At 36.9% G+C, this 57,671-nt stretch carries 40 protein-coding genes and 3 tRNA genes (1 of these 43 running past the window's edge); 17 read left to right on the forward strand and 26 right to left on the reverse strand.

The features are described from left to right. The 6 genes from BM383_RS05245 to BM383_RS05270 all read left to right on the forward strand — a co-directional run. Window positions 1-870, forward strand: the final stretch of a protein-coding gene (locus BM383_RS05245; RefSeq protein WP_093023739.1) for a bifunctional aconitate hydratase 2/2-methylisocitrate dehydratase. Its footprint begins 1,908 nt before the window's first position; 870 of the gene's 2,778 nt are visible here — the last part of the coding sequence; the start codon falls outside the window, past its left edge; it ends in the stop codon at window positions 868-870. A 210-nt stretch (window positions 871-1,080) separates the two neighbouring features. After that, window positions 1,081-3,342 (forward strand): aconitate hydratase, encoded by a 2,262-nt coding sequence (locus BM383_RS05250; RefSeq protein ID WP_093023741.1) that lies wholly within the window; start codon window positions 1,081-1,083, stop codon window positions 3,340-3,342. Between the two features lie 90 nt (window positions 3,343-3,432). Continuing rightward, a complete protein-coding gene (locus tag BM383_RS05255; protein WP_093023743.1) occupies window positions 3,433-4,104 on the forward strand; it encodes a peptidoglycan DD-metalloendopeptidase family protein in 672 nt (223 codons plus the stop codon). A 106-nt stretch (window positions 4,105-4,210) separates the two neighbouring features. Further along, on the forward strand, window positions 4,211-4,759 hold the full coding sequence (locus BM383_RS05260) for a TlpA family protein disulfide reductase (RefSeq protein ID WP_093023745.1): 549 nt from the start codon (window positions 4,211-4,213) through the stop codon (window positions 4,757-4,759). Between the two features lie 101 nt (window positions 4,760-4,860). Beyond that, a complete protein-coding gene (locus BM383_RS05265) occupies window positions 4,861-5,331 on the forward strand; it encodes a TlpA family protein disulfide reductase (RefSeq protein WP_245766529.1) in 471 nt (156 codons plus the stop codon). Between the two features lie 98 nt (window positions 5,332-5,429). Then, window positions 5,430-8,000, forward strand: a complete 2,571-nt coding sequence (locus BM383_RS05270) for a carbohydrate binding domain-containing protein (RefSeq protein ID WP_093023749.1) — start codon at window positions 5,430-5,432, stop codon at window positions 7,998-8,000. On the opposite strand, the gene BM383_RS05275 is transcribed toward BM383_RS05270, so the two are convergent. The 8 genes from BM383_RS05275 to BM383_RS05310 form a co-directional block, all read right to left on the reverse strand. Continuing rightward, window positions 7,997-8,872 carry an alpha/beta hydrolase gene (locus tag BM383_RS05275; RefSeq protein ID WP_093023751.1) on the reverse strand — a complete coding sequence of 292 codons (876 nt, stop codon included), beginning with the start codon at window positions 8,870-8,872 and terminating at the stop codon, window positions 7,997-7,999. The two genes, BM383_RS05270 and BM383_RS05275, sit on opposite strands and share 4 nt — an antisense overlap. Before the next feature lie 80 nt (window positions 8,873-8,952). Next, the gene (locus tag BM383_RS05280; protein ID WP_093023753.1) at window positions 8,953-9,417 is read right to left on the reverse strand and encodes a sterol desaturase family protein; all 465 of its coding nucleotides are present in this window, start codon (window positions 9,415-9,417) and stop codon (window positions 8,953-8,955) included. Window positions 9,418-9,427: 10 nt separating this feature from the next. Beyond that, complete coding sequence (locus tag BM383_RS05285; RefSeq protein ID WP_093023755.1) at window positions 9,428-10,267, reverse strand: phytoene/squalene synthase family protein; 840 nt, start codon at window positions 10,265-10,267, stop codon at window positions 9,428-9,430. Between the two features lie 2 nt (window positions 10,268-10,269). After that, a complete protein-coding gene (locus tag BM383_RS05290) occupies window positions 10,270-11,736 on the reverse strand; it encodes a phytoene desaturase family protein (protein ID WP_093023757.1) in 1,467 nt (488 codons plus the stop codon). 53 nt (window positions 11,737-11,789) lie between these two features. After that, on the reverse strand, window positions 11,790-12,689 hold the full coding sequence (locus tag BM383_RS05295) for a MerR family transcriptional regulator (protein ID WP_093023759.1): 900 nt from the start codon (window positions 12,687-12,689) through the stop codon (window positions 11,790-11,792). 122 nt (window positions 12,690-12,811) lie between these two features. Beyond that, a tRNA-Leu gene (locus BM383_RS05300) sits at window positions 12,812-12,895 on the reverse strand. Window positions 12,896-12,942: 47 nt separating this feature from the next. Then, window positions 12,943-13,015: transfer RNA gene (locus BM383_RS05305), tRNA-Lys, on the reverse strand. Window positions 13,016-13,065: 50 nt separating this feature from the next. Further along, window positions 13,066-13,138: transfer RNA gene (locus BM383_RS05310), tRNA-Lys, on the reverse strand. A gap of 127 nt (window positions 13,139-13,265) precedes the next feature. Here BM383_RS05310 and BM383_RS05315 point away from each other — a divergent pair. Continuing rightward, on the forward strand, window positions 13,266-13,775 hold the full coding sequence (locus BM383_RS05315; protein ID WP_317040060.1) for a shikimate kinase: 510 nt from the start codon (window positions 13,266-13,268) through the stop codon (window positions 13,773-13,775). On the opposite strand, the gene BM383_RS05320 is transcribed toward BM383_RS05315, so the two are convergent. The 3 genes from BM383_RS05320 to BM383_RS05330 form a co-directional block, all read right to left on the reverse strand. Further along, window positions 13,767-14,264 (reverse strand): phosphoribosyltransferase family protein, encoded by a 498-nt coding sequence (locus BM383_RS05320; protein ID WP_093023763.1) that lies wholly within the window; start codon window positions 14,262-14,264, stop codon window positions 13,767-13,769. The two genes, BM383_RS05315 and BM383_RS05320, sit on opposite strands and share 9 nt — an antisense overlap. A 68-nt stretch (window positions 14,265-14,332) precedes the next feature. Next, window positions 14,333-14,911: a methyltransferase domain-containing protein gene (locus BM383_RS05325; protein ID WP_093023765.1), complete on the reverse strand. Its 579-nt coding sequence runs from the start codon at window positions 14,909-14,911 to the stop codon at window positions 14,333-14,335. After that, window positions 14,904-15,293, reverse strand: coding sequence for an RNA-binding S4 domain-containing protein (locus BM383_RS05330; RefSeq protein WP_093023767.1), 390 nt, complete (start codon window positions 15,291-15,293; stop codon window positions 14,904-14,906). Before BM383_RS05330 ends, BM383_RS05325 begins: the two co-directional genes overlap by 8 nt. A gap of 147 nt (window positions 15,294-15,440) precedes the next feature. Between BM383_RS05330 and BM383_RS05335 the strand changes: the two genes are divergently transcribed. Further along, window positions 15,441-16,376: an FKBP-type peptidyl-prolyl cis-trans isomerase gene (locus BM383_RS05335; protein WP_093023769.1), complete on the forward strand. Its 936-nt coding sequence runs from the start codon at window positions 15,441-15,443 to the stop codon at window positions 16,374-16,376. 48 nt (window positions 16,377-16,424) lie between these two features. Here BM383_RS05335 and BM383_RS05340 read toward each other — a convergent pair whose 3' ends face one another. Then, window positions 16,425-17,693, reverse strand: a complete 1,269-nt coding sequence (locus BM383_RS05340; RefSeq protein WP_093023771.1) for an NAD(P)/FAD-dependent oxidoreductase — start codon at window positions 17,691-17,693, stop codon at window positions 16,425-16,427. A 78-nt stretch (window positions 17,694-17,771) separates the two neighbouring features. Beyond that, window positions 17,772-19,898 carry a DNA helicase RecQ gene (gene recQ / locus BM383_RS05345; protein ID WP_093023773.1) on the reverse strand — a complete coding sequence of 709 codons (2,127 nt, stop codon included), beginning with the start codon at window positions 19,896-19,898 and terminating at the stop codon, window positions 17,772-17,774. Window positions 19,899-19,984: 86 nt separating this feature from the next. On the opposite strand from recQ, the gene BM383_RS05350 reads away from it, so the two are divergent. The 9 genes from BM383_RS05350 (at window position 19,985) to uxuA (ending at window position 31,304) form a co-directional block, all read left to right on the forward strand. Next, complete coding sequence (locus tag BM383_RS05350) at window positions 19,985-20,410, forward strand: PaaI family thioesterase (protein ID WP_093023775.1); 426 nt, start codon at window positions 19,985-19,987, stop codon at window positions 20,408-20,410. Beyond that, a complete protein-coding gene (locus BM383_RS05355; protein ID WP_093023777.1) occupies window positions 20,410-21,534 on the forward strand; it encodes a chorismate-binding protein in 1,125 nt (374 codons plus the stop codon). The genes BM383_RS05350 and BM383_RS05355 overlap by 1 nt, the downstream gene beginning before the upstream one ends. Window positions 21,535-21,655: 121 nt before the next feature. Further along, entirely contained in the window at window positions 21,656-22,996 is a 1,341-nt protein-coding gene (locus tag BM383_RS05360; protein WP_093023779.1) for a TolC family protein, read from the forward strand. Between the two features lie 7 nt (window positions 22,997-23,003). After that, a complete protein-coding gene (locus BM383_RS05365; protein WP_093023781.1) occupies window positions 23,004-24,227 on the forward strand; it encodes an efflux RND transporter periplasmic adaptor subunit in 1,224 nt (407 codons plus the stop codon). A 6-nt stretch (window positions 24,228-24,233) separates the two neighbouring features. After that, window positions 24,234-24,974: an ABC transporter ATP-binding protein gene (locus BM383_RS05370; RefSeq protein ID WP_093023783.1), complete on the forward strand. Its 741-nt coding sequence runs from the start codon at window positions 24,234-24,236 to the stop codon at window positions 24,972-24,974. 1 nt (window position 24,975) lies between these two features. Next, window positions 24,976-26,196, forward strand: coding sequence for an ABC transporter permease (locus tag BM383_RS05375; protein ID WP_093023785.1), 1,221 nt, complete (start codon window positions 24,976-24,978; stop codon window positions 26,194-26,196). Between the two features lie 301 nt (window positions 26,197-26,497). After that, a complete protein-coding gene (locus tag BM383_RS05380; RefSeq protein WP_245766530.1) occupies window positions 26,498-27,232 on the forward strand; it encodes a sensor histidine kinase in 735 nt (244 codons plus the stop codon). Window positions 27,233-27,284: 52 nt separating this feature from the next. Then, window positions 27,285-30,098 (forward strand): glycosyl hydrolase 115 family protein, encoded by a 2,814-nt coding sequence (locus tag BM383_RS05385; protein WP_093023789.1) that lies wholly within the window; start codon window positions 27,285-27,287, stop codon window positions 30,096-30,098. A 9-nt stretch (window positions 30,099-30,107) separates the two neighbouring features. Next, window positions 30,108-31,304, forward strand: coding sequence for a mannonate dehydratase (uxuA, locus tag BM383_RS05390; protein ID WP_093023791.1), 1,197 nt, complete (start codon window positions 30,108-30,110; stop codon window positions 31,302-31,304). On the opposite strand, the gene BM383_RS05395 is transcribed toward uxuA, so the two are convergent. The 13 genes from BM383_RS05395 to BM383_RS05455 form a co-directional block, all read right to left on the reverse strand. Next, on the reverse strand, window positions 31,301-33,076 hold the full coding sequence (locus tag BM383_RS05395) for a rhamnogalacturonan lyase (RefSeq protein WP_245766531.1): 1,776 nt from the start codon (window positions 33,074-33,076) through the stop codon (window positions 31,301-31,303). The two genes, uxuA and BM383_RS05395, sit on opposite strands and share 4 nt — an antisense overlap. Window positions 33,077-33,157: 81 nt before the next feature. Further along, window positions 33,158-36,124: a DUF4982 domain-containing protein gene (locus BM383_RS05400; RefSeq protein ID WP_093023795.1), complete on the reverse strand. Its 2,967-nt coding sequence runs from the start codon at window positions 36,122-36,124 to the stop codon at window positions 33,158-33,160. Window positions 36,125-36,128: 4 nt separating this feature from the next. After that, window positions 36,129-37,646: a rhamnogalacturonan acetylesterase gene (locus BM383_RS05405; RefSeq protein ID WP_093023797.1), complete on the reverse strand. Its 1,518-nt coding sequence runs from the start codon at window positions 37,644-37,646 to the stop codon at window positions 36,129-36,131. 279 nt (window positions 37,647-37,925) lie between these two features. Then, window positions 37,926-40,781 (reverse strand): glycoside hydrolase family 2 TIM barrel-domain containing protein, encoded by a 2,856-nt coding sequence (locus tag BM383_RS05410; protein ID WP_093023799.1) that lies wholly within the window; start codon window positions 40,779-40,781, stop codon window positions 37,926-37,928. Window positions 40,782-40,784: 3 nt separating this feature from the next. Further along, window positions 40,785-42,062, reverse strand: coding sequence for a rhamnogalacturonan acetylesterase (locus BM383_RS05415; RefSeq protein ID WP_093024066.1), 1,278 nt, complete (start codon window positions 42,060-42,062; stop codon window positions 40,785-40,787). A gap of 79 nt (window positions 42,063-42,141) precedes the next feature. Further along, window positions 42,142-42,456, reverse strand: a complete 315-nt coding sequence (gene rhaM / locus BM383_RS05420; RefSeq protein ID WP_093023801.1) for an L-rhamnose mutarotase — start codon at window positions 42,454-42,456, stop codon at window positions 42,142-42,144. A gap of 1 nt (window position 42,457) precedes the next feature. Continuing rightward, window positions 42,458-43,462 carry a family 43 glycosylhydrolase gene (locus BM383_RS05425; protein ID WP_245766532.1) on the reverse strand — a complete coding sequence of 335 codons (1,005 nt, stop codon included), beginning with the start codon at window positions 43,460-43,462 and terminating at the stop codon, window positions 42,458-42,460. Between the two features lie 4 nt (window positions 43,463-43,466). Then, entirely contained in the window at window positions 43,467-44,837 is a 1,371-nt protein-coding gene (locus BM383_RS05430; RefSeq protein ID WP_093023806.1) for a sulfatase-like hydrolase/transferase, read from the reverse strand. Between the two features lie 99 nt (window positions 44,838-44,936). After that, the gene (locus tag BM383_RS05435; protein ID WP_093023808.1) at window positions 44,937-46,814 is read right to left on the reverse strand and encodes a RagB/SusD family nutrient uptake outer membrane protein; all 1,878 of its coding nucleotides are present in this window, start codon (window positions 46,812-46,814) and stop codon (window positions 44,937-44,939) included. A 25-nt stretch (window positions 46,815-46,839) separates the two neighbouring features. Further along, the gene (locus tag BM383_RS05440) at window positions 46,840-50,022 is read right to left on the reverse strand and encodes a SusC/RagA family TonB-linked outer membrane protein (protein ID WP_093023810.1); all 3,183 of its coding nucleotides are present in this window, start codon (window positions 50,020-50,022) and stop codon (window positions 46,840-46,842) included. 346 nt (window positions 50,023-50,368) lie between these two features. Then, window positions 50,369-52,489 carry a hypothetical protein gene (locus tag BM383_RS05445; RefSeq protein WP_093023812.1) on the reverse strand — a complete coding sequence of 707 codons (2,121 nt, stop codon included), beginning with the start codon at window positions 52,487-52,489 and terminating at the stop codon, window positions 50,369-50,371. A 1-nt stretch (window position 52,490) separates the two neighbouring features. Beyond that, window positions 52,491-56,105, reverse strand: coding sequence for a DUF4450 domain-containing protein (locus BM383_RS05450; protein WP_245766533.1), 3,615 nt, complete (start codon window positions 56,103-56,105; stop codon window positions 52,491-52,493). A 121-nt stretch (window positions 56,106-56,226) separates the two neighbouring features. Next, window positions 56,227-57,657, reverse strand: a complete 1,431-nt coding sequence (locus BM383_RS05455) for a purine-cytosine permease family protein (RefSeq protein WP_093024068.1) — start codon at window positions 57,655-57,657, stop codon at window positions 56,227-56,229. Window positions 57,658-57,671: the final 14 nt, after the last annotated feature.

Here is a 57,671-nt window from a genome sequence, read left to right on the forward strand (position 1 = left end):
GCATCTATCTGTATTTCAGAAGATGAAACCTTAATAGAGTCTTTAGAAATTGCTCGTGACCGTATCCAAATCATGATTGAAAAAGGTATGGATAACGAAGGTAAAATGCTTCAAGGTTTAGTAGATAAAGCAAACAATAGAATTCAAGAATTAAAAACCGGAATCAAATCAGCATTAAAACCAGATGCAAATGCTAAGTATTATGCTGAAGTGGTTATCGATTTAGATGAAATCGCAGAACCAATGATTGCCGATCCAGATGTAAATAACGAAGATCCTTCAAGACGTTACACACACGATACTATCCGTCCGTTATCATACTATGGCGGAACCAAGCAAGTTGATTTAGGTTTCGTAGGGTCTTGTATGGTGCATAAAGGCGATATGAAAATATTGGCTCAAATGCTTAAAAACATAGAAGCACAACAAGGTAAAGTAGAGTTTAAAGCTCCGCTAGTTGTCGCTCCTCCAACATATAATATCGTAGACGAATTAAAAGCTGAAGGTGATTGGGAAGTACTTCAAAAATACTCTGGTTTTGAGTTTGATGACAACGCACCAAAAGGTTTAGCACGTACCAAGTACGAAAACATGTTATACCTAGAGCGTCCAGGTTGTAACCTTTGTATGGGTAACCAAGAAAAGGCAGAACCAGGAGATACCGTTATGGCAACATCTACACGTTTATTCCAAGGGCGTGTGGTAAAAGATGCTGGTGAGAAAAAAGGAGAGTCTTTACTATCTTCTACACCAGTTGTAGTATTGTCTACAATTTTAGGTAGAACACCAACAATGGAAGAGTACGAAGCTGCTGTAGACGGCATTGTATTAACCAAGTTTAAACCATCGCAAAAACAATTAGTACTATAAGTATAGTACAGTTTTACAGATACCATTTAAAGCCTGAATTTTAGAATTCAGGCTTTTTTATTAACCTTTTCTTAGCAGTGTACTTGCTTATTTTTCACTAAATTAAACTCAATCTAAATTAAACAATACCTATAGGTATTTAGCGGTATGTCTCGCTAATTTTTAATAATTTAGAGGGTCAAATAATTAAAATAAAAAAAGAAAAAGAATATGGCATTTGATATTGAAATGATCAAAGAAACCTACTCACGTATGAAAGACCGCGTAGATGCGGCCAAAGAAGTAGTAGGTAGACCTTTAACACACTCAGAAAAAATATTATATAACCATCTTTGGGATGGTAAAGCAACAGAATCGTATGTAAGAGGAAAATCGTATGTAGATTTTGCTCCAGACCGTATTGCATGTCAAGATGCAACAGCACAAATGGCATTGCTACAGTTTATGCAAGCTGGTAAAGACAAAGTAGCTGTACCTACAACTGTACACTGCGACCACTTAATACAAGCAAAAATAGGGGCAGATAAAGATTTGCAAAATGCAATCAATCAAAGTTCAGAAGTATTTAACTTTTTAGAGTCTGTTTCTAACAAATACGGTATTGGTTTTTGGAAACCAGGAGCAGGTATTATTCACCAAGTAGTTTTAGAAAATTATGCATTCCCAGGTGGGATGATGATTGGTACAGATTCACACACTGTAAACGCAGGTGGTTTAGGTATGGTAGCTATTGGTGTTGGTGGTGCAGACGCTGTAGATGTTATGGCAGGTATGGCTTGGGAGCTTAAATTTCCTAAATTAATTGGGGTTAAGTTAACGGGTAAATTATCTGGATGGACAGCCCCTAAAGACGTTATTCTTAAGGTAGCTGATATTCTTACCGTAAAAGGTGGTACAGGTGCTATTGTAGAATATTTTGGCGAAGGTGCTACCTCTATGTCTTGTACAGGTAAAGGTACTATTTGTAATATGGGTGCAGAAATTGGAGCTACAACGTCTACATTTGGTTACGATGAGTCTATGGAACGTTATTTACGTGCTACAGATAGAGATGATGTTGCAGATGAAGCTAACAAGTATAAAGACTACTTAACGGCAGACCCAGAAGTGTATGCCAATCCTGAAAAATATTTTGACGAACTAATAGAAATCAATCTTGACGAATTACTACCTCATTTAAACGGACCATTTACTCCAGATTTAGGTACTCCTGTTGGAGAAATGACTAAAAAAGCTACCGAAAACGGTTGGCCATTAGACGTAGAATGGGGGTTAATTGGTTCTTGTACCAACTCTTCTTACGAAGATTTATCTAGAGCAGCTTCTGTTGCAAAACAAGCGGTAGATAAAGGTTTGGTTACAAAAGCTGAATTTGGTATCAATCCAGGGTCTGAGCAAGTACGTTTTACTGCTGAAAGGGATGGACTATTACAAATTTTTGAAGATCTAGATGCTAGAATCTTTACCAACGCTTGTGGGCCATGTATTGGTCAGTGGGATCGTAAAGGTGCCGATGAGAAAAAGAAAAACACCATTGTACACTCTTTCAACAGAAACTTTGCAAAACGTGCCGATGGTAACCCAAATACACACGCGTTTGTAGGTTCGCCAGAATTAGTTGCTGCAATTGCAATTTCTGGTAGATTAGATTTTAACCCATTAACAGATACCATTAAAAATAAAAACGGAGAAGAAGTTAAATTAGACGAGCCTACAGGTTTCGAGCTTCCTCCAAAAGGTTTTGATGTAGAAGATCCAGGGTACCAAGCTCCTATGGTAGATGGTTCGGGTGTAGAGGTTGTTGTAAAAGACGATTCAAATCGTCTTCAACTGTTAACACCATTTAAGCCATTAGGCGATAAAATTGAAGGTGCTAAGTTGTTAATCAAAGCTTTTGGTAAATGTACCACAGACCATATTTCTATGGCTGGGCCTTGGTTACGTTTCCGTGGTCACTTAGATAACATTTCAGACAACTGTTTAATTGGTGCTGTAAACGCATTCAATAAAGAAACGAATAAAGTGAAAAGTCAGTTAACTGGTGAGTATGGTCCTGTACCAGCTACGCAAAGAGCATATAAAGCAGAAGGAATTAAAACAGTAGTTGTGGGAGACCATAACTATGGTGAAGGTTCTTCTCGTGAGCACGCTGCAATGGAGCCTCGTCACTTAGGCGTTGCAGCTGTTATTGTAAAATCTTTTGCACGTATACACGAAACAAACCTTAAAAAACAAGGTATGTTAGGATTAACGTTTGCAAACGAAGCAGATTACGATCTTATTCAAGAAGATGATACATTCAACTTCTTAGATCTTGATAAATTTGCTCCGGATACTCCGTTAACTATTGAAGTTGTTCATGCTGATGGATCTAAAGATGAAATCAAAGTGAATCATACTTATAATGAAAATCAAATTAAATGGTATAAAGCAGGTTCTGCATTAAACTTAATTGCTGCAGAAAACGCTTAATCATTTGGCAAGAATATATTTTTAAAACTCCGGAATATCTCCGGAGTTTTTTATTGCTTCATTTGTACTGAAAACAAGTCAACCGTATACATGAATACTTTTTTGAATTCCATAAGTAAAGAACCTTTGTGTGTAGTAGATGATCAAATTCCCCTATCTGCATATACGGCTATTCAAATCAATTCTTCTAATAAGGATTTAGAGCAGTTTGATATAGCGAATTCAAAAGATTGGGAAAAATATATAGATCAATTTCTGAAAGATCATAATTGTCAGGTGGCTTTTGGTGGCTACTTAGAAGAGCGTGATATTTATGATCGAAGTTCTTATTTTAAGAATACCGAAGAAAAAAGAAACACGCATTTAGGTATCGATTTATGGTGCAATGCTGGTACTGCTGTCTTGTCTGTGTTAGATGGTGAAATACACAGTTTCCAAAACAATAAGAATTTTGGCGATTATGGCCCTACAATCATCATAAAGCATACCATTCAAAATTATGTTTTTTATAGCCTTTACGGGCATCTTTCAGAAGAAAGCTTAGTGAGCCTAAACGTTGGAGATACAGTGAAACAAGGCGAAAAAATTGCACAATTAGGTAAAAGTTTAGTTAATGGTGATTACGCACCACATTTGCATTTCCAGATCATAATAGATATGCAAGACAAAGAAGGGGATTATCCTGGAGTTTGTTCTAGAGAAACGCTTGAGTTTTATAAAGAAAACTGTCCAGATCCTAATGTACTACTGAAACTATACTGATTTTAATCTATCTAAATAATTACAGGGTAACCTTCATTAATAAGTTTTTTATCGGTTTACCTGAAAAATATTAGTAGATTTGTTTAGTTAATTTTTTTAACAAATCATGAAGAAAAAGACATTTCTGAATCTCTTATTGATTCTTTTTGTATTATCATTTTTTGTAACTCCATTAGGTAGGGAGTCAAAAATTTTACTGATTCGAGCATTTGCAAAATCTCCTGATATTCAGCCGAATTCTACAGAAAAAGTAGATTTTGATTGGAAGTTGAAGGAGAAGGATAACACGCAATACAATTTTGAAAAATCTAAAGGAAATGTTGTTTTTGTAAACTTTTGGGCTACTTGGCGTTTAACAAGTATTGCTGAGTTGAAAAATACAGAAGCGTTGTATGATGATTACAAAGACAAAGTCGATTTCTATATTATTACAAACGAGCTACCACAACCTGTAGATTCTTTAAAACAAGCGCGCAATTATCATTTTCAGGAAAGTTATTTGATCATGAACGAGAAAATGCCTTTTGATGCAGAAGTGGTACCTTCTGGTTACATCATCGATAAAAAAGGAAATGTTGTTGCAAAGTCTGAAGGAACTACCAATTGGAATACAGAGGAAGTTAGGAATTTATTGGACAAACTTATTGCTGAATAGTTTTGAAAAAGCTTACAAAATCACAAAGAAATAATCTTATCTACCTAGTCATTTTTCTATTGATTTTCTTCACTCCGTTAGGAAAACAGGTAAAGATTTTTGTGAATAGATTGCTAGCTTTTAGTCCTTCCATAGAAAATGTTGAAGACCGAAAAACATTGTCAAAGTTCGATTATGATTTCCGTTTACAAACCTTAAATGGAGAACAGGTAAAATTCAATAATTTTAAAGGAAATGTTGTCATTGTAAATTTTTGGGCAACTTGGTGTCCGCCTTGCATTGCAGAAATGCCGAGCCTTCAAAATTTATATAATGATTACGGAGATAAAGTTGCCTTTCTTTTTATCTCAAATGAAGAAAGTAGTGTGATAGCGTCATTTCTTCAAAAACATGAATATGATCTTCCGGTGTATCAAAATCTACAAAAAGTTCCTTCTAAATTAGGACATTCTTCCATTCCAACTACTTATTTGATTGATAAAAATGGAAGCATTGTAATCAATAAAACCGGTGCAGCAGATTGGAATTCTGGTAAAACCCGATCGCTTCTTGATGAGCTTATTGCTGAATAATACTACGCTTTAGCTTTCCCCTTGTTCTATTCAGCTAAAATACTTGTTGTTTTTAATTGTTATCATGAAATTTCTGTTGCTAACCAAAAGACCAAGCCATGAAATTTCTACAACTAATCACTTTCTTTCTGATATGTTTTGCGTCAAAAACTTATGCTGAAGAGAATCCTGTAGTTTATAGTAAATTCAATTACTATACTTCCGAAGAAAATGCGATAATAATTCTTGAATCCAAAGATGAATCTCATAAATCTGTACAAGTGTTGTATAATGACCAAGTGCTTGCTACAACTACTTTTCAGCAATTAAAAACTAAATTAATTGTTCCAATTTCAAATTATTCTGAAGGAAATTATACGTTTCAGGTTCGGGTCCAGGATGCAGAAAATAAGCAATTATATGCTAAAGAAATAATCATCAAAAAGTTGAAGCCTCATTTTAATGAGGTGAAAATAGATCAGGAATTTAATAGTTTGATAGTGGATAAAGCCCCGTTTTTCCCATTCGGATTTTACTGCGGAACTGTTGGCGATCTTCCGGAACGAGAAGTTGTAAACGGAATGAATATGATTGGTCCGTATCAAGGTAATTTGCCGGACACTTTTGAAGAACGTAAAGCATACATGGATCGTTGTGCTGAATTAGGTGTTAAAGTGCAATATGGTGTAAACTCTTTGGTGAGTTTTGGTCATAATGGCGATAAAGGTTTAGATAAAACAGAAGAAGAAAAATTGGCAATTTTAAAGCAAGAAGTGTTGGCTTTTAAAGATCATCCTGCATTGCTTTCTTGGTATTTGAATGATGAACCTGCTGGGCAAGGACGACCAGTTGAAGATTTAGAAAAGGCTAAAAAACTTATCGAAAGTTTGGATCCGTATCATCCTGTTTCGGTTGTTTTTATGATGCCAGATAAGGCTCATAATTATAGTAATGCTTTTGATATCGCAATGACAGATCCATATCCAATTCCCAGATCGGTAACGGAAGTGGAACGATATGTATCTCAATTAAAACAAAGTCTAAATCATGAAAAATCTATTTGGATGGTTCCGCAAGCTTTTGGCGGTTCTGAAATGTGGCCAAGAGAATCCACTCCAAAAGAAATTCGGGTTATGACGTATTTGGGTATTTTGAATGGAGCGCGTGGTATTCAATATTTTATTCATACGGGAGATAATTTAAATCCGCAATCCGTGAGCATGTGGAATGAATGCAGAAATATGGCGGTGGAAACGCAGCAATTAGCTCCATTTCTACTAATGAATGAAAAAGAAGAGCAATTGGACTTACAAAATTCAGCTTTAAAAGCTACCAAATACACCTATCATGATAAAGAAGTAATTATGGTTGTAAATACCGAAAACGAACTAACGAAGGTTAAATTTCAGTTTGATGAAGAGATAAAACGTGTAAGTCTGTGGTTTGAGAATAGAAATCTAAAAATCACTGATAATGTTGTTAGCGATTTTATAGACGCCATGGATACACGCGTGTATTTGCTTGAAAAGAATTTTCAAAATGAAAATGAAAACAACTTAGTATACAATTCAAGTTTTGAGAAGCTATCAACTCCGGGATTATCAGACGGTCATAATTTGGGGTATACTGAGAATGATTATGCAGATAAAGGAGCTACAGTTTTTACAGATTTTGTACATGCAAAAACAGGTTTGGCTAGTTTAAGAATTACTACTCCAATCAATAATGGTGGTAAACGAGTAAACTTTTTGCCTTTGGTAACCGAAAAAGGTAGCACTTATGAAATGGCAATTTGGGCGAAAGCAAAATCAAAAGATGAAATGCCATCAATCAGTTTAAATTTTAAAGGAAAGGACTTAGAACATCAGTTTCAATTAACTGAAGACTGGAAACGTTACAGTTTTTTGTTTACTGCGGAAGAAGCTAGTACAAATACTATAATTCAACTGGATTTGTTAAATGCAGGAACAGCATGGTTTGATGATGTTAGTTTAACAGCGGAGCCTTCAGTAAATTATACAATTTCAGAAAATGGAATTGCTACAGTTTCTATGAAAACCAATCTTGAAAACAGCAATTTGAAATATCGCTTATTGCCATCAAAAAAATATAAGAATTATAAAAAAACTATTGAAATTGATCAGCCAACAGAAGTGGAAGCTAGTTTATGGCAACACAAGAAACTGATTGCTGTGAGCAAAACGTTTATACCCATAAATAAAGCTCTGTATAAATCAGTATCGTTTTTGGATGAACCCAATGAATCTTATCCGGCAAAAGGAGGTAGTAGTGTTACAGATGGTTTGTTAAGCAGTACATCTTTTAAAGATGAAAACTGGCTAGGCTTTTTGCAAGATGATGTGTCTTTTGTGATCGATTTGGAGAAGGAAACTGATTTGTCAGAACTTACGCTTAATGCACTATGCGATCCTAACAGTGGAATCTTTCTACCAAAGGAATTGATTGTTTCCGTTTCCGAAGATGGAAAAAGGTATAAAGAATTGGCTAAAAAAACAGTGAATCAAAAGTCTGTGCGTGGTGAACCGTACACAGTTCCTTTAAACATAAACTTGAATACAAAATCACGTTACATTAAAATTACAGTGAAGACTTTTGGAGCTATTCCTGAAGGTTATTTATTTGTGGGAACTAATTCTTGGTTTTTCTTTGATGAAGTTCTATTAAATTAATTCTGATCAAAATTTTTAGTGATGAAAATCAAAGCAGGAATCAAGCCTGTACGCCAATAATCCCAAGTGTGTCCACCATTTCTTACGCGATATTCATGAGGGATTTTTAAATCTCTTAATACAATGTGGAGTGTAGAATTTCCTTTGTAAAGATGATCATCATCACCACAATCAATATACATGGCTACATCATCTTTTTCGCTTTCAGAAAGTTGTTTAGCCAAATAAATTGGGCTGTTATGATTATGAAAATCACTTATGCGTTCATCTTTTGGAAGTTTACCGTATGCAGTTTCATAACGAACCGCAAATTCTTTATCAGAAAGCTCAATCATTTCCTCATCAGTTCTAACAGCCGGACTCAATGCGCTTGCTGCAATAAAGAGTTCAGGATGATGAAAACGGTACACCAACGTTCCGTAACCGCCCATAGAAAGGCCGGCAATTCCTCGGTTTTGCTTTTCTTTCTTAACGTGATATTTATTTTCTACAAAAGGCATAAATTCATCAAAGAAAAAATTTTCATACTCATAAGTTCCTTTAATGTTGTTGATGTAATAGGTAGCTTCGCCATCTGGCAAAAAGAAAATTGTTTTTGGAATAATACTATCAGCAATCGCTTGATCTACTTGTGCTTGCATGTCGCCGCCTTCTAACCACTGATTTTCATCACCACCTAGTCCATGAAGCAAATAGATGACAGGATAATCTGTATCATCCTCGTTGTAACCTTCTGGCAGATAAACATTAAAAACTTTGGTTTTACCCAGTGTTTTACTAGAAATGGAATCTTTAAATAGCGTTCCTTGGGCAAATGATAATTGAGCTAAAAACAAAAAAGCTCCTAGAAATATGGTTTTGAAAAATTGCATTGTAGTTGATTCTTTCAGTAAAGATACAATTTTCAAGATAGGTTTATCTTAATTTATTTTGATGAGATTTTGAACTGAAATTACTTTCGTTTCAATTCATTTCTGTAATATTTAAAAGGAACTATTAGCATTCCAAAGCATTCCCCATCTTCTTTTCCTATATGTTTATGATGCATTTTGTGAGCTCTTCTTATAGCTCGTGCATACCAATTATTAGCGTTTCTAAACATTTTAAAACGTTGATGAATAAAGATGTCGTGAACAGAGAAATAAGCAGCACCATAGGCCATAATTCCAAATCCTATTGGGTAACCAAACCAAAAAGAAGTATTCACAGCTGCAGAAAGAAAACTCATGCTAATAACTGCATAAATAATGAAGAAAGCATCGTTTCTCTCAAACCATGAATCATGATCTTTTAGGTGATGATCTTTGTGAAGAACCCAAAGAAATCCGTGCATAACGTATTTATGAGTAAACCATGCCATAAATTCCATGAAAACGAAGGTGCAAAGAAAAACGATAATAAAATTTAGAACAGTCATAGCGAATATTTTATAGTAAATTGAGTCTATAATTTACGTAACATCTGGCAAGAACGCCAAATTTTTGGTAATTAGGAACTCTAATTCTAGTAGATTTTATTTCTAATGATGGAGTATCTTTTAATTTCAATAGTAATTTGAAGTAATATTTGTAAGCCGTGTAAACTCCGAATTTAGCTTCGATAGGTAATCTTACTATTCCCGCATAACCTTTGGCAAAATCTTCTTCAATTTCTTTAATGATGCGGGTTTTAGAAGCTTCATCTAGCATGCTTAAGTTAGTTTCCGGAAAATAAGTTCTATCTAAATCTTCAAAATCATCTTTAAGATCTCTTAGGAAATTCACTTTTTGAAAAGCGGATCCAAGTGCCATGGCGGAATCTTTTAGTTGATCAAATCGCTCTTGATTTCCTTTTACAAAAACCTTTAAACACATCAATCCAACAACATCAGCCGAACCATAAATATATTGATTATATTCTTCTGTGGTTGTATATTCTTTTTTAGAAAGATCTAAACGCATACTGTGCATGAATGCATCGATAAGTTCTTTGTCTATTTCATATTTGTTTACAGTATGCTGAAAAGAATTCAGAATAGGATTCAAACTTATTTTATCTGCTAATGCTTCCTCAAGATCAGATTCAAATTTATTAAACAATCGTTCTTTGTCATATTCATGAAAAGTATCTACAATTTCATCTGCAAAACGAACAAAGCCATAAATATTATGGATGTCTTGCCTAATGGTTGGGGATAACATACGAACGGCAAGCGAGAAAGAGGTACTGTAAGACTCTGTAACTATTTTGCTGCTTTGATATGATACGGAATCAAAAATAGATTTCATAGCTAATTTTTTTGAGTTTTGGCAATGAGTTCCGCTACAAGTTTCCCGGAGATCAATGCTGGCGGAACTCCTGGTCCGGGTACTGTAAGTTGTCCTGTAAAAAAGAGATTTTCAACTTTTTTACTTTTTAATTTAGGTCGTAAAAATGCAGTTTGTAATAGGGTATTGGCTAAGCCATAAGCGTTTCCTTTGTATGAATTGTATTCTTTGATAAAGTCTTTCACACAAAAGCTTTCTTTAAATATAATGTTTTTTTGAACACTTTGCTCTGTAAGTTCTTCAAGGCGTGTAATAATCTTGTTGAAATACAGTTCTCTAAGTTCTTCGGTGTCTTCTAATCCTGGAGCAATTGGTATTAAAAAAATACCTGCTTCTTTACCTTCTGGTGCGGCGTTATCATCGGTCTTAGACGGAAAACTTGCGTAGAATAATGGTTCTTCTGGCCATTTTCCAGTTTTATAAATTGTATCGGCATGAACATCAAAATCTACATCAAAGAATAAAGTATGGTGTTCTACATTTTTAATTTTTTTGTCAAAACCAACATAAAAAAGTAGGGAAGAGGGAGCGAAGGTTTTTTTCTCCCAATAGCTTTCAGAATATTGTCTGTATGGTTTATCTAATAGTGTTTCGGAATGGTGATAATCGGCACCACTAACCACAATATCTGCTTTGTAAAATTCATTATTTACAGTAATTCCCGTAGTTTTTCCGTTTTCAACATTAATTTTTTCAACGTTGGCATTGGTTACAATTTCTACACCAAGTGATAATGCTAATTGTTTGATACCTTCTACAACACTATACATTCCGTTTTTAGGATGCCAAGTTCCCAATCCAAAATCGGCAAAGTTCATAAAACTATAGAACGAAGGTGTGTCCGATGGTTTTGCTCCTAAAAATAGCACAGGGAATTCCAATACCTGAACTAGTTTTGGGTTTTTGAATTCTTTTCTAATGTCTTGTTGAATGGTGGTAACAAATTGTTTTAATCGGGTTGCAGTTTTTGGTGTCACTAATTCCAAAGGTGAAACACCTGGTTTATATACCAAATCTTTGATAGCGATATTGTAATTGTCTTCTGCTTTCGCAATAAATTTTCTGAGCTTCTTACTACTTCCTTTTTCAATTCTATCAAATTCAGCATAAATTTTTTCCAGAGAATCTTCAATACTTATGTAATCATTCTTATCGAAATATACATTGTAAGCAGGATTCAATTTGTTAATCGTATAAAATTCTGAAGGTTTTCTGTTGAAATCAGAAAAGAAACGCTCAAAGACGTCTGGCATCCAATACCAGGTTGGTCCCATGTCAAACGTGAATCCATCTTTTTTTAATTGTCTGGCTCTACCGCCAACTGTGCTGTTTTTCTCAAAAATAGTAACATCAAAGCCTTGTTTAGCTAAGTAACATGAACTAGCTAGAGAGGAAAAACCGGAACCGATAATTGTAATTTTCTTTTTCATTGTTTAACAAATATAGAAAATCATTAAACAGAAAAAACTGAAACAAAAAAAATTTATAAATCTTTAACTAAATCAATAATTGAAGAATAGCTATTCACGCCTTTAGGAAATTCTTTTTCCAGGACATCATTAATCTTTTTACCTATTAACCAAAGTTGATGATTCTCTTGCTTATTCAGCGTCTGTTGAAATAGAGAAACATAATCCTCTACTTTGTCTGTAGCTGGTTGTACTGTAAAATAGGTTAGAAAGACCAATTGATCATAATAAGTGGTTAATTCTTGAAGATTTTCAATAGGCATAGAAGGACCCAAATAAATCGAATGGTAACCACGAAGAACTATTTCATAATTTAGAAAAAGCAATCCAATTTCATGAATTTCATTTTCGGGAAGATAAAGCACAAAGGTTTTAGCATTATTATTTGGAGCTGATCTTTGTAGTTTTTCTGTATTGATTAATATTTTTTGTTTGATTAAGTTCGAAACAAAATGTTCATGAGCCGGAGTAATAGTGTCCGTTTGCCACAATAATCCTAACTCATTTAATAGAGGAATAAAGATGTCATAAAAGATCTCTCTAAACGATTTATGTTCAAGTAGAGCAGCATATGTGCTGTAAAACATGGTTTGATCAAAGTTGATCATTGCCAACTTAAAAGCATTTATAGCTTGACTCTTAACACTAGTTTCGTTGATAATTCCCTTGGCAAGTTGAATAATTTTATCTTCTGAAAAACTGGCTATTTTGGATATTTTATAACCATTTTCGTAAAGTAATGTAACATTTAAAAGCTTTTGAAGGCTTTTGATAGAGTAGTTTCGGATATTAGTATCCGTACGCATAGGGCTAAGCAAGTTATAGCGCTTCTCCCAAATTCTAATGGTGTGCGCTTTGATACCGCTTAGGTTTTCTAAATCCTTTATGCTAAAAACTCTCTTAATTTTGTTCATTAAAAATCAATTTTCACTAAACAAAATTAATTAATAAATCTAAAGAGATAAAATAATAAATGTCTCATGGCCGGAATTTAACTGCTTGGAATTCTTTTTAACAGTTTGTTAAGAAAAGAAAGTGCCTACGACTGGATTCGAACCAGCACGTCCGTTAGGACACCACCCCCTCAAGATGGCGAGTCTACCAATTTCTCCACGTAGGCATAGACCAAAAATAAAAAAAGTTGAGCAATCTGCTCAACTTTTTTTGTGACCCGGCTGGGGTTCGAACCCAGGACCCCAACATTAAAAGTGTTGTGCTCTACCAGCTGAGCTACCGAGTCGGTCAAAAAATGCATTCAGGAAAAGAACTTTGTTTTAAGGTCTGTCATTGTGACCCGGCTGGGGTTCGAACCCAGGACCCCAACATTAAAAGTGTTGTGCTCTACCAGCTGAGCTACCGAGTCATTCATTTCCTGAATGCGGGTGCAAATATAGTAGCATTATTTTATATATCAAGGGAAAATTGATATAAATTTGTTTTTTTTTAAAGTGAAGTTTTTAAGATACTCTTTATTAGTAAATTAACATATTATGATTTTTTTGATTGGATACATGGGCTGCGGAAAATCTGCAGTTGGAAAGGTTTTGGCAAAACATTTAAATAAAAAATTTATAGATTTTGATGATTATTTAGAAGCAAAAGAGGGAGCCATCATCAAAGATATTTTTAAAAATAAAGGTGAAATTTATTTCCGTAAGGCAGAAAGCGTCCATTTACAGTCTTTGATTGAAGAAAATAAAGATGCTGTCATAGCGCTAGGAGGAGGAACTCCCTGTTATGGGAACAATATGCAACAAATTAATGAAGCGTCATCAAAGACGTTCTATTTAAATGTAAACGTGCCTAACCTAACAGAAAGATTAGAAAAGGAAAAATCACATAGACCTGTAATTGCACATTTGTCGAAAGAGGAATTGATGGAATTCATTGGCAAACATTTGTTTGAAAGAAATCCATTTTATCAGCAATCAGCGTTTACTATCAATGCAAATACAAAGACAGTACAAGAAATAGTATTGGAAATAGAAGAATTACTCTAAATAGGCGTAATCACTTCCGTTTTCAAAAACCACGTTAATGCGTTCTTGTAAAGATGTAGATAACGAAATACCCTTGAAATCTGCTTTGATAGGGTATTTTTTATGATTTCGATTCACAAGAACAGCGGTCTTGAATTTCCTTAATGGAACTTCTAGAAAATGTTTCACTCCATACATTAAAACAGTTCCAGAATTTAAAACATCGTCTACCAAAACAAGTGGTTTGTTTGTGTATTCACTTGGAGGAATAGAAGTATCTATATGTTTTTCTAGAGGGTTGTCTTTATGAATATAAACTTCACATAAAATAACGTTCATTTCTGAGATAGCATCCAAGGCTGTTTTAATTTTTTCAGCAAACGTAAAACCATTACCGTTGATACCTGCAATGACAATTTCTTCTTCATCTATGTTAGTTTCATAGATTTGATAAGCAATACGTTTTATTTTATGCTGAATTTCCTCGTGTGAAAGAATGGTATTTTGCATAGTGAATTTCAATAAATTTAAAGATTCAAAAATAGCTATTCTAAGAATATATTTTAGGAGACTTACAATTATTTTTTTGGATACATTTTTACAAATAGCTCTCTTTGTGCTCGCGGTTTTATAGAGTTGTGCGCTGTATCTAAAAGCTGAATATCAAATTTTGACGAAAATAATTCTTCGTATAATTCTTTGTTTCCACCAAAAGGAGGACCTTGTTCTGTCAAAGGAAAATCAAATAGTAATCCTACTAATTTTCCTTTCGGTTTTAATAGGTTAAACATTTTAGAAACGTATTTTTCACGCCATTCTGGTAATAATGCACAAAAAAAGGTATGTTCAATTATGAGATCAAATTCATCTTCCAACTCAAAGAAATCTTGATGAAGTAATTGGCTTTTAGGAAAATAAGGAACTTGTTGAGCAAGATGCGTAAGAGGTTGTTTGGCAATATCTAAAACATACACATGCTCAAATCCTTTGGAGAAAAGATAAGCGGCTTCATGCCCATTGCCGGCTCCCGGAATTAATATTTTTAGATGCTTGTTTGTAAGTTGATCTATATATTGCTGAATGGGAGTTGCGGCATAGCCAACATCCCAACCAGTATTTCCTTCAGCATATCTATGTTCCCAATAATCTTTATTCATCTATTTCCCATTCAGTATCACCTTCTGTATAATCGTCTATATCTCTACGATCTTTTTTGGTAGGTCTTCCGGTTCCTTTTTTTCTGTAATAATCTTTAGAGTATTTCAAAAGCTCAGAATGTTCAAAAGCTTCTTTTGGAGTAGTATCTAACCTATAAAGATCTACCAATTTAGCTCCCACACGGTTTGGTGGAATGTCCAAAACATTGATTTGATAATCAATTTGATTTTTTCTGAATATAATTTTGTCTCCAGGAAATACTTCTCTAGATGGTTTTGCTACGCCACCATTTATTTTTACATGCCCTTTTTTACAAGCTTCTGTTCCAATATTTCGTGTTTTACAATAGCGTATGCACCATAAATATTTATCAATTCGCATCTTCAAAAATTTTTACGCAACGTTTGCGTTATAACTACATCTTTACAAAAATAAGCATTAATAATGGGGTGTCAATATTTGCTTTTCCAAAGGTTATAGCAGAATATATAAAAATTGTATCTTGCGCCCTTAAATAAAACTCAACATATGAAATTGAATAGAATCTCAATCTTTTCATTTTTTGTAGCTACCGCATTTGTAGCAATTTCTTGTAAAAATGATGATGATGTTTCCATTGAACCACCAAGAGATGTTACCGAAGTAATGCTGGAAGATGATGAAGAATTACAAGAATTTTTAGCGACTCATTTTTACAATTACGAAGAATTTGAAACGCCTTCTGAAGATTTTAATTATAAAATAGTTTTTGATACCATTTCTGGTGACAATGCTAACAAAACAGCTCTTTTAGATCAAGTACAAGATACTACTGTTTATATTGATGATGCCGATGGGGAAGCGGTAGCACATAAATTGTATTATTTAACAGTTCGAGAAGGAATAGGAGAGCGTCCACATAGTTGTGATTCTGTTTTTGTAAGGTATACCGGAAGTTCTCTTAAAGGAGTAGATTTTGATAATTCAAACGTTCCTGTTTGGTTCGATTTATTATCTACTGTAAGAGGATTTAGTGAGTTTTTTCCAAAATTAAAAACAGGAGTTTACGAAGGATTACAAAGTGGGGTGCCAACTTACTCAGATTACGGTATTGGAGCTGTTTTCATGCCTTCTGGTCTTGCATATTTTAGTGATGCTTTAACCGGTGTTTCTGCATATTCTCCGTTAATTTTTAGAGCTGATTTATTGTCGTATGAATTAGCAGATCATGATGGAGATTTAGTTCCTAGTTATTTAGAATACAGAGATGAAGATGGTGAAGTTTTAGATACCGATGAAGATGGAGTTGCAGATGTCTACGATACTGATGATGATGGTGACGGAGCTTTAACCAAAGATGAAATTGAATATGAAGATTACAATGGCGATGGAGAAATTACTTTTGATGAAGTAACTTTGACCGATAGTAATGATGATGGTACGCCAGATTATCTAGATCCAGATGTATATCCTGAGGATGAATAAATTTCAATACTACCGATATTCAAAAGCCGAGTTTTTACTCGGCTTTTTTTATAATCTTTTTTTGGGTCGAATTATCATTCGTAAATCTTGATCTTGTGTTGTATAAGATATAACCCAATTGATAAAAGTTCGTAATCTATCCGTATAGCTGATCAAAGAAAACAAATGAATAAATGCCCAAACCATTAAAGCAACAAACCCTTGTAAATGAAATTTGGGTTTAGGAATATCGGCTACGGCTCTGCTTTTTCCTATAATTGCCATGCTTCCTTTGTCTTTATATTGAAATTTTTTGAGCGGCTTATTTTTCGTTTTACTTTTTAAATTATGAGCTAAATTTTGTGCTTGTTGAATAGCAACTTGAGCCAACTGTGGATGCCCATCTGGGAAATTTTCATCTCCTAAACATAACGATGCATCGCCAAGTGCGTACACATCGTTCAAATCTTTTACTTCATGAAAGCTGTTGGTTTCTAGTCGCTTTCCTTTGGTGTAGCTTTCTGCCGGAATTCCTTCAAAAACAATACCTTCAACTCCGGTAGCCCAAATAAGATTTTTGGTTTTAATAGTTTCTCCATTATTCAGAAAAACTTCTTCACCATTAAAATCACTGACTCTCGTTTTCAATAGAACTTCAACGCCATAATTTTTCAATCTATTCTCTGCATATTGTTGCGATTTTCTGCTCATTGGCGGTAGCAAACAATTGGGAGAATTTACAATATATACTTTAGAATTTGTTCCAACAAGTTCGGGGTATTCAGTTTTTACAATGCGTTTTCGCAGTTCAGCAAACATTCCTGCAACTTCTACGCCTGTTGGTCCACCGCCGGCAATTACAATGTTTAAATATTCTCTTCGTTTTTCTATGGACTGAATTTTACATGCCTTTTCAACGCGCTGCAACAATAAGTTCCGCATATTCAAAGCATCTTCCAATGTATTCATAGGTATGGCATGCTTTTCAATGTTTTCCATGCCAAAATAATTGGTTTGCGTTCCGGCAGCCAATACGAGAATATCATAGGTTAACGAACCATTGTTGAGGTGAATTTGTTTGTTTTGTGTATCTATTTTTTCAACTTCACCAAGCCAAAAATGAGTGTTTTTTCGTTTGGAAGTAAGCCTTCTGAATGGATAACTAATAGACGAAGGTTCTAGAAAACCTGTGGCGACTTGGTAAATAAGAGGTGGAAAAAAATTGTAGTTATTCTTATCAACTAAGGTAATTTCATATTGATTATTATTTCGAAGTTTTTTAAGCAAATTAACGCCTGAAAATCCGCCACCAATAATGACTACGTGTTTTTTTTCCATACTGAAAAGTTGATTAGTTCTTTAAAGTTAGGAAAATAGATGTGGAATTAAATATAGCTTTCGGCTTTTACCATTATTTTAAGACGCTGCACCTTCCTTACTTAAAATTGTTAAAGCCAACCGAATGGTCCAATAATCCAACGCTTCCTGAAAATGCTCGTAATAGACTTTCAATTGCGTAGGATTGTCCAATTCTTTTTGAGCAAGTTTTACCATTTCAACTTCTTTTTGATCTACAAATTTGTATAAATCTATAGGTTTTCCGTCTTCGTACAATTTAGCAATATGCGAGTAAATAGTGGTTAAACTCAAATTGCGTTCTTCGGCAATTTCTTCTGGTGAAAGTCCTTTTTCATACCATTCAAAAGTTTCTTGAAACGTGCTTTTCTTTTTCTTCTTTTTGGTTTGTTTTTCTTTTGAAAAGGCAATGATTTCTTTGATGAATTGATAACCGTAGGTTTCTAATTTTCGTCTACCAACTCCACTAATTTCCATCAAAGCTTCATCGCTCATTGGGCGTTCGGCTTCCATTTCTTTCAGGGTTGCATCACTAAAAATATGGTAAGCAGGAATATCTTCATCTTTAGCAATTTGAAGTCGTAACTGTCGTAAACGTTCAAATAAATTATTATCTGTAGATGCTTTTGCAGGTGCAACGCGTTGTTTTTTGGCGGGTTTGCCAAGCTCTTTTTCATACACCGGCTTGGTAAGCGCAACCTGTTGTTTATTAAACAACACTTCTTTGGCTAGGCTAGTTAATTTTAGATGATTCTTCTCGTGGAAAGCAATTTCTACATAACCAGAATTAATGAGTTGAATAATGTATTGTTGCCAATCTAACCAAGCAATTTCAGCAGCAATTCCGTAGGTTTTTATATGTTGATAGCCGTTATCTAAAATAGCAGCGTTTTGCGAACCTCGCAACACATCAATCACCGTACCTATAGGTTCTTGTTCTTTGAGTCTGGCAATACACGAAAGTGCTTTTTGCGCAATGATGGTGCCGTCAAAAAACTGTGGTGGATTTTTACAAACATCGCAATTACCGCAATCTTCTTCTAAATATTCTCCAAAGTAACTTAGCAGAATTCTACGTCTACACGTTAACGCATCTGCATATTGTTTCATGCGATCTAACTTAGCCAATTGCACTTCGCTATTGCTGGCGTTGGTTGCAAATTGGCGCAATTGTACCACATCGGCATAACTGTGAAATAATACAGTGTCAGACGGTAAACCATCTCTTCCGGCTCTACCAATTTCCTGGTAATAGCCTTCAATATTTTTCGGTAAATTATAATGAATTACCCAACGAATATTACTCTTGTCAATCCCCATTCCAAAGGCAATGGTAGCGCAAATTATCTGCGTATTGTCGTTGATAAAATCATCCTGAATTTTAGAGCGTTCTTCATGTCCCAATCCAGCATGGTACGCCACTGCATTAAAATCAGCTGCGGTAAGTTTGCTCGCTACGGTTTCGGTGGCTTTTCGGCTGGTACAATAAACAATTCCACTTTCAAAAGGGCGTTCGTTCAAAAAGCTAATTATTTGTTTTAAACGATCTACACCCGGTTTTACGGTTAAACTCAAATTACTTCTATCAAAAGAAGAAATAAACTGTTTGGCATTTGAGATGTTTAACTGACTGGCAATATCTTCTCGCGTAGCTTTATCGGCTGTTGCGGTAAGGGCAATGACAGGAATTTTCGGAAAACGATTTTTCAAAAAGCCCAATTGCTGGTAAGCCGGACGAAAATCGTGTCCCCAACTCGAAATACAATGCGCTTCATCCACAGCAAACAAACCAATTTCCGTAGTATTAAAAATGGGTTCCAGATAAGTTAAACTCTCTGGAGCTACATACAAAAGTTTGATGTTTCCTTCTTTGACGTGATCGTAAATGTCATGCAATTCAGCTTCGGTCTGACTACTATTGATAAATGCAGCGGCAATTCCGTTTGAATTTAATCCGTCTACCTGATCTTTCATCAAAGCAATCAATGGCGAAATCACAATACTCACGCCTTTCATTACCATTGCTGGCAATTGGTAACAGATTGATTTTCCGCCACCGGTTGGCATAATCACCAACGCATCATTTCCGTTTAAAACCGTGGAAATAATATCTTCTTGCAAAGGTCTGAAAGCATCATACCCAAAATAGGTTTTCAGCGTGTCGTAAAGTACTTGTGGATTTGTCATAAACGCAAAGGTCGGTATTCCGAAATAAAATCAGAAATAGAAGTCAAAATCTTTCTATTTCGTAAATTTGTTTCAAATTACAAGGAATGTCAACAGAAGAAGTACTGCAACTTTGCAACAACATTTGCCAAAACACCTTAATGCAAACGCTAGAAATTGAGTTTGTATCCGTTGATTTAAAAGCGGAAACGTTAACGGCTAGAATGCCGGTTTCGCCAAAAGTACATCAACCCGATGGCGTTTTGCACGGAGGCGCCACTGCTGCTTTGGCCGAAAGTGTTGGGAGTGCTGCTTGCTATGTGTTTTTAGATGCTGAAAACTTTATGATTCGTGGTATCGAAATTTCAGCCAATCACTTAAAAAGCATTCGTGAAGGCGATGTGTTTGCCATCGCTTCTTTTATTCACAAAGGCAGAACCACACAATTGTGGGAGATAAAAGTAACCGACGAAGACGATAACTTGATTTCACTTTGTAAACTGTCTACCATTACCTTACCAAAGAAAAAATAATGCAACAAGATACTTTCTTTGCTTCATTAGCAAAGCATTTTGAAGATAAATTACCTTTTGTAGCCTACAGAAAACCGAACGAAATGGCAGTACAGGCTGTTTTACAATCTTCGGATGAATTGTTTTATGTGAACGATTTTACAGAATCTGGATTTGTATTTGCTCCTTTTAATGCTGATGAACCAACCATTTTGTTTCCAATGGCAAATTCAGAAAAATTGGAATTGGCTATTTTTGAAGCGACAACCGAAACTACAATCAAAGCTACGACAACAGTTACTGAAGAAGAGCAACAAAAGCATATTGATTTAGTAGCGGAAGGTGTTGCGGCTTTGCAAAAGGAAGCAGATTTCAAAAAAGTAGTGCTTTCTAGAAAAGAAGTATTGCAAACGAAAGATTTTGATGCTTTAGTCGTTTTTCAAAAGTTATTAGCAACTTACGATAGCGCTTTTTGTTATGTATGGTTTCACCCCAAAGTGGGTTTATGGTTAGGAGCCACTCCGGAAACCTTATTGCAAGTCTACCGAAATAAATTTGCAACCATGGCTTTGGCCGGAACGCAAAAGTTTGAAGGCTCCACCGAAGTAGAATGGGGAACCAAAGAACAAGAGGAGCAACAAATTGTTACCGATTCTATTGTAGCGGAATTGCAAAAGGTAACTGATAATTTAAAAATATCAGCAGCACATACACACAAAGCGGGGAATCTGTTGCATTTGAAAACTGACATTTCAGGATTTTTACCAGCTAATTTCAATGCGTTTAAAGAAGTCGTTTTGGCGTTGCATCCTACGCCTGCGGTTTGTGGTTTGCCCAAGGAAAGAGCTAAAGATTTCATTTTAAACAACGAGCACTACACGCGCACGTTTTACAGCGGATTTTTAGGAGAAATCAACAAAGCCGAAACTATAGAACGCAATACGAACAGAAGAAATGTAGAAAATTCAGCTTACAAAGCTTCGGCTTCAAGTTCACATTTGTTTGTGAATTTACGCTCTATGGAAGTTGTAAATGAAGAAGTACATCTATTTGTTGGTGGCGGAATTACTGCAGCATCAAACCCGGAAGCAGAATGGGAGGAAACCGTACACAAAACCGGAACCATGAAAAAAGTGCTGTTCTAGAAAAAATTCCATCGAATGGAAATTCGAATTCGTCGAGTAAATCTCCCAGAACTTCTATTCTCTTTTATATATAAGCAGCTTATGTTCAATTTTGGAGTGTGAAATTAAAACACATCCCAAAATGAAAAAATACGTTTCTACAATACTACTACTTTTAGGTGTCACTTTTGTGAGTGCCCAAGAAATAGATAGTTTACCAAATGTTGATGGTAAAGTTTGGACGTTGGAGGAGTGTTTGGCGTATGCTGTAGACAATAGTATTACAGTAAAAGATGCCGAATATACCGAAGAAACGGCCGAAGTAACTTATCAGCAATCAAAAGATAATAGGCTTCCAAATTTAACAGGGAGTGCTTCTCAAAGTTTAACAAACGGACAATCTATTGACCCGATTACGAGTGATTATGTAAACCAACAAATTAATTCTACAAGTTTGGGGCTTTCATCTTCGGTAGCTTTGTTTCAAGGAAATCAATTGAGAAATCAGATCAAACAGAATAAAATTCTTGTAGATCAAAATTCATTATATGTTCAGGAAGCAAAGAACAATATTATTCTTAGTGTAACCGAAGCATATTTACAAGCCTTATATGCTAAAGAAGGAATTGCAGTTGCCGAGAAGAATTTAGAAGCAACTAGCAGTCAGGCAGAACAGGCAAAGGCTCGTTACGAAGCTGGAAGCATAGCTATGCAAGATTATTCAGATGCTATTTCTCAAGCAGCAACAAATAAGTACAATTTGATTGATGCTAAAAATTCTTATGCACAGCAAATTATCGTGTTGAAGCAATTGTTAGAATTAAGTCCAATGGTAGAATTTGACGTAGCAACACCCGATACCGATGCATACGAATCTCCAATTTTACCAAATAAATACGAGATATATGAATCAGCTTTAGGAATGCTTCCTGAATACAAAGCAGCCGAATTAGGCGTTGAGGTTTCAGAAAAAGATCTTGATATTTCTAAGGGTGATTATTTACCAACACTTTCGTTAAGTGGTAGTTTGGGCAGTGGTTACACTAGTACACAAGATTTAGGTTTTTATGATCAGTTGGATGTGAATTTTAACCAGCGTTTGAGTTTATCATTATCTATTCCAATTTTCAATAGAAATCAAACCAAAGCGGCAGTTCAAAAAGCTAAAATTGCTATAGATCAATCCAAAATTCAGCAACAAACTGTTCAGAAAGAAATCTATCAGAAGATAGAAACAGCATATCAAAATGTGCTTTCTGCTCAAGAGCAATTATCAGCTGCTGAAGCTGCTAGTAATGCTGCGGAAGAATCATACAAATTAGCACAAAAGAAATATGATTTGGGTGCTTTGAGTACTACAGATTTAGTGGTAAGCCAAAACACGTTTACCGTAGCACAACAAAATTATTTACAGGCAAAATACCTAAATATTCTATACACACAGTTACTACAATTCTATCAAGGAAAAGACATTAAAATTTAAACACATCATGAAAAATAAATCTAAAATTATAATTATTATCATTCTAGTTGTCGTAGTTGCTGCAGGTGCGTACTTCTGGATGGGCAGTTCAAGTGAATCGGTAATCACAGCAGAAACAACGCCGGTTACCAAAGGTGAAGTAACCAAAATGGTAACAGCAACAGGAACCATAGAACCGTTAACAGAAGTTGAAGTAGGTACACAGGTTTCTGGTAAAGTAGCCAAACTTTATGCAGACTATAATAGTGTTGTTAAGAAAGGTGATTTACTAGCGGAGATTGATAAAACCAATTTACTAGCATCGTTATCACAAGCAAAAGCAACCTACAACTCAGCAGTTACAGAGCGTGATTATTTACAAGTGATTTTTGATCGTCAGAAATCATTATATGAAAATAAAGTAATTAGTAAAGCAGATTATGATGAAGCGCTTTACAACTTAAAAACAGCAAAAAATACAGTTACACAAAGATATTCGGATCTTCAGGAAGCACAGACCAATTTGAGTTATGCAGAAATTTATTCCCCCATTGATGGAATCGTACTTTCCAGAGAAGTAGATGAAGGACAAACGGTAGCGGCAAGTTACGAGACTCCAACATTGTTCACTATTGCAAAAGACTTAAAACAAATGCAGGTAGAGGCCGACGTAGATGAAGCAGATATAGGTGAAGTGCAAGAAGGCCAGCGAGTGACGTTTACGGTTGATGCGTATCAAGGAACTACTTTTGAAGGTGTAGTTACCCAAGTAAGACTTGATTATACTGAAGATTCTAATGTAATTACGTATACGGTGGTTATTAAGGCCGAAAACCCCGACCTAAAACTAAAACCTGGTTTAACAGCCACCGTATACATTTACACACTGGAGTTACAAGATCAACTAACCATTCAAGCAAAAGCAGCCAATTTTCAGCCAGATGCAGGTTTAGTGCAAGCTTACGAACAGCAGCAAGGAATAGAAAGCCCGCAGCCTTTACAGATACCGGAAGTTTCAGAAAATGAAAGTGTAGTGTACAAACTTCAGAACAATAAAATTACAGCTCAAAAAGTAGTCTTAGGAGAGAGCGATGGTGTAAACATCCAAGTAAAAAGCGGATTGAATGAAGGTGATAAATTGGTTTACAATTTAGAAGAAACCAAAGGTGAAGTTGCCAGCAGTGGAAGTAATGAAAGTCCGTTTATGCCAAAACCTCCAGGAAAAGATAAGGACAAAGACAAAAAAGAGTAGAAGATCATGAAAAAAGAGATTATAAAAATTCAAGATCTGAAAAGAGAATTTAGAATGGGTGATGAAATTGTTCACGCCTTAAAAGGAATCTCTTATACGATTTACGAAGGAGAATTTGTGACCATCATGGGATCTAGTGGTTCGGGTAAAAGTACCATGTTAAATGTCTTAGGATGTCTAGATCAACCAAGTTCTGGAATTTATGAGATTGATGGTGTGATGGTGAAAAAATTGAGTAGAAATGAATTAGCTCAAATCAGAAATGAAAAAATCGGATTCATTTTCCAGGCTTATAATTTATTGCCAAGAACCACTTCTATAGAAAATGCAGAGTTACCATTGCTTTATAATAGCAAAGTGAGCACTGCAGAAAGACATGACAGAGCCGTAAAAGCATTGCAGAAAGTAGGTTTGGGTGAACGTTTAGATCATACACCGGCACAACTTTCCGGTGGTCAACAACAACGTGTGGCCATTGCCAGATCTTTGGTAAATGATCCTGTGGTTATTTTAGCCGATGAGGCAACTGGTAACTTAGATACAAGAACTTCATACGAAATTATGGCGCTCTTCCAAGAATTGAACAGACAAGGAAAAACCATAGTTTTTGTAACGCACGAACCAGATATTGCCGAGTTTAGTAGTAGAACTATTGTTCTTAAAGACGGTAATGTTATCAAAGATGAATACAATACTAACATTCAGGATGCTGCAGCTGCTTTAGCCGCACTTCCAAAAGAAGATTGATATGAGAATATTAAATTTAATGAAAACCGCCTGGAAAGCTATCTTACTCAACAAAGTAAGAACGTTGCTTACCATGCTAGGTATCATCATAGGAGTTGCTTCTGTAATTGCCATGTTGGCTATTGGAGAGGGTTCCAAAGAGAGTATCAAAACCCAAATTTCTAGTATGGGTTCTAACATGATCAACATTCGTCCGGGAGCCGATATGCGTGGAGGAGTTCGTCTGGAAGCTAGTGAAATGCAATCGCTCAAATTGGCAGATTACAATGCGTTGAAAGAGCAAGCTACTTTGATTACCGATATTTCTCCGCAAGTTTCAGGGAGCGGACAAGCAATTAACGGAGCTAACAACTGGCCAACTTCTATTTATGGAGTAGCACCGTCTTATGCAGATATCAAAAAATATGAAATAGAAGACGGTAGTATGTTTACTGATGCTGAAGTAAAATCTTCTGCAAAAGTTGCTGTAATTGGTCAAACTATTGTAGAGAATTTATTCCCAAATGGAGAAGATCCGGTAGGTAAAATGATTCGTTTTGATACTACACCTTTCAAAGTTATTGGGGTTTTAAGTGAGAAGGGTGAAAATACATTTGGACAAGATCAAGATGATATTATTTTGGCACCATATACGGCAGTTCAAAAACGTATTTTGGCAATAGATTATTTACAAACTATTGTAGCTTCAGCAATAAACGAAGAAAAAGCCCCAGATGCTGTAGAACAGATTTCGGAAATTCTTAGAAAACAGCACAATATTACTGGAGAAGAAGCAGATGATTTTAATGTATTTTCTATGGAAGAATTAATTTCAACCTTTAGTTCTACCAGTGAAATGTTAACGGTTTTATTAGTTGCTATTGCAAGTATTTCCCTTTTAGTTGGTGGTATTGGTATTATGAATATCATGTATGTTTCAGTAAAAGAACGTACACGAGAAATTGGTTTACGTATGGCCGTTGGTGGTAAAGGGAGTGATATTTTAATGCAGTTTCTTATAGAGGCTATTTTAATGAGTATTACAGGTGGTTTAATTGGCGTATCTTTGGGATTATTAGCTACGTTCTTGATAGAAAATATTGCCCATTGGCCAACAAGTGTAACAAGTTATTCCATTATTATTTCTTTTGCGGTGTGTGCCATTACAGGTATTTTCTTTGGATGGTATCCTGCAAGAAAAGCAGCGGCTTTAGATCCTATAACAGCTTTACGATACGAGTAATATGTTTGCAAAAAATAAAAGTGTCATAGTTTTATTTCATGTGTTGGTTTGGATAGTTTTATTCAGCTTTCCATACCTGTTATCATCCGGTCAGCAACAAGTGTTGATCCGGGTGATAGCTCATTCATGGGTACCCATGACGCTTTATGCAGTTATATTTTACATCAACTATTTTTACCTTATTGACAAAACTTTTTTCAATAGGAAAAAACTACTCATTTTTTTTACAGTCAACATTGCTCTAATTGCCTTCTCTATTTGGTTTCGAGGCGAGTTAAATAGTACATTTTTTAGAACCGTAATGCCTAATTTAGATGACGATAAAGCGCCTCCTTTTTCCTTGATTTTGTACGTGCAAATCATTTCATTTATTATTCCGGTACTATTTTCTGTTGCTTTAAAAATAGCTGAACGCTATATAAAAACCGAGGCAGAACGTAAAGATGCAGAAAACGTAAAGTTAGAATCAGAATTACAGCATTTACGGTATCAATTACAACCACATTTCTTTTTCAATTCCTTGAATAACATTTATTCGTTGGTAGATATTTCTCCGGATAAAGCAAAATCTACCATTCATAGTTTGAGTAAGTTGATGCGCTATTTGCTTTACGAAACAACTACCGAAAAAGTTTCGTTAAAGCATGAAATTCAATTTATGGAAAAGTATATTGAATTGATGAAATTGCGACTTTCAGACAAAACAAATGTTGAGGTAATCTTTCCTGAAATTGTTAAAGATGTGAAAATAGCTCCTTTGCTTTTTATTTCGTTGGTAGAAAATGCGTTTAAACATGGAGTTTCCGCAAATCATGTGAGCATTATTTATTTTGAGATGAAATTACAGCAGAACACTATTACGTTCACCACCGAAAATCCAAATTTTCCTAAAGCGACTTCAGATAAAAGTGGTTCTGGCATTGGATTAAAGAATTTGGAACAGCGCTTAAAACTAATTTATCCAAAACAGCATCAACTAGAATATGGCGTCAAAGGCGATGTTTTTGTGACGGAACTTACGGTGGAAACTGAATAATTTCATGTAAGTACAGGATATCTTCAAAGACACTTCGACTTATTTTTATAGGATGAAATATTTCCTTTTAAAAATAGCTTTATTGCTTACATTTTCGGCAAGTGCTTTTCAAAGTGGCATAGAAATTAATTCAATATATTATGATGCGAATGGAACTTCGCTAGATTCTATTTCCGCTCATTTGTTAGCTGAAGATATTTTCAAAATTACAAGCGAGAAACCTAAAGTCTTCACGTCTGATAAAGCCATTTCTAAAAACGCCATTCTTATCGGGAAAATAGATTCTGAATTTATTCAAGAACAACTTTCAGAAGAAATTCCGGCTTCTTTTCAGCAACAAAAAGAAAGTTATTATCAAGGTTGGTCAAAAGGTAAAGCACATTTTATCATTGCCGGAACCGATGCACGAGGAACAGCTTTTGGTGTATTCGATTTTTCTAAATTGAACGGCGTTTCGCCATGGTATTGGTGGGCTGATGTTCCTGTAGAGCAAAAAACGAAATTGGATTTTCCAGCCGAATCGTACTTTTCTAAAGAGCCATCGGTAGAGTTTCGTGGTATTTTTTTGAATGATGAAGATTGGGGATTGCAGCCGTGGGCAGAAAAAACTTTTGAGCCTGAAACGGGAGATATTGGACCCAAAACTTACGCAAAAATCTTTGAGTTGCTATTACGCTTAAAAGCCAACACCATTTGGCCGGCGATGCATCCATCTACCAAGGCATTTTTTCATTATGCGGGAAATCTTAGAATGGCTGAGAAATACCATATTGTTTTGGGAAGTTCGCATGCGGAGCCGATGTTACGCAACAATGTAGACGAATGGACAAAAGAATTGGGGAGATTTGATTATAAAAGCAACCGTGAAACTGTTCAGAACTATTGGGAAGAGCGTGTAGCGGAATCTAAAGATATTGATGCGATTTTCACAGTTGGCATGCGTGGTATTCACGATAGTGGAATGGAAGGCGTGACGAGTACGGAAGAAGCGGCGAATTTGTTAGAAACCGTAATTGCCGATCAGCGATCTATGCTAGAAAAACATCGTGGAAAAAGCGCCACTGAAATTCCGCAAGCTTTTACGGTGTATAAAGAAGTGCTGAATTTGTACGATCACGGGATGCAATTACCGGAAGATATTACACTGGTTTGGACGGATGATAATTATGCGTACATCAGACGTTTGGGAAATGAGCAGGAGCGTTCCCGAAGCGGTGGTGCCGGAGTTTATTATCATGCGTCGTATTGGGGACGCCCGCACGATTATTTGTGGTTGAGTTCTACCAATCCAACTTTGATTTGGGAAGAAATGCACAAGGCGTATCAAATGAACGCCAAGAAAATATGGATTTTAAATGTAGGTGATATCAAACCGGCAGAATACAGCATGCAGTTTTTCATGGATATGGCTTACGATATGGAAAAGTTTGATGCACCTGAAAAGATTGAAAAGCATAGGAATCAATTCTATAAAGATATCTTCGGAAATGATTTTGGAACTGAAATTTCTGCTATCAGAAAAGAATATTATCAATTGGCTTGGGAACGCAAACCGGAGTTTATGGGATGGAGCCAAACCGAACCAACAACAGGGGTAAAGCCAACCGATTATTCGCCTTTTGATTTTGGAGATGAAATTCAGCATAGATTAAATGCATATCAAAGTTTAGCATATAAAACAGATTCAATTTTCAAGAAATTACCAGCCGATTTAAAAGACAGTTACTTTCAATTAGTGCATTATCCTATAAAAGGAGCTGCTTTGATGAATGAAAAACAATTGAACAGAGATTCGGCTCAAAAATATGCCAAACAAGGCCGACTTTCCGCCAAAAACTATCAGCAAAAATCAATGAATGCTTATGATAGTATTCAGCAATTAACAGAACAATACAATCAGATTATTTCAGAAGGAAAATGGAACGGGATGATGTCTATGAAACCAAGGAATCTGCCTGTTTTTCATAAACCGGAGTTTACAGATAGTATTCAGCTTATCGAGAAAACTCCTTCGTTTTTTATTGAAGGAGGAAACCATAATCAATTACCCAACTTCTATAAAGGAATTGATGCTAATTTCTACATGGATATTTTCTTGCGATATGAAAATGAGGTGAGTTGGAAAATTAAAAAACTTCCTAAATGGTTGCTAGTATCAAAAGAACAGGGACAATTATCATCATTGGAAGAAAAAATTGAAGAACGAATTTTCTTCTCGGTTGATTGGAGTAAGGTTTCTGAAAAGGAGGTCAACTCAGGTGATTTTATATTTAAGCTTGGAAATCAGAAGTTCAAGATTCATACTCAAGTCAAAAATTACAGTCTTCCAAAAGGTTCAATTATTGAGCGTAACGGACTAGCAATAATTGCTGCTGAAAATCCAGATAAAGTCGAGAATACAGATAAATTCTATTGGGAGAAAATAGCAAATTTAGGTTATTCCGGAGCCGTGATATTGGCTAAATCAAAAGAGCACAAATCTTTGATTTCTTCAACCATAGCAAATCATCCTTCTTTGTCGTATGAGATAACAACAGAAACTGTAACGGATACCGCTAAATTGGTGATAACAGCAGTGCCTACACATCCTGTTACAAAAGAGCAACAATTAAAAATAGGAGTTCAATGGGATGATAACCCAATTCAAGTAATAAATTTTCAGACACATGGAAGAAGTGCAGCATGGAAGGAAAATGTGTTAAAGAATTTAGCTAGTAAAGAACTTTCTGTCCAAATAAAAAATAAAGGTAAACACACTATAAAGCTGTATATGATAGATGAAGGAGTTGCTCTAGATTTTATCATATTGAATACAGAAAATAGAAATATGCCCTATAGCTTCATAGGTGAAACAAGAACTAACTAAGTAGACAGGATGATTTTTGAACAAAGTTGGCGTTGGTACGGACCACAAGATATAGTGTCTTTAGCTACCGTAAAACAGGCAGGAGCAACGGGTGTTGTTACCGCGTTACATCATATTCCGGTAGGGGAGGTTTGGCCTGTAGAAGAAATTCAAAAGCGGATTTACGAAATTGCTCAGAGTAACCATAAATTGCCATTTCCTTTACACTGGAATGTGGTTGAAAGTTTGCCTGTTCACGAGTTTATCAAACAAGGAAGACCTGAAAGAGATCAGTTAATTGAGAACTATAAAGTAAGTCTAAGAAATCTTGCAGAATGCGGGATTAAGACTATTTGCTACAATTTTATGCCTATTTTAGATTGGTTAAGAACCGATTTGAAATATGAATTACAAGATGGGAGTAAAGCACTGTTTTATGATATGATAAACGTAGCTGTATTCGATATTTTTATATTGAAACGAGAAAATGCAACGGCCTCATATATCCAAGATATTCTTCAAAAGGCTAAAAATCGATATAGTAATTTTTCAGAAGTCGAAATAGAAAATCTAAAGCGAAATTTACTTTTAGCTTTGCCCGGTGAAACCGATGCATTTACCATTGAAAAATTGAAAAATGGTTTAGAACAGTATGAGGGAATTTCACGAGAACAATTACAGGAAAATTTAATTTATTTTCTGAAAGAAGTAATTCCGGTTGCCGAAGAATTAGGCGTTGTGCTGGCGATTCACCCAGATGATCCGCCATGGCCGGTTTTTGGGTTACCAAGAATTGTGAGCACAGCTGGAGATCTTAAGTTTATTTTTGAAGCGGTTCCTTCAATTCATAACGGACTTACATTTTGCAGCGGAAGTTTAGGCGCTTCAGAAGTTAATAAGCTGCCAGAAATTATCAAAACGTATTACGATCGCATTCACTTTGTGCATTTGCGTTCGGTAAATAGGGTAGCGCCTTATCATTTTTATGAAGCCAATCATTTAGAAGGAAGTGCTCAAATGTTTGAATTGATAAAAACCTTTTATGATTGTCATCAAACAGATCAAAGAGTCTTACCAATGCGACCAGATCATGGCCATGAAATGATGGACGATCAGGGAAAACCTTATTACCCTGGATATTCAGCTATTGGTCGCTTGCGAGGTTTAGCAGAATTACGAGGTTTAGAATTTGGAATTATTCAAATGGCAAAAGCACAAGAAGCTTAGTACTTTTTCCAATATTTTTTAAATCCGGTTCCCAAATAAAAACTAGGATGTGGCGGCTGGTTATAGCCCACATTTTGCCAGGCAATGCTTAAACGGTATTGCCTGTCTTGCATTAAAGTAGGTAGTTTAATGTCGGTAGGAATTGTAGTAGAATAGACTCTCAATTCCTGATTATCTATAGATGGCAAGATCAGTTCTTCACGCCAATCGCCCAAGATATCTCCCGATAGTGTAGGAGTCTTTTTCGTCCAATTGTTCGAACGAGTTCCTTCAGCTTCAAAAATAACTCCTTTTCCGTATTTGGTAATGTGTGTGCCGTCTAACAATTCACGTGTAGCATCGCCATCCCACCAGATTAAGAAATTAACTTCCTTTGGGGCATTTCCAATTTTATTTCCTTTGATGTCGTATAAGTTTTTGTCTCCTAACCACCAAATTTGTGCCCCAATTCTGGTTGTATCTATGTTGGCTGCAACACCTCTGCCCACATCGCTGTTGGGCGCTGAGGTAAACAACACACTACCATCAATCGCTTTTCTAAGGGTGACTCCGGGACCTGTGGTGTGGTCTTCAATTTCGTGAACTCCAAAAACTTCCAATCCAGGATTTTCAGGATCTAAGTCTGAAACATGCAAGGCATCTCCATGTCTAAATCCGGTAGTGTACAATCCGGTTCCATCATCGTCAACCGTCATGGCGCCAAAGATAATTTCGTCTTTTCCGTCATCATCAACATCGGCTACAGACAAGCCATGATTTCCTTGTCCGGAATATGGATTTCTACCATTTTCGGTATCAAATACCCAACGAGATTTAATTTTTCCATTATTAAAATCGAAAGCCGCCAAAACCGATCTTCCGTAATAGCCACGACACATCACAAAACTAGGATGTTTTCCATCTAAATAGGCCACGGCAGCGGTAAAACGGTCTACACGATTTCCGGTTCGGTCATTTCCTCCGTTGCCACCTTTGCCTCCCCATCCGCCAATATTTCCGCGAGCCGGAATATAATCAGTTGTTGCAAGTGCTTTTCCGGTAGTGCCTTCAAAAACAGTAAGGTATTCAGGTCCGTCTAAAATTTTTCCGTAGGTTTTAGCATTTTCGTCCAAACTACGCCAGTCTTTGCTAGCATCTCCAATCACATTTCCTGCTCCGTCTGTAGTGCCATCGGCGGTTTTACAAACGATTTCTGCTTTTCCGTCTCCATCAAAATCATAGACTAAGAATTGAGTGTAATGAGCACCTTCACGAATGTTTTTCCCTAAATTGATTTCCCATAGCAAGGTGCCATCCATTTTATAGGCCTGAAAAATTGGAGGGTCGGTCAATCCGGTATGTGAATTGTCATGGCCGCGCCCGGTTTGATGCAATACAATCTCATAAGCACCGTCACCATCTAAATCGCCTACAGAAGCATCGTTGGGCGAATAACCTTTGGGAGTTTGTAATGGAATTGAAAAGTATGGGTTTACTTCACTATTTGCCGAAATTGTAAATTCTCCGGCTTCGTTTTTTTCTTTTGAATTCAATACACTTTTTACAAACCAGGTATTGTTTTGTTTAGCTTGAAAAGTAGCATCTATAAACCATGTTTTTGAGGTAATGGGAGTAGAATTCAATTTAACAGTTTTTCCGCCTGACGATCTGTAGATGTTGAAACCTAAGTCGGCCGCATCTTCTTGAAAAGAGCGCCAACTGATAAAAACTTCCTGATCACTTTTTTTGATCGCCACCAATCCACGATCTAATTTTTCCAGTTGCTGACTCATGGCGACTAGTGGAAATATGTATAGAATAAAAAGGCTTGGTAGGGATTTTCGGAACATGGTTTTGGTTTATAACTATTGATTTTATTCGTAAAACTCGATTTCAACAATACGCAATTGGCCTTTGGCGTCGGCGGCTTTTTTGTCTTTGTACAAATCAAGCTCTTTTGTTGGGTCTACTTCTATAATTTCGTTGTAAGCATCAGCTTCGGTATTGGCACCGATCAATGCGATTTTGATAGCATCGGTTTCTACTTTTTCTAGCGGAATCGTAATATAACCCAAACTTTGCCAGGTTTCACCTTCAAATAAAACTTGGTTTTTTGCAGTAATGCGAATCGGATACGTTTTGGTGCGCCATCCGGTAAGTTTTATCACGCATTGACTTGCAGTTACGGGTTTAGCAAATTCATATTCAATCCATCCGGTGTTTATGTTGCCATCGTTGGTCCACTCGGTTAATTCGTTGTCATCGTAGGTATGATAAGTTTCCTTCTGATTTGCGCCAGCAGTAGCATTAGCGATATAAATAGTTTCTCTTTTTTTACTGTAAGAAGGCGTTTTTGGTGTGGGACCACGTTCTAAATTCAGCGGTAGATCTGCTCCCGGAAATTGTGTAGACAATCCGTTTGTAGATTCAAAAGGAACAGAATTCAAGGTAATTTGCGCCGATTTTAATCCTTTTGCTTTGGCTTTTAATTTGATTTTTCCAGCTTCAGTGGTAGAACGAAACATTACGCGATTGATACCGTTAATCACCGGTAATTTTTTCGAGAGAATATTGTTGTTGGGTCCATCAGCTAGTCCACCCAACCAATCAGCTTTTCCAGAAAGCTCAAAGGTGATTTCTGAATGATCTACAGGGCAACGATTTCCGTTTTTATCTACAACTTCTACATCTACCAAGGCAATATCTGCAGCATCGGCAAGCAATCCATTTGGAGCAGTTCGTAGTTGTAACCGAATTTCTTTAGGTTCACCGGCTGTTTTTTTAGTGCTTTCTGAAAGAATATTTCCATCAGCATCATAACTCACGGCTTTTAAAGTTCCGGGTTCAAATTGGATGTTTTCAAAAGTGAATAAAAATTGATGACTCTGTTTGCCACAACCAAGCGATTTTCCATTCAGAAATAATTCTACTTTAGCTCCCGTAGCAACTACATATTCATTCTTTACGGTACCTTCTTTGTAATTCCAATGTCCTAAAATATGTAAGGAATGTTCTTTAATATCTACCCAACCATTCCACATCACCTGATGCACAAAATAATTGTCTTTCGGAATACGCATAGGATCTACTTCACCACTAGAACGGTAATTTTCTTCACCACGATGATGCGTGTTCGAGTCTGAAAAAATGATATTAACGCCTCCCGAACTTACACGATTTCCGGTGCCGGGTCTGGCTTCAAAATAATCAAACCAACGTACTACATTTTCAATAGCGTGCGCATCTTGATTGTGATTATAAGAAGTGGCAGGATTTCCTTTGTAGAGCGGGCCGTCACCTTCTTCGTGAAAAGGTGGAGTGAACTCGTCCCAATATTTGCGCAAACCTTCGTCGCGCGAATATTCAGTTGCCCACATCGGGATGTCGGCGCTGTGATTAATGTATAACATTTCGCCACCATATTCCGCTTCTTGACTGTCGAGCATTTCCCTCGATCCAATTGCTCTACCGCCATAAGGATCAAAAGTGTTGCGAATGCTTTTCATTTCGTGCATATGCGGTTCGCTGATGGATTCATTTCCGCATTCGTAGAAAATAATACTGGGATTATTTCGGTTGTAAATGATGGCGTCGCGCATTAATTGAGTGCGCTGTTTCCAATGATCGCCTTTGCTGTCACCCTCGGAATCTCCGGCTGGCATTGCCTGAATGAGTCCGAGGCGATCACAAGATTCTACATCTTGTTTCCAGGGCGTGGTGTGCATCCAACGTACCAAATTGGCATTGCTTTCTAACATTAAATGATTGCTGAAATCGCTCATCCAAGGCGGAACCGAAAGTCCAACCGCAGGCCACTCATTGCTGGTGCGTTGTGCATATCCTTTCATTTGCAATACGCGATCGTTGAGGTATACCATCCCGTTTCTAAAAGCTGTTTTTCTAAATCCGGTTTGGGTTTTTACTTCATCAAGTAATTGGTTGTTTTCAAGTAATCTGGTTTTTACCGTGTACAAATAGCCGTAACCCCAACTCCAAAATTGAAGGTTTTCAATTGCTTTTTCAGCTTGAATTATTTTCTGTTCTCCAGGTTGAAATTGGACGTTTTCGGAAGCAAATTTTGCAATTTCGTTTCCGTCAGCATCTTCTAAAACAACTTCATATTGAAGTGTTTTGGCTTCATTTGATTCATTTTTAACTTCAGATTCAGCGTGAATCCTCGCTTTTTGATCGACAATATTGAAATCTTTCGCATACACATAAACTCCGGTTGTTTGTAAATTGGAGTAGAGTGGAAGCGTTTGATAAGTTTTCGCCGTGATGTGCAATTTTACATTTTTCGGAATACCGCCGTAATTGGCATTGAAGTTTTTATCGTTCCAACGATAAGTAGCATTAGTCGATTTCTGGCGATAATCCCACGAATTATCAATGCGTAATGCAATCACATTTTCTTGATTTCCGAATTTTATTTTTTCCGAAAGATCAAAACCAAAAGCCATTGTTCCGTTTTCGTGCAGTCCTATTTTTTCGCCATTCAGATAGATTTCTCCTCCTTGACGAATGCCTTCAAACTCAATAAAGACTTTTTTGCCTTCAAATTCTTGCGGAATTTTAAACGACTTTCGATACCAAACAATTCCGGTGGTGAGCTCTTCAATAGAAACCCGAAAAGCTTCTTCCTGATTGTAGGCGTGCGGCAAACTCACGCTGGTCCAATTGGCATCATCAAAATTCATTTGTGCTGCTTTTGGAACATCGCCTGTTTGAAATTTCCAATCAGGATTAAAATTGAATACTTGTCGGTCAAATCCTTGCGCATTCAATTTTAATAAACAACATAACAGAAGGATTAAGCTTGGTAATGATTTTCGGAAATGCATAGGCTTATTTTTTCGCTTCTTCCGGCAAATAAATATAATCGCGGATATAGCAATTTCTAATTTGCTCTAAGTTTTCGGCAACCGTTAAAGCATTCACTTCTGCACCTTCTTTGTTGGTGTGCGTATGGTCTTTTGGAAAATACGCTTTCACTTTATCTTTTCCCATAGCTTCGTATTTCAGCGCTACAGCATCATTCAGATTTACAAAAATGGCATCCATTTCTTCTGCGGCTTGTTTTGCTAAACCAGCATAATCGTCGTCATTACGCTCTACTTTATCTCCGTGCCAAATATTCCTAGGAACCATACTCAACACAATAGGAGTGGCGCCTTTGGCTTTGGTTTCTTCAATGTATTTTTTCATATACCAACCATAGGTGTGCACCACTTCGGTACTGTCGTTTCCAAAATCTACTATCTGCGTTTCATCGCCCATTCCGCGGATAGAACCACGATATTTTGGCGTATCAATATGTCCGCCATCGTTATGCCCAAATTGCATCAACACAAAATCACCTTCGTTTAGCGAATCTTTCACTTCGTCCCACAAACCTTCACCGCGATAGGTACGACTACTGCGACCTCCTCTAGCTTTGTTATGAATGCGAACTCGGGTAGTATCAAAATATTTTTCGAAAACAACACCCCAACCGGTAATACTATCTTTTCCATTATTTGCAACGGTAGAGTCTCCGATCAAGAAAATATCTTTCTTTTCAGGCAAATGCGTTTTTGGGTCTTTCAGTAAATATGCTTTCAAATCATTATCAGACGCAGCCAAACCTTCCGAAATTAAACTAGCCGAAAGCAGTGCTCCACGTGCCGAAGTATGCGTATGATCGCGTTTGTAAAAGTACGTTCCGGTTACTTTTTCTTCACCTATTGGATTCAAAGCGTTGACCATTCTTTCATTCAAATTGATGAAGGTAACGCCTTCTTCTTCGGCAACTTGTTTTGCCCAACCACCGTACGATTTATCGTTTCTAGACAATTTTCCGTCCGTCCAATCATTTCGAGGAATAGGAGACATAACTACCGGAATTGCCCCTTTTTCCTTGGCTTCTTTGATTACTTTACGCAAATACCAACCGTAAGAATGTACTATTTCGTGTTCGCCGGTAAGCATATTGTCAATTTCTTCGCTTTCTTCTCCAACTCCTTTAATTGTTCCACGCGCACGAGAATCATCGTTCAACGCACCGCTATCATTATGTCCAAATTGCAACAACACATAATCTCCTTTTTTTAGACTGTCTTTCACGGGCTCCCACAGACCTTTGCTCTGGAAAGTTCGGCTACTAGTGCCACCTAAAGCGTGATTTTCAATGGCAACTTTTGTAGTGTCCAGAAACTGATCCATATAATCACCCCAGCCCCAAAGTCCGCCATCACCTTTACCGCTACCATTTTTCACAGTAGAATCGCCGATGATGTAAACGGTGGGTTTGCCTTCTGGTTTTTGTTCACAGCTCACAAAGCTTGCAATAAGTAATAACACAGCAAATAACTTGGTTGTTTTCATTTTTTAGTTGATGTTTTTTGGGCGCATCCCTGTCGGGTCGGGCTGTTCGCTGTATCTTTTTTTGCCACTTGTTCAAGCAAAAAAAGGATGCCGCTGCCATCCCTTGCGCAGTTGGTTTATGTTATTTAGATGCTAGAGTTTAGTCTCTAGACTATCTTTAATTTTTTCATTTTTATCCTCTCGTGATTAACACGAAATATGATCAGGTTATTATTTGGGTGAGATCCTGAAACAAGTTCAGGATGACGATTTTGTTTCTTAATTTTTCACTACTAAAATCTATTCCTCAAAATCTCTAAAGTCAAACCATAACTTCATGGAAATACCATCATCACCATTTTTGATTCGGATGTTGGTTGGCTGACTACTTGGTCCTTGTTGTGAAAGCGGTTTGAAAGCGTGCATTCCCGGAATTTCGTACATAAACGAAATATTTCCTTCTGGGAAACTTGGGTGTGCTTTTGCTTTAGAGACTACATTTTTAGGTTTGTCTGGCGTAAATAAGCGCAAGAATAACTGATCTGATTCACTAAAAATTCTAAAAGTTTTGTCTTTCGCTTCTAGTTTTCCTGCAATGAAATTCGCGTGGTATCCTTTAAATTCTGGATAGATGAGATTTTCAAAACTTTCACCTGTAATGGTGTTGTTGTAGTCTTTGTCCCAAACATTGTATTCTACTCCGTCTAAACGGTTTTTCCAAACGCGGTACGGACCTTTTCCAAACCATTTGAAACCTTCAACAATCTCTTCCGGAAAGTCAAAAGTAAGTCCGAATTTACTAATTTCTCCCTGAAAAAATGCACCGTCAAAACCACTGTTGCGTCCGGCATTTTTCAACATAATAGCTTCCATATGCACTCTTCCGTCGTTGGTGATGGTCCATGTGATATGATCGATCCCACCATTGTAAAACACGGTAGCTACCGCATTTTCTTTGTTGTTTTTGATTTCAATTTTATCCACTTCTGCTTGCATCCCAATTGGGCGAGGCCCGTTTACAAATGGCATTTCACCTTTGGCGTTGGTGATTTTAGTAATTTCACCTGACTTTTTATCGAGCGTTATGCTTACGTTTCCGCCATTTAAAACAACTGAAGTTCCATTGTCTGTGGCGCTGGCTTTTTCTCCATTATTTTTTTGAATGAATTTTGCAGCAAATGCATCAGCGTGGTGAATTTTCCAGGTCCAGGTATAAATTTCTCTTCCGTACTTGTCGGTAGCTGTAATTTCAACCCAATCACCTTCAAAGAAATTGTCTTTTACAGGCATTTTCAACTTACGTGTTTCTCCCGGTTGAATGTCCGAAACTTCAAAATTACCTTTATAAATGGTTTGTACTTCAGCATCCACATACAAGAAATTTTTAGGTACCTGTTGTACTTTATAAGTGATGTTGCACTCATTCAAATTGGTAAATAAATAGGTGTTTTCAACTAAGAACTCACCATTAAAAGTTTGTGTGATCTGCAAGGGTTGAAACTGCATTGGCGCCCAAACTTCTTTCACAGCATAGAAACTGCCTTCTTTTTCGCGGTGTGGTCCCAAAGCTCCGTCGGGGGCTAAATTACCTTTAGAATCATATTTTTGTTCTCCTGTCCAATCGGTTCTTAAGACGGCTTCGTCACTAAAAACCCAAAGGAAACTTCCGGCAAAAAGCGGACTTTTACTGTAATGTTCCCAAAAATCACGCAATCCGGAACCAATTCCGTTATCGTACGTTCCGTGCATGGTTTCCGTTGGAAAAAATACATTTTCACCACTTCCAAAACGGTGCACTCCTGTTTGAAAAGTAGGGTAGTGGTGCGCATCCCAACCGTTGAAATCTGACCAAGGATGAATCACAATTCTGTTTTGAGGATCGTATTTTGAGAAATCATTATCTAATTCGTAATTCCAACCGCCTTCATTCCCTTGATCCCAAATAATCACTGACGGATGGTTGACATCGCGCTGAACCATTTCTTTGATCAACTTTTGTCCGGTTTCGGTGTCATATCCATTTTGCCATCCGGCTAATTCGTCTAACACAAAAAGTCCTAGCGAGTCACAAACTTCCAGAAAATGAGTGTCTGGCGGATAATGAAAACGCACCGCATTCATATTCATATCTTTGATGAGGTTTACATCTAGCAAGCTGATACGCTTGCTGGTGCTTCGCCCGGATTCTGGCCAAAAAGTGTGGCGGTTGATTCCTTTCATTTTTATTTTGGTGCCGTTCACGTAAATTCCATCACGCTTTCTGAATTCTAAAGTTCTAAATCCAATACGTTTTTTGATAGAATGTAAAACTTCTCCGTTTTTCTTAAGATCGAATTGCACCCAATACAAATTAGGATCTTCCGGATTCCACGGATTTATATTTTCAAACTGAACTGAAATTCGTTGTTTTTCAGTTTTTTTATCGAGTTCTTTTGTGAATTTTTTGAAACTCGAAGAAGAAGCACCATCTGCAATCAGCGAAATTTCAACTTCTGCATTTTTAGGAAGATTTTCAAACTCAAAATCGGCTGTTAAATTTCCATTTGCTTTTGCATCAATGGCCACGTGTTTGATGTTGGTTTTTGGTAAAATAGTTAACCAAACGGGACGGTAAATTCCGCCAAACAACCACCAATCAGCATAACGCTCGGCTCTATTTACATTATGATTTTCGGAATGTTTCCAAACGTGAACTTCCAATAGATTTTTTCCTCCGTAATTGATCAAATCTGAAATATCATAGCTGAATTCATAAAAACCACCCTGATGTTTTTCGCCGGCCAGTTTTCCGTTGATTTTCACTTCCGTATCAGTCATCGCACCACCAAAATTGATGATTACTTGCTGATTTTTATATTCCTGCGGAACTTCAAATTCATATTTATAAAAACCTTCTTCTTTGCTAGGTTCTTCCTGGTTCAATTCTTTGTACCAACGTCCGTAAGTGTAGGTTCCAAAGCCTTCGGTTTCCCACTGAGAAGGAACTCCTATTTTTGTCCATTCGCCTGAATTCTGTCCGTCGGTTACTTTAAAATCCCATGCTGTTTGATGCTCAAAATCAGGACCTGATAATAGGATTTTTTGCGTTTCCTGAGCAAACGAATTCAGCATAAAAAGAAGCGTAGCAGGTATGGCAAGTTTGGTTGTTTTTTTCATAGTTTAGTTTCCGTATGGTTTTTCGCTTTCAAATCGTGGACTCATTGGAAGTGTCCAGTCTGCAATTTGATTTGGTTTTTTAGGATTGTAATTTGGAATGTTTGGCTTTAAAAACTGAACCAATTCCAAGTGTTGATTTTTAATTTCCTGAACAATTGCCAACGCAATTTCATTGGCGCCAAATGTATTAAAATGTGTATTGTCTTCTAGTTTTTCGGTTTGTCCTGGAAAGGTGTTTGCCGGATATTGAACAAAGGCATTTCTTGAATTTTCGTCTCCCCAACTTTCGTACATATCCGTAGTTAGTTTGGTTAAATCTATCAACTGAACATTTAATTCTTTAGCTACTTTTCGCATCGCGTTAGGGAAATCACCATGGGTTGGCTTTAGTTTTCCGTTCTCGAAGAAGCGTCTTTGGGTAGGCGTTAACAATACCGGATTTCCGCCTTTTGCTCGGACTTTGGTAATGTATTCTTTCAATAAATTGGTATACAAACCATAAGCGCCGTTGCCTTCGCCCTTTATTTTTTCATCATTATGTCCAAACTCAATCAAAACATAATCCCCTTTTTTAAGTTCTGAAAGAATTTTTTCCAGGCGTTTTTGTCCTTTGAAAGAGGGGAGTGAAGCTCCGGAAGAAGCATAATTACCAACCACTGCTTTGTTGTTAATGTAATTGGTGAAAAATTGTCCCCAAGAAGCCCAAGGTTCCAAATCCTGGTCGGTTACTGTGGAATCGCCTGCCAAAAATAAAGTGGTAACACGGTTGAGCGGTTGAATGTTGATGTGTTCAATTGTAACTCCTTCAGAGAACTCTAAAGTAAGTTTGTTATCCCAATTTAAAATTCCAACTTCTCTTGATTTTAGTTCCATTTTATAGTTGGCGCCGTCAATCTCGGTATAGTGTAAATGTACATTGAAGGTGACCGTTTCTTTAGTGCCAGCCGGAATTTGTAACTGATCTATCATTAATCTTCTAGATTCTGCTTTTACGGTGACTTCTGATGTTTTTTCAGGAGCACAAAACGTGATGGAAATTTGATAATTATCTTCCGGAAGATTTACAGAAAAATAGGTGGGTGCTGTTGTTGTAGCTCCATTTTCGGAGAATAAGATGTCTTTTTCTGTTTGAAAATCGAAACCAAATTTTTGATTATCTATGTATGAAACACCTGATGTTATGTGGTGATCTGCTTTGTTTTTTGTTGTAAATGAAAACGTTTGCGATTTTACGCTAAAAGTTGTTAGCAGTAACAAAATGCTTAGGTAGCGATACATCATTCTGAAATATTGAAAGTTTAAAGCTAAGATATTATTTGCAGAAAACCCAAGCATCCTGTACTATGATGATTTTTGTTAGCTATGGCATGTAGAATACTTCTTTTAGCGGAATTGCCACGGGCGATTTGTCTGCATTGGTTTCCATAATATCGGCCATGTATTGCCACCATTTTTGCATAATAGGATGTTTTGGTAAGTTATCAGAAGTGTGGTTTGTTTTCAATTCCTGAACTCCAAAAAGTGTTAAGGTTTCTTCGTCTAGAAATATGTGGTAGTTGGCAACTCCAGCTTCTTTTAAAAGAGTTGAAAGTTCTGGCCAAATTTCGTCATGGCGTTTTTTGTATTCTGCTTCAAAACCTGGTTTCAATTGCATTTTAAAAGCAACGGTTGTCATATTATTTTATAGGATTTAGGTTAATAGATACGTTTTTATTTCTATCGCAACTAATTACGCCGTTGGTATACGTAAGCGCTGCAATTTGAATAACACTTCTTCGGGTATTGTGATTGTCTATTCCATTGTTTTCAGGAGTTCTTCCCGGGTGTGTAAAGTAGAAAATATAGGCTTTATCGTCCTGAACAATTACATCTGCGTGACCTCCTTTTACGGCATCATCCTTGCCTGTTCCCGGAGTTTCCAGAATTCTTTTTTCCTGAATATGCCAATGTTCTAAATCATCTGATTGAAAAACGGAAAGTCCTTTCCAGGAATCAATAATCATCCAGTTAGTTCCTTTCCATTGAAAAATTTTAGCCCCTTCGCCTCTTGTATCAATTACTTTTTTTCCGCAGTCTTTCCAATCATACAAATTAGGACTATCGGCATAATACATAGATTTGTTATCATTTTCATTGTTGTAATACATGCGCCAGTTTCCGTTGGGTAATTGAAATACACTCGCATCTATACAACGCTCAGAAGCAAGTGTTAGTTTTGACTGAAATTTCCAATTGGTTAAATTCTTAGAAGTGTAATGAGCTATGAATCTTGGATGATACCAACCTTCGAAAATACCGGGAACAATGGTAACATACATGTGGTAAAGACCTTTATGATATACAACATCTGGTGCCCAATAGGTGATTTCATTTTCAGGAATTTCATTGAAACCTTCAAAAGTACAAGTGCCTTCGTATTTCCAATGTGCTCCGTTAATAGAGCTTGCCATACCAATTTTGGTGCCGTGAACCCAAGCCACACCACCCAGATTTTCTGTTTTAGCTCTACGGTTGGTGTAGAACATAAAATACTTGTTTTTATTTCTGTTGAATACAATAGCAGGGTCTGCAGCACCATCTTCTATAGGATCTACAAAAATGGGTTTGTCGGCTTTAAAACCGTGTTGTGCAATAGCTGATAAAGTTGCAATGCAACAAAAAAGTGTAAGTAGTTTTTTCATCATATTATTTTAGCGGAACATTAACGTTTGGGGTGTCTTTGTTAAATTCGGTTTCTAATTGTTTTTTAAGGTGCTCAGCAATTTCCGGATGTGTTGTAATCACATTTTCGGTTTCGGTAGCATCTGTTTCAATATTGTATAATTCAAATTCTGTAGCAGCATTCAGATGTCTGGTTCTAATTAATTTCCAGGGTTTTTCAATATAGCTTTCCTGAAGGTGTCCCCGCACATAAATAGCATGATTGTTGACTTCTTTAGAATTTAGCATGTTTTTAATAGAGATGCCTTCTACATTATTAGGAAGGTTTGCTGCTGCAAAGTCAATAAATGTAGGCATTATATCGGTAACGGCTATGTAATTATTGTTTTTATGATTTTTAAAATGATTTTTCCAATAGACAATGGCAGTTACACGAATGGCGCCTTCGTAATTACTTTTCTTAAAATCTCTGAGCGGAAAATTACTTCCTAGACTGTCATTTGGACCGTACTTTCCATTGTATTGTGTGGTAGGATACCAATTTTCCTGAGCACCATTATCACTCATAAAAAGTATGATGGTATTTTCTAATTGATTTGATTTTTTGAGTTTGTCTATAATTTTTCCAAAGGAGGCGTCCATATGCGCCATGGCTGCAGCATAATCTCTTCGACTTTTATTTTGAATGAATTCATATTGAGATGTCCATTTTTCTGGTTCTTGAAGTGGAATGTGCGGAGCGCTGTATGCTACTTGTAAAAAGAAGTTTTTGGTAGTGTCGCGCTGTTGTAACCAATCAATAGCTTCTTTGGTAATAAGGTCTGTGGCGTGACCTTCTTCTTCAATCAATTTGCCTTGTCTGTACCAACTTGGGTCTCCATTTTTATAATGATGTGCATATTGATCTATTTGTCCGTGCAAAAATCCGTAAGAGTAATCAAAACCGTATGCTTTTGGGCCACTTTTGGGTTGTAAGCCTAAATGCCATTTGCCCATAAGGGCCGTTTGGTACCCTGCTTTTTGTAACATTTGTGGAAGTGTAGCAATAGAATCGGGTAATGTTTTTTCACTTCGACCGCTAATAGGGGCTACAATTCCCATTCTACTGGCAGGCATTCCGGTAAGCAGACTAGCTCGGGTGGGAGAGCAGGTTGGGTTTACATAGAAACGCTCTAATTGTATGCCGTTGTTAGCCAATGCATCAATGGTTGGAGTTTTAATTTCAGATCCATGAAGACTTATATCGTTCCAGCCGGCATCATCAGTAATTACAATTAAAAAATTAGGTTTTGTGGTAGGTAGTGTACTTTCAGTTTTTACTTTTTCACAACTTGTAAAGAGCAGTAAAACAGATGTGAGTACCCCAATATATGTATGTGTTAACAATGGTTTCATTAAAAGTATCTTATAACTAAAAAGGCAATAAGATCTTCTAGGAAGATCTTATTGCCACTAACCAAATATAAAACAGCATGAGTATGCTAATTCTCTAAATTAATATCCCGGATTTTGAACCTCTTCACGTTCTTCTTGTGATAGTGGTTGTCCGTTAGATTGCAGTGCATCTATATAACTTTGCGGAATAGGTCTTAGTAAGAACTTTTCGGCAACGTTTGCTGCTGCATCGGGGTTAAAAGCTTGTGCTCTTTGTACCAGTGTTTCTGTTCTACTAAGGTCTACCCATCTGTGGAATTCTCCCATTAATTCACGAGCTCTTTCGTTTAAGATATAGTGAATAAACATTTCTGGTTTTGAACTAACTCCCGAAGGATAAATTTCTTCATTAGAGGCTGTAGTACCCGGTGTAAATACATCTTCGGTAATGGTCATTTCATTTTGTGTACTTTCCATGGTACTATCATCAATATTTTCAGCTAAATAATAAACCCAACCTCTGTCTTCACCAGCTTTATAGGCTGCTCTTTCACGAACTTCGTTAATGAGATTCACCGCTTGACTGTAATTTCCCATTCTACCGTATGCTTCTGCAGCAATTAGATAAGTTTCAGAAAGTCTGGCAATAATACCATCTCTTGTTCCTTTTGCATCGTTATAATTGGTGCGGAAAGGGTCTAAATATTTTGAAAGAGAAGGATAGGTGCTAATGTCCCAATCTGTAGTTGCACTACCTGATTCGTTGAAAGAATATCTTGCCAAAATAAGTGGTGCATAACTATCTTTAAAATCCTCTGTGAACCTTGTATCATCTTCTTCATTAATTATGTAAATAGCAGCAGTATCACCTACACTAAATTTTAATTGCCCTACTAAATCTGGACTAGGAGCATTTTCTGAATCCCAAACAGGAACATTATTGGTATTTTGTGCAATGTAAGAGGTTTGGAAGCTTTTGTAGAATCTACTATCATTTTTGCGATCAAAAACGTCTAAGCCATATTCTGTTGGTCGTAAACGTTGAAATTCTCTTCCATCATTTAAGTTTCTTGTCATTCCTGGAAAGAATCTGTATACCGATAAAAAGTATAAGTGGGTTTGGTTACCATATCTACCTAAAAGTGACTGATTGTTATCAAATTGAGCAGCAAGAATGATTTCAGAATTTGTTTCGTTTGGACCATTTACTGAAGTATACTCAAAAAGGTCATTATAATCTGACGCTAATGAATTTGGAGAGTTTTCTATAACCTCCATGGCATAATCAGCAGCGTTTTGAAGATCACTAGATTCAGTTATGTCAGCATTCAACTCACTAGCTCTTGTTAAATATGCTTTGGCTAAAAAATGTTGAGCAGCAGCTTTGGTAATTCTACCTTCTTGACTTTCAACTTCTGGAAGCAAATCAACAGCAGTAGTTAAATCGGCAATAATCAAATCGAAAACCTCTGCTTTTGTAGCACGTGGAAAGTCTGCAATATCAGAAGTAATTGGATCTACAGAAATTGGAACTCCACCAAATTGTGTTACCAATTTATAGTAGTCAAATCCGCGTAAAAAATAGAGTTCACCCAAACGAGTATTGCGAAGCGTTTCGTTGGAATTTGCAAGTACCGTTGGAATTTTTGAAATACCAATGTTCTGCAAATTGATTTGGGCATACATATTATCCCAGTATGGTTTTAAGTTCGCCGTCTCCAGGGAGTTTAGATTTCCGGAATAGGTGTTGTAATGCACATGATTGGTTCCTGCAGCATTGGTAAACGTATCTGTTCCGTAGTTTGTAAGGGCATAGGACCATTCATAGTTAAAATGAAATCTTAGACCTTCATAAGCACCGTTTACAAGTTCTTCAATACCTTCAGGAGTATCGTAACGTTGTTGTGTAAGTGTAGCAACCATTTCTTCTTCCAGAAAGCTTTCAGAACAAGAAGCTAGTGCCGATAAAATGAATATGCTGTATATAAATTTTTTCATGATATTAATATTCTTATCAAATTAATTATAGCGTAAGATTTAATCCGAAAACAAGATTTCTTGTCGTAAGTGATGTGTTGTTTCCGCCAAAGTATGAGTCAGGATCCATAAAATCTGTTTTAGCATATAGCCAAGGATTTATAGCCTGTACATAAACTTTAAGGTTCGATATTCCGTATGGATCCAATTTTTCTTTAGGGAAATTGTATCCTAAAGAAACGTTTCTTAGTTTGATGAATGATCCGTCTTGGTAGTTCATAGAACTGTAGTATAGCGGCACACCTCCATTATTATAATCTGCCGCGGGATATGCGTTGGTAGGATTATCTGGAGTCCAATAATCTACTGCTCTATGAACATATTGCCCTTGTAAATCAACCGCACCACCAGTTACAATGTAATCCCATCTAGAAAAGAAGAACATGCTTAAATCCCAATTTCCGTAAGAGAAAGTATTGGTAAAACCACCAGTATACTTTGGTGTAGATGTTCCAAGAATTTGTCTATCGTTTTCAGCATCTATAATACCATCACCATTTACATCTTCTACTCGAATGTCTCCAGCTTCAAAATCATGACCATTAGCATTGAAGACTGCCATTTCATCGGCATCTTCAGTTTGCCAAATACCTATTTTTTTGTAATCATAGTAAACCGAAATTGGTTGTCCAATGAAACGTAAGTTGTTAATATCATCTACTTTACCATTCACTAGTTCCACAATTTCATTTTGATTGGTTGTGAAAGTAAGGTCAGATGTCCAACGGAATTTATTGGTTTCTACATTTACGGTGTTTAAAGTAAGTTCAAAACCTCTATTTCTTGTTTTTCCTGCATTTACGGTAATAGAACCGTAACCTGTTACCGAGTTTGGAGACTTGCTTAAAAGGATATCATTTGTATTGGCGATGTAATAATCTACAGAACCTGAAATTCTACTTTTTAGGAGTGAAAAATCAATACCTAAGTTAATCTGTTGTGTTTTTTCCCAACCTAAATTTGCATTTGGAATACTACCGGTACTAGTTCCTTTAGGATCTCCAGTTACATACCCACTTGCTGGTGTACTACCAAAAACATACGGTAACCTAATGAGACCTCCTGCAGTTCCGTATGCCCCAACTGCGGCATTACCTACGGTACCATAACCAAGTCTTAGTTTTAATTGTTCAATAGTGTTATTGTCTTTTAAAAAGTTTTCTTCCTCCATTTTCCAAGCCAGTGCCAGCGAAGGGAAGAAGTCCCATTTATTACCTTCACTAAGAACCGATGCTCCATCAGATCTACCGGTTACGGTGATCAAGTATTTATCCATTAAGTTATAATTGATACGAGCCATGTACGAGGTAAGTGTATTTTTAGAATAACCAGATCCCCAACCATCTAAAGCACCATTATTTGTAGAACCTAGATTGTGCCATAACTGACTATCATATGGTAAATTACTGGCAACCATAGAAGAGTTTTCAGTTTTATAGCGCGATGCACTTTGTAATAATGTTACACCGATTTTATGATTCTTATTGAATTCTTTATCATAGAAAACTTGATTTTCTAAAGTCCAAGAAATGGTTTCTGTTTTGCTGGATCTTGCATAGTTTGTTGATGATGAAGAACCACCACCGCGTAAACTGGATTCCGCAGATTGAAATTGACCATTACGGTAATTAGCAACGTCTGGGCCAAAAATAGTTTTGAACCTTAAACCTTCCATTAAGTTAATTTCAGCAAAGAAACTACCAAACATTCTGCTTGTGGTGTTTTCATTAATGGTGTAATCATAATCTCTAATTGGGTTAATGATATTTGGGTTACCTCCTGGGTTAAAAATGTATTCGCCATCTTCATCATAAGGTAAAGCCCAAGGTAACATGCTTAAAGCAGCACCATAAAGTTGAGAAGAACCTCTAGAACCTCCTTGTGCATAACCATAATTTTGTACGCTGTAAATAGCATTGATGGTACCACCAAGTTTAATCCAATCAGTTGCTTGTACTTGTAGACTTACTAAACCAGTATAGCGTTTATAATCTTGGCCTTTGATACTTCCTAGTTGGTCTAAATATCCTCCAGAAACGTATCCGCTCATTTTTTCAGTACCTATGTTTGCACTTAAGTTATATTGCTGCATCATTCCAGTTTGCGTCACATAGTCAACCCAATCTGTAGTTTGAATATTATTACCATTGTATACTGGAACTTGAGAAACTCCCCACAGAGCTTGTTCTTCTGCAGTAGTACTTCGCATTTCAGGAATTAGATTATCTCTATCGATAAATGTATATCCATTAGCGATATTGTTAAATGCGGTAGCATCAGCTCCAAAGTATTGGTAGTCAAGGGAAGGATCCGCATATTTAATGGTGTTTCCGCTTCCGTCTACATACAATCCGGCATAGCGTAAGGCATCTCTTTGGTATTCTAAAAAGTCTCCCGCATTCCAGTAATCAGCTCTGTTATGAATGTTTTCAAAAGTGACCGAAGTATCAAAATTTATTTGAGTTCTTCCCTCTTTACCTTTTTTGGTCGAAACGAGTACTACACCATTTGCACCTCTAGAACCATAGATGGCTGTTGCAGAAGCATCTTTAAGAATTTCTATAGATTCAATATCACTTGGATTCAACATTTCTAATCCTCCTGATTGTAAAGGAACTCCGTCTACTACATATAAAGGAGAATTTCCTCCTGAAATAGAACGACTACCACGAATACGGATAGAACCAATTTGTCCAGGACGTGAGTTAGATGAAATGTCAACTCCGGCTGCTTTACCTTGAATACCTTGCAAGGTATTCTGAACTGGAAAAGCATTTAGATCCTCAGCCGAAACTTGTGCAATTGCACCAGTAACATCACTTTTCTTTTGAGTTCCATATCCAATCACTATGACTTCATCGAGTGCATTGGCATCTGTCGTCATTTGAATATTGAATGTAGTTTGATTTCCAACTGTTTTTTCAATAGATCTCATTCCTACGAATGAAAACACAAGAACATCTCCAACGTTTGCGTTGATCGAGAAATTTCCGTCAAAATCAGTTTGTGTACCGGTTTTGGTACCTTTAATAATAACGTTTACACTAGGCAGTGGAACGTTGCTCTCATCTGTAACTGCTCCAGTAATTGTTTTTTGTTGCGCTGTGGCACTAAAAACAACTAAAAGCAGAAGAAAAAACAGATTTTTTCTTAACAACTTATTTTTCATTTCAAAGTCTATATTATGGATTTCTACTTCAAAAGTATTTTTTAAAATTTTGTTAACTATCCTGTACTATACTGACATTACATCATTTTCGATTAATAAAAGGGATGATTTATTGAATAAATGGTAATTCAATATACGTTATGTCTAGTATGGAAGAATGTGAAGCAATGTTCTGGAAGTAGAATAACTAATGTTGAATAAAAACAAAAAGATGACAGGTCACAAAAGTAACCAGTCATCTCTATAATGAAAGCTAACCAATAAAAACCCTTATAATTATTTAAGCAACTTTATGAAGTAAAGATAAAAAAGGTACAACGTTTTCGTATCCTGTACATTCCTGTTTTTAAAACATTTTTTTTAAACCTTCCCATTGAACGTTCCAGTTTCCATCTTTAGGAAATCCCGGATTTTTGATTTCAGAACCATCCCATCCGGCGCACATTAACGCAATAGTAGTGAGTAAACCTCCATTTCCAGGTAAATATAAAGTCAAACGTTCTTCTTGATAGTTATGTCCGTTGGGCAAATAGGTGTTGGTTTGCACGCCCATAAACAAGGCGTCAATGGCTTTTTCGGGCATGCCTAATCGGGTGGCTGTCATGGCCGTCATAGGAAAATCCCATCCCCAGGTATCTTCCCAAGTCCAAACATTCCAAACTTTGTCAAATGTTTGTTGCATAATTTGTTGGTTGAGTAGGGGAGTTTTGGGTAGCATGCCAAAAGTACCTAAAACGGAAGGATGATCTGTTAAATATTCAGCATTGGTATACGAATCCTTAGCAGAAGCCGTAGCCAAATATATAGTGTCTTGAACGGGTAACGAACTCATATGTGTGGCAACTGTAGCCCATTTTTCAGGTACTTTGGCTCCTAAGCGTTCTTTCCAAAGCATGGCGGTTTGCAATGCCCATTGCCAGTAGGCTAACTCATAGGTAGGATTGTAAGTTTCCATTTTAGGGAAACGTTCTTGAGCAGGAATCACGCCCGGACCTAAATCATAACTATTGGTTTCCGGATTGAAATGCGCAAAAGATGCCATAAAATCTGCTGTAGCAAAGACGCGTTCAGCATACATTTTTAAAGTTTCCGAAGTAGGTTGATCTCGGTATAACAATTCGGCATACGTGATAAAATGCGGTTGTTGCCATACCAAAAATGCACCCACGGAAGACGGACCTTCATTTCCGTACGGATCGGTCATTTTTTGCCATCTGGCGCCTTCAAAACCCTGTCTTTTAGCTAATTCTTTGGCTTTGTAAAACACCTTCTCATACCAAGGAAGTGTTTGTGCTAAATATTCCGAACGTCCCCAAAGCGGAAAATGTACGCCATGCCACCAGTGCATTTCTAAATGCGGTTTTCCGTACCAGCTGTTGTAGGTGAGTCCGGTTTCTTGCGGAGGCATTTTTCCGGTACATTGCAGCTTGGTCAAGTATTGCGAAAGTACCACTCTGCGCTCTAATTCAAATGCGCGTTTGTCTTTACAATCTGAAAAATCTACAGCGGCGCCGCTTTGCCAAAAAGCTTCCCAGTTGGTTGTGCTATGTTGTTTGATGGTTTTAAAATCAGTATCATGTATTGCTTTTTCTGAAAACTCACAGCTGAAAGCAAATTCTTTTCCTTTCTTCGGAATTAATTCAAAATACTGAGCACTTTTTTGCTGCAATTTAGCTTTGCCGTCCCATTGAAAACCAATATGGTATTGTAAGGAATCCATTTGATGTAAAATAACAGCTTCACTTTTTTTGTTGGAAGTAATGCTAGAAGTATAATCTAAATCATCGGCTTGGTAACGTGTTCCAAAATCTTCCCAACCTCCTGTAGGATATGGAATTCGAAGGGCGATTTTTAAGCGGTCTTCAGCTATTAAATCTGATGCTACATGAACTCCAATCACATCATTTTCTTGATGACAGGCAGTGGTTACTTTTACCGGAGTTCCTTCAATCTCAAAAGAACTCGTGATAATTCCGGTCCAAAGATTTAGTTGTTGGTGTATGTTTTGAAGATCGGAAGGCTTGGCAATGCTTCCATCTTTTTTGATGATTTCAAAACCTAAATTTCCCAATTGCACCCGGTGCGGATTTGCTCTAAAATAGTTGACGGCTTCTCTGGCATGAGCCGGAGTTTTGCGTTGTGTGGCATAACTGATAGTTCTACCGTATTGCTCGAAATTAACCAGTGTTTCTTCAAAAGTGTAATTTTCGGTATTCGGGTAACTGTCCCAGCCCCATTCAGACTCGGTTCCTAACGGAATTCCTTTTTCATAAAATTCAGGAAATGTTTGCAAACCGGTAGCATCTACGGTGAAAGCAAAAGCACCGTTTCCAACACTCAAAGAGGCCAGCGTGTCTATTTTTGTAAGTTCAACGTTATGCCTGCTCACGACTGATTTTCTATCAATTTGTGCGTGTAAACAGCTAAAGCTGAATACCAATATGCTAAGTAAGTTGATTTTTTTCATCTTATTTGCGTTGTAAAGTTAAGCTCATGAGTCCCATCACCACATCGTTTGCAATAGAAGTTAAAGTGATGTTCTTCAACGTTTTTTTAGGGTTCAAAGGAATATCTAAAATAGTGGCAGCGCCACCGTCAATAGCATAATCAGAGTAGCCATGAATAGGTGTATAGTTTGAAAAATCAGTCCTAATTTTTCCCGATTTTAAGTACAGTCGCAACGGTTTTGGTGCGTCTGTAGTAAAAGCGTAGCCATCAGTGTAATAATCTTGTTCAATAGGCCACCAATTTTCCGGATTTTTCAGCGGTAGTTTTTCCGTAGATCCATCTGTATACTGCACGGTGACCATTCCATTGGTAATTCTACTTTGCATTGGATTTGTGGTTCCGGCGAGCAGCAAATACGCATGTTTGGCTTTGCCAGATAATGGAATTTTAATTTCCTCCGGAAAAACATCCCACTGTGATGTAAAAGCTATGTTGGGATTCACTTTTGTTTTTGGAGAACGAAACGGAATTCCTTCCGAAGTGGTAAAAGAATTATCCGTATTTAAAAGCTGTTGCAAACCAGAATCGTCAATCTGTACTTCTTTTGAAATCCACGGATAACACCAATTTCCAATGCCTGTAGTAGGCAATTGCAACGTTGGTCTTTGCGGTCTTGGACTTGAATATTGATTGTTGAAAATGTCTTTGATATTACTGTTGAAATAGCTTTGTAAATTCACCATTTCATATGTGGTTTTTTCAGTTGTTGGTACTTCCCATTCCTGAAATTCTAAAGCAAAAGTTCCTTCTTTCGTGGTAAACAAAAGGCGGTTGGTTCCCGAAGTCACATACGCTAACGGCAAGTCCACATCAATTTCCGATGCAGCAGCGATGCTAATGGAGCGTTTTGATTTTCGAGAACCCATAACCCAAAGGTCGCCTTCCATGGCTTTTTTGGTGTTGTTGCTCAGTGTACATGAGATGGCGTTTGCAGTTCTTTTATTTTCTAAAAGCACTACCTTGGGTTGAATTTTCACAGCAATTAATTCCCGCCATGTACAATCTCTTTGCGTCAACGTTGCAAAAAAGCTTTTGTTTCCTGTGGTGTTTTTAAAGTGAATTGTATTAGAATTCAAATCATACGATTCAATAATTCCTTGCGGATCGGCAATAGTAACGAGTTTGGCTTTTCCGGTTTCGATGTGAAGATCGCCGCCTTCCGAAACAGTGTTTTCATAACTAATTGGACTAATCCTTGTTCCTTTTTCGTGAATGGCTATTTCATAACTGGCTGCATAAGGTAATTTCAAACTGATTTTTGGATGGTGAAACGCTGTTGTTTTCCATTGAAAATCTATTTGTTTTCCGTTCACTGTTATTTTTTCTATTTGATCTTTTTCCACGGGAACTTCAAAATACAATTCCAGTTTTTTAGCCAAATTTTGAGTTATATGGTAATACTGAATCGAGTTTTCTTTTTTGAAAGCTACGCCAACATTTGGTAGCTGTAAGGAAGCGTGTTTCCAACTTTCAGGAAAACCAGGAACAATATTCAAAGTATTATGCAACGCATCTGGACGAATCCCGAAAAGTCCTTCAGTTAAACTTCTTGCAGCCATTCCAATGGGGTCTGCAAAATCTCTGTACAATTCACCACGCATGGCATCGTAAAATGACAATTGCTGAAAACTCCCGGGTGAAGCACCCAAATACATACTTTCTAGCAAAGCACTTTCCCATAGTTTATAGGCTTTTTCACTATTACCGCCTTGCCAATAAGCCAGTGCCATATGCAGATTTTCTGCCAGCGCTACGTTGTTAACAGACCAAGTGTAAGGTTGCCAATTGGTAGTGGCTATTAATTCTAAATCTTTTTTGAATCCGGTTGCGTTTACTGGAATATGTGGAATTTCATCCGTTACATATTGCAATAATTGTTGCGCTTGTTCCGGTTGTAAAACAGCTTCATCAATGGTGTGATACACACTCCAAATTCCGGGTTGCTCATGTGGCAATTCATTTCCTAAAAGATCTTTGTATTCGGCAACAATTCCTTTTTCGGGAATCCATAATTCTTTTTGAATAGCAGTTTGAATTTTTTCTGCTTCTTTTTCATAGGGTTCAGGATTTTCACCTACAATCGAAGCCAATTGTGCTGCAGTTTTGTTGGCGCTAAAATTGTATGCCGAAGTATAGCTAACACCACTTCCTGCGTATTGTAACGCATCACTAGCCCAAATGGCAGCGTAGGCATCGTAAAGTCCGTCACCATCGGTGTCATAATTTCTTTTTTCCCAAGCCAAATGTCGTTTGATAGCTGGCCAGGTGGCTTTGATAAATTCAGTATCTCCGGTCCAATCAAAATGTTTCAGCAATTGATCAAAAAAGACCAAATTCATATCGTAATGATGGGCTTTATCATTCCGATTTGGATGTCTGCTGATGTAGCCACTGCTAAACATGGAGTTGCCAATTTTTTCTACTTGACGTGCCATAAAACGTGAGGTGTCGGGCACTACCGGACCCGTTTTAGGCGAGGTTACTTGTGAGTTGAGATAACTTGTAAAATGAGTTTTTGCTCTATCATGCCAACCTAAGGGATCTGCAACATACGCACCACGCCAGGCATTCAAATGCATACGCCAGGCCACAGCGCCATGTAAATATGCCGGATCTTCCCAAATTCCGTCAGCAGCAATGGCCAACGCTCCTCCTAAGGTGTTGAGGTACGGATCTGGAGTTGTTAATTGGACTCTATTGCGAATGGTTTGTGTTTTTTCAATTCCTTTTTCAAAATCTTTTGATATTTCTGTATTAGAAGATAGGTAGGTGCCTAATTTCCAGAAGTAGGCTGTTTCGCTGGTTAAGGTCAATTTTCCGGTAACAACAGGAGTTTCAGTTTGTGCAGAATTCCATAACTGCGCTGGAGTGTTAAGTTGATTGGCATCTGCTATTTTCATTGTTGAAGTTGGAAAATATCCTTGAATGGTTCTGGTATTTTGTTGTGTTTTAGTGTCCCATTTAAAGTTCAATTCAAATGAATCTTGATGGAGTTGATAAGTATTGTGTAAACAATATTCAGGCAATAGATAGAAAACCGATTCCGGATCGGCACCAATGTCGCCATCTCTGTGAAATTTCTTTCCAGTTGCACCACCGTAAGTCCAGATAAGCGATACATTTTCAGGAATTGCTTCCGTAGTAACTTTTAGCACAAACCCTTCCGCATCTGCTAAGGCAACCAATTGTAGTTGCAATTTACCGTTTTGCAACAATGCATCCTGAATGGTATATAACATGGTTCCTGGAATATACGAAGTGGTAATGCTATCCGCTTTGGTAATCCATTTACTTTGATTGGCTACTTGTATTCCAATTTTAAAATTTCCGCTCATTCCCGGCATGTACATGGCAAATTCTGGCAAGTCACCCGCCTCAACCCGAAATCCAGTATTGGTGCCGTATAATGCACGATTGAATTTTCTGTTTCCAGCAACCAACTGAAAAGCAGTTCCGTTGGGTTTATAGTGAATTTCTCGTGGTGTATCATGCCAAGGATTTTGAGAAGATTCGGTTTGAGATTTCATGGAAATCGACCAGAATAATATCACTCCTAAACAGATAAATTTGAACATTTTTTAAGGCTTTAAATTGAATTTTGAAGAGTCTCTTCTTGGATTTACATATAAAAAAGACTTTCCCAAAATTGAAATGGGAAAGTCTGTAAACAAAAAAATAAACCCGAAGCTGTAAAGTTTACAACTGCGAGGCTTCCCCCTTATTTTTTTGTTGTATCCATTTACTAAATATTAAATAAAGAACTCCACAACAAATCCATGCAGGAAGTGTTACAAACGATAAGAAAACGTTGTATTTAACCGATATGAAATAAAAGATTCCGAAACTTAGCAACCATGCAAACAATACGGCATAGTTGAAGTTCATATTCTTTTTTTCTGCATAGAAAGCTTGAATGCCAAATTTCTTTCCGAAGAAATATTCAAAAACAATGATGGCACCTATTGGAGCTAAAATGAATCCGTAAAGCGCTACAAAATCTAAAAGTTTCATAGCAAATGCAGGAAACAATCCAGCTATAGTAGCTACTGCACCTGCAATGATAGTTACCCAAAAGCGTGAAGCCTTTGGAACAATTGCTTGAAATGCTAACCCAGCTCTATAAATTGTTGGATTTGCAGTAGTCCATCCGGCTAATAAAACAGCCAAAATTCCAAAAACACCAATGGCATTGTAGGCCAAAGGACCCGGAGCTACTCCCGGCGCATTTCCACTAGCTAAAATAGCTTGCGCTTCTGGTGTTTTTAAATATACAGCATATAACAAAGCAGCTGAAATCCATGCTATGTAATGACCAATGTAAATTCCGGCAGCGGTAGTCCATCCGGCTTTTGCTTTTTTGGCGAATCTGAAAACAGATAAATCAGACATTCCTATATGCATAGCAGCATTGGCAAACCACGACCATAAAAATACATGCCAAAATGTATATTTTATTTGTCCAGGAAAAGGTTCAGAACCTTCTCCCCAGATATTCCAAAAATCAGAAACGCTAGAAATGTTTAGGTTGATTAAGGAAACCACTCCACAGGCCACAAACGCTAAAACAATAATAGGACTCATCCAGTTTGCTGCCTTAGCAACCGTATCATAACCTTTGGCAGCGATAAGCGAAATCACTGTACCAATAAGTAAAACAATTATTATCCAAGTGAAACCATTAGGAAGTGTATCGGTCAGTTTTGGCATTTCCATATTGAACGGAATTCCAACGGCGGTTGCAGATACGGTAATCATAGCACCTGCTAAAAAGCAGAATAGAATTCCATTGGCCAAATTATATCCGGTTACTAATTTTTTTCCGCATATTTTTTCAAGATGATAATACAAAGTATATCTAAATTTGGTACCGATTTCTGCCGTTAAAAAACGCCAGCTAAGCACGGCCATAAAGTTACCGAGTAGCAGGCCAACAATTAAATCGAATGCACTCACACCTGTGGTTAAAAATAGTGGACCAATCACAAATTCGGTTCCTGCAGCATGCTCGCCTGCATACATTCCAAGGAAATTTTTCCATCCCATGAGTTTACTCTCTGGGACACGCTCTCTTTCAAATTCAGAATTCGCTTCTGTGATCACTTCTTCTTCTATGTGGGCTTGACTCATAACTTCTTCCATAA

This window comes from Pustulibacterium marinum, from assembly GCF_900116665.1.
Lineage (GTDB): Bacteria > Bacteroidota > Bacteroidia > Flavobacteriales > Flavobacteriaceae > Pustulibacterium > Pustulibacterium marinum.

Coding starts and splice junctions, on each gene's coding strand:
- uxuA (WP_093023791.1), top strand. CDS start 30,108: ATGATTTTTGAACAAAGTTGGCGTTGGTACGGACCACAAGATATAGTG.
- BM383_RS05385 (WP_093023789.1), top strand. CDS start 27,285: ATGAAATATTTCCTTTTAAAAATAGCTTTATTGCTTACATTTTCGGCA.
- BM383_RS05360 (WP_093023779.1), top strand. CDS start 21,656: ATGAAAAAATACGTTTCTACAATACTACTACTTTTAGGTGTCACTTTT.
- BM383_RS05330 (WP_093023767.1), bottom strand. CDS start 15,293: ATGCGAATTGATAAATATTTATGGTGCATACGCTATTGTAAAACACGA.
- BM383_RS05415 (WP_093024066.1), bottom strand. CDS start 42,062: ATGATGTATCGCTACCTAAGCATTTTGTTACTGCTAACAACTTTTAGC.
- BM383_RS05375 (WP_093023785.1), top strand. CDS start 24,976: ATGAGAATATTAAATTTAATGAAAACCGCCTGGAAAGCTATCTTACTC.
- BM383_RS05335 (WP_093023769.1), top strand. CDS start 15,441: ATGAAATTGAATAGAATCTCAATCTTTTCATTTTTTGTAGCTACCGCA.
- BM383_RS05425 (WP_245766532.1), bottom strand. CDS start 43,462: ATGAAAAAACTACTTACACTTTTTTGTTGCATTGCAACTTTATCAGCT.
- BM383_RS05290 (WP_093023757.1), bottom strand. CDS start 11,736: ATGAAAAAGAAAATTACAATTATCGGTTCCGGTTTTTCCTCTCTAGCT.
- BM383_RS05440 (WP_093023810.1), bottom strand. CDS start 50,022: ATGAAAAATAAGTTGTTAAGAAAAAATCTGTTTTTTCTTCTGCTTTTA.
- BM383_RS05435 (WP_093023808.1), bottom strand. CDS start 46,814: ATGAAAAAATTTATATACAGCATATTCATTTTATCGGCACTAGCTTCT.
- BM383_RS05255 (WP_093023743.1), top strand. CDS start 3,433: ATGAATACTTTTTTGAATTCCATAAGTAAAGAACCTTTGTGTGTAGTA.
- BM383_RS05400 (WP_093023795.1), bottom strand. CDS start 36,124: ATGCATTTCCGAAAATCATTACCAAGCTTAATCCTTCTGTTATGTTGT.
- BM383_RS05430 (WP_093023806.1), bottom strand. CDS start 44,837: ATGAAACCATTGTTAACACATACATATATTGGGGTACTCACATCTGTT.
- rhaM (WP_093023801.1), bottom strand. CDS start 42,456: ATGACAACCGTTGCTTTTAAAATGCAATTGAAACCAGGTTTTGAAGCA.
- BM383_RS05355 (WP_093023777.1), top strand. CDS start 20,410: ATGCAACAAGATACTTTCTTTGCTTCATTAGCAAAGCATTTTGAAGAT.
- BM383_RS05445 (WP_093023812.1), bottom strand. CDS start 52,489: ATGAAAAAAATCAACTTACTTAGCATATTGGTATTCAGCTTTAGCTGT.
- BM383_RS05275 (WP_093023751.1), bottom strand. CDS start 8,872: ATGCAATTTTTCAAAACCATATTTCTAGGAGCTTTTTTGTTTTTAGCT.
- recQ (WP_093023773.1), bottom strand. CDS start 19,898: ATGACAAATCCACAAGTACTTTACGACACGCTGAAAACCTATTTTGGG.
- BM383_RS05450 (WP_245766533.1), bottom strand. CDS start 56,105: ATGTTCAAATTTATCTGTTTAGGAGTGATATTATTCTGGTCGATTTCC.
- BM383_RS05315 (WP_317040060.1), top strand. CDS start 13,266: ATGATTTTTTTGATTGGATACATGGGCTGCGGAAAATCTGCAGTTGGA.
- BM383_RS05395 (WP_245766531.1), bottom strand. CDS start 33,076: ATGAGTCAGCAACTGGAAAAATTAGATCGTGGATTGGTGGCGATCAAA.
- BM383_RS05350 (WP_093023775.1), top strand. CDS start 19,985: ATGTCAACAGAAGAAGTACTGCAACTTTGCAACAACATTTGCCAAAAC.
- BM383_RS05295 (WP_093023759.1), bottom strand. CDS start 12,689: ATGAACAAAATTAAGAGAGTTTTTAGCATAAAGGATTTAGAAAACCTA.
- BM383_RS05285 (WP_093023755.1), bottom strand. CDS start 10,267: ATGAAATCTATTTTTGATTCCGTATCATATCAAAGCAGCAAAATAGTT.
- BM383_RS05455 (WP_093024068.1), bottom strand. CDS start 57,657: ATGAGTCAAGCCCACATAGAAGAAGAAGTGATCACAGAAGCGAATTCT.
- BM383_RS05280 (WP_093023753.1), bottom strand. CDS start 9,417: ATGACTGTTCTAAATTTTATTATCGTTTTTCTTTGCACCTTCGTTTTC.
- BM383_RS05410 (WP_093023799.1), bottom strand. CDS start 40,781: ATGAAAAAAACAACCAAACTTGCCATACCTGCTACGCTTCTTTTTATG.
- BM383_RS05325 (WP_093023765.1), bottom strand. CDS start 14,911: ATGAATAAAGATTATTGGGAACATAGATATGCTGAAGGAAATACTGGT.
- BM383_RS05365 (WP_093023781.1), top strand. CDS start 23,004: ATGAAAAATAAATCTAAAATTATAATTATTATCATTCTAGTTGTCGTA.
- BM383_RS05270 (WP_093023749.1), top strand. CDS start 5,430: ATGAAATTTCTACAACTAATCACTTTCTTTCTGATATGTTTTGCGTCA.
- BM383_RS05250 (WP_093023741.1), top strand. CDS start 1,081: ATGGCATTTGATATTGAAATGATCAAAGAAACCTACTCACGTATGAAA.
- BM383_RS05380 (WP_245766530.1), top strand. CDS start 26,498: ATGCCTAATTTAGATGACGATAAAGCGCCTCCTTTTTCCTTGATTTTG.
- BM383_RS05320 (WP_093023763.1), bottom strand. CDS start 14,264: ATGCAAAATACCATTCTTTCACACGAGGAAATTCAGCATAAAATAAAA.
- BM383_RS05370 (WP_093023783.1), top strand. CDS start 24,234: ATGAAAAAAGAGATTATAAAAATTCAAGATCTGAAAAGAGAATTTAGA.
- BM383_RS05260 (WP_093023745.1), top strand. CDS start 4,211: ATGAAGAAAAAGACATTTCTGAATCTCTTATTGATTCTTTTTGTATTA.
- BM383_RS05405 (WP_093023797.1), bottom strand. CDS start 37,646: ATGAAAACAACCAAGTTATTTGCTGTGTTATTACTTATTGCAAGCTTT.
- BM383_RS05340 (WP_093023771.1), bottom strand. CDS start 17,693: ATGGAAAAAAAACACGTAGTCATTATTGGTGGCGGATTTTCAGGCGTT.